Below are 54576 nucleotides of genomic sequence, written 5' to 3'. Positions count from 1 at the left end.
CGCAAGGAAAAGCCCAAGGTCAGCGGCTTCACCAGCGTCAAGCATGAGCAGATTCTCGCCCTCGAGCCGGACCTGGTGCTCGGCTACAGCGACCTGCAGGGCGACATGCTCGCCGAGCTGGCGCGCGAAGGACTGGAGGTGCACCTGTTCAACCAGCGCGATATCGCCGGCATCCTGCGTATGATCGAGACGCTCGGTGCGCTGGTGCATGCCGGCGAGCGTGCGCGGGCGCTGATTGGTGAGCTGCAGGCGGGGCTGGACGTCGTCCGCGCCAGCGCCGCTGCCTTGCCGCGCCGGCCGCGGGTGTACTTCGAGGAATGGAACGAGCCGCTGATTTCCGGCATCGCCTGGGTCAGCGAGCTGATCGAACTGGCCGGTGGCGAGGACTGCTTCGCCGAGCTGGCGTCGTTCAAGCGCGCCAAGCAACGCATCATCGAGGACCCGCAGGAAGTGGTGCGCCGCGCGCCAGAGCTGATCGTCGGCTCCTGGTGCGGCCGCCGTTTTCGCCCGGAACAGGTGGCTGCACGGCCTGGCTGGCAGGCGATTCCGGCGGTGCGCACGGGCCAGCTGCACGAGATCAAGTCGCCGGACATCCTCAACCCCGGCCCGGCGGTGCTGACCGACGGCGTACGCCAGCTGCATGCGCTGATCAGTGCCTGCGCGCAGAGGGCCGAGTGAGTCTGTTCCTCACCGTTAGCGCGGCGCTGCTGCTGGACGCGTTGCTCGGCGAGCCGAAGCGGGCACATCCACTGGTAGCCTTCGGTCGCCTGGCCGATCGCCTGGAGCAACATTTCAACGGATCTGCGGCGCGCGGCTGGCGCAGCCACGGGGTGACCGCCTGGTGCCTGGCGGTGCTACCGCTGACCTTGCTGGCCTGGCTGCTCAGCCTGTTGCCCAGTGTCGGCTGGCTGGTGGAGATCGCGCTGCTCTATCTGGCCCTGGGCCTGCGCAGCCTCGGCGAGCATGCACTGCCGGTGGCGCAGGCGCTGTGGCGGCATGACCTTCCCGAGGCACGCCGCCGCGTCGGCTGGATCGTCAGCCGCGACACCACGCAACTGGACGAAGAGGGCGTGGCCCGCGCGGCCACCGAGTCGGTGCTGGAGAACGGCAGCGATGCGGTATTCGCCGCGCTGTTCTGGTTCATCGTCGCGGGCGCGCCAGGTGTGGTGCTGTACCGCCTGAGCAACACGCTGGATGCCATGTGGGGCTATCGCAACGCGCGCTTCGAGCGCTTCGGCTGGGCTGCGGCGCGCATCGACGACGTGCTCAACTATTTGCCGGCACGGCTGGTCGCGCTGACCTACGCATTGCTCGGGCGCACCCGCCGCGCACTGCGTTGCTGGCGCACCCAGGCGCCCTTGTGGGACAGCCCCAACGCCGGTCCGGTGATGGCGTCCGGCGCTGGAGCGTTGGGCGTGGTGTTGGGTGGCGCCGCCATCTATCACGGTGAGGTGCATGCGCGGCCCGAGCTGGGGCGCGGCCAGGCCCCACAGGCGCGGCATATCGAACATGCGTTGGACCTGGTCTGGGGTGCCGTCGGTGTCTGGCTGCTGGCGCTGCTGTTCGGTGGCTGGCTCTATGCTTGAGCACGGCGGACGTCTGCGCGCAGCCGCACAGCGCTACGGCATTCCGCTCTCGGATTGGCTCGACCTGTCCACCGGTATTGCCCCTTATCATCCGCCGTTGCCGAGCATTTCCAGCTGCGCCTGGACACGTCTGCCAGAGCCTGAAGATGGCCTGGAAGTAGCGGCCCGGCACTACTACGGTGCGCGCGCGGCGTTGCCGGTGGCCGGTTCGCAGAGTGCCATCCAGGCCTTGCCGCGCCTGCGCGGGCTGGCGCGGGTCGGCATCGTGTCGCCCTGTTACGCCGAGCACGCCGAGGCCTGGCGTCGTGCCGGCCACCGTGTCGTCGAACTTTGCGAGGCCAGCGTGCCGCGTGCGCTGGACCAGCTCGACGTGCTGGTGGTGGTTAACCCGAACAATCCCACCGGCCAGATGATCGCGCCGCAGCGTCTGCTGGAATGGCGCAGCGACCTGGCGACCTACGGCGGCTGGCTGGTGGTGGACGAGGCCTTCATGGACTGCACGCCCGAGCACAGCCTGGCCGCGCACAGCCACCTGCCGGGAATGATCGTGCTGCGTTCGTTCGGCAAGTTCTTCGGTCTGGCGGGCGCGCGACTGGGCTTCGTGTTGGCCCATGCCGGGCTGCTGCGTTCCCTCGCCAGGCTGCTCGGACCCTGGACGGTGAATGGCCCGACACGGCAGCTCGCTGCCGAGCTGCTGGCCGATCAGTCCGCGCAACAGCGCCAGCGCGAATGCCTGCACTGCGACGGCCAGCGTCTGGTCGATCTGCTGCGTCGCCACGATCTGGCGCCGTTGGGTGGCTGTGCACTGTTCCAGTGGTGGGTCAGCGCCGACGCCGCTCTCTTGCATGACTTTCTCGCCCGTCACGGCATCCTCACCCGTCTTTTCGCGCAGCCTTCCAGCGTGCGCTTCGGACTGCCGACCGCTGTTGGCTGGGCGCGGCTGGAGCAGGCGCTGCAATCCTTCAGGGAGCAACATCCATGACCACGCTGATGGTGCAGGGCACCACCTCGGACGCCGGCAAGAGCACGCTGGTGACCGCGCTGTGCCGCTGGCTGGTGCGCCAGGACGTTGCCGTCGTGCCGTTCAAGCCGCAGAACATGGCGCTCAACAGCGCGGTGACTGCAGATGGCGGCGAAATCGGCAGGGCTCAGGCTGTACAGGCGCAGGCGGCGAACCTCGCGCCGCACACCGACATGAACCCGGTGCTCTTGAAGCCCAACAGCGACATCGGTGCCCAGGTGATCATCCACGGCCGCGCGGTAACCAGCATGGACGCCGTTGCCTACCACGACTACAAGCGCGTGGCGCTGCAGGCGGTGCTCGACTCGCATCGCCGGTTGTCCGCGGCTTATCGCGTCGTGATGGTCGAGGGCGCCGGTTCGCCCGCGGAGATCAATCTGCGGGCCGGCGATATCGCCAACATGGGCTTTGCCGAGGCGGTGGACTGCCCGGTGATCCTGATCGCCGATATCGACAAGGGTGGGGTGTTCGCCCATCTGGTCGGCACCCTGGCGTTGCTGTCCGACAGCGAGCAGGCGCGGGTTCAGGGCTTCGTCATCAACCGTTTTCGTGGCGACATCGCGCTCTTGCAGCCGGGTCTCGACTGGCTGGAGCAACGCACCGGCAAGCCGGTACTGGGCGTGCTGCCGTACCTGATGGATTTCCATCTGGAAGCGGAGGATGCCATCGACGTGCGCCAGTCCGGCAAGGCCGGCGACGCGCTGAAGGTGGTAGTGCCGGTGCTGCCGCGCATCAGCAACCACACCGACTTCGACCCGCTGCGCCTGCACCCGCAGGTCGACCTGCAGTTCGTCGGTCCCGGGCAGCCGGTGCCGCCTGCCGATCTGATCATCCTGCCCGGCTCGAAAAGTGTACGCGCCGACCTCACCTGGCTGCGCGCCAACGGCTGGGAAGCAGCAATCCAGAAGCACCTGCGCTACGGCGGCAAATTGCTGGGCATCTGTGGCGGCCTGCAGATGCTCGGCACGCGCATTGTTGATCCGCTCGGGCTGGAAGGTCCGGCGGGGGAGAGCGAGGCGCTCGGGCTGCTGGATATCGACACGGTTCTTGAGGCGGACAAGCAGTTGCGCAACGTCACCGGCCGGTTGCTACCGGGCGGCGTGCCGGTCAGTGGCTACGAGATTCATGCCGGCGTCAGCAGCGGCCCGGCGCTCGAGCAGCCAGCGGTGCAGCTCGACGATGGCCGCTTCGATGGCGCCATCAGCGCCGACGGGCAGGTGCTCGGCACCTATCTGCACGGCCTGTTCGAAGGCCCCGAGGCCTGTGCTGCCCTGCTGCGCTGGGCAGGCCTCGGTGCGGTGGAAACTGTCGACTACCACGCGCTGCGTGAGCGCGACATCGAGCGCCTGGCCGACCTGGTCGAGACACAACTGGATACCGCGCGGTTACGCGCGCTCTGCGGGCTGGAAGACTGAGCATGCCGGAACTGATTCTTGGCGGCGCCCGCTCGGGCAAGAGCCGCTTTGCCGAGCGTCTGGCTGCCGAAAGCGGCCTGGCGGTTACCTATATCGCCACCAGCCAGCCGCTGGACGGCGAGATGACCGAGCGCATCGCCCATCACCGTGAGCGGCGCCCGGCGCACTGGACACTGGTCGAAGAACCCCTGCAACTGGCGCGGGTGCTGCGCGCGCAGGCTGCCGCAGAGCGCTGCCTGCTGGTCGACTGCCTGACCCTCTGGCTCACCAACCTGCTGATGCTGGACGACGCGGCGCGCCTCGCCGAGGAGCGTGATGCCCTGCTCGAATGCCTGGACGGGTTGCCGGGGCGGATCCTGCTGGTCAGCAACGAGACCGGCCTCGGCGTGGTGCCGCTGGGTGAGCTGACCCGGCGTTATGTGGACGAAGCCGGCTGGCTGCACCAGGCCGTGGCGGAACGGGCGCAGCGGGTGACCTTTATGGTCGCCGGGCTGCCCATGACATTGAAGGACGCACATTGAAGGAAGCGCATTGATGCACGATTGGTGGAACGAGCCATGCCACATGCTGGATGAATCCGTGCGCGCCCAGGCATTGGCGCGCCAGGACCAGTTGACCAAACCACGTGGTGCGCTCGGCCAGCTCGAAGCCCTGGCGGTGTCGCTGGCAGCCATGCAGGGCAGCGAGCGGCCGCAGGTCGAGCGCCTGCATGTCAGCGTGTTCGCCGGCGATCACGGCGTGGTGGAAGAGGGTATTTCGGCTTATCCGCAATCGGTGACCGGGCAGATGCTGCGCAATTTCGTCGGCGGCGGGGCTGCACTGAGCGTGTTGTCGAAGCGCCTGGGCGCGCCGCTGGAGGTGATCGACCTGGGCACGGTGGAACCGCTACAACTGGATGGCGTGAGCCATTTGCGACTCGGCCCCGGCACGGCCAACCTGGCTCGCGAAGAGGCGATGAGTGACGAGCAAATGCGTCTGGCCCTGGCAGCCGGACGCGACAGCGCGCAGCGTGCCGCGCAAGGCTCTGCCCAGCTGTTCATCGGTGGCGAAATGGGCATCGGCAACACCACCAGCGCCAGTGCCTTGGCCGCTGTGCTGCTGCCGCGCTCGCCGTTGACCCTAGTCGGGCCGGGCACCGGGCTCGATCTGGCCGGTGTTCGACACAAGGTTCAGGTGATCCAGGACGCGGTTCGGCTGCACGCCGAGCATTGTGGCGCGCCGCTTGAAGCCCTGCGCCGACTGGGTGGTTTCGAGATCGCGGCGCTGGCGGGTGCCTATCTGCGCTGCGCGCAGCTGGGCATTGCGGTACTGGTCGACGGCTTTATCTGCAGCGCTGCCGCGCTCTGTGCGGTGCGGCTGAATCCGGCCTGTCGACCTTGGTTGATCTTCGCCCATCGTTCTGCCGAGCCCGGCCATCTGGCGGTGCTAGAAGCACTTGGCGCCGTGCCGTTGCTCGATCTCGGCTTGCGCCTGGGTGAAGGCAGCGGGGCGGCGCTGGCGGTGCCGTTGTTGCAGCAGGCCTGCGCGCTGCACAACGAAATGGCGACGTTCGCCGAAGCCGAAATTTCGGACCGAACTGCATGATCACGAGCATCGATCTGCTGCGCCATGGCGAGACCGAGCGGGGCGGTGGCTTTCGCGGCAGCCTCGACGATGCGCTGACTGAGTGTGGCTGGCAGCAGATGCGCGATGCGGTTGCTGGCGCCGGTCCCTGGGACGTGCTGGTCAGCTCGCCGCTGCAACGCTGTGCCGCCTTCGCGCGGGAGCTGGCCGCACAGCACGGCCTGCCGCTGCAGCTGGAGCCGGACTTGCGCGAGCTGCATTTTGGCGACTGGGAAGGCCGTAGCGCCGCCGATCTGATGCAGCACAGCGCCGAGGCGCTCGGCCTGTTCTGGGCCGATCCCTATGGTTTTACGCCGCCTGGTGGTGAGCCGCTGGCGCAGTTCGAGGCGCGCGTGCTGGCTGCCATCGACTGCCTTGGGCAGCGCTTTGCCGGCCAGCGGCTGTTGGTCATCTGTCATGCCGGCGTGATGCGCCTGCTGCTGGCGCGTGCGCGCGGCTTGCCAAGGGAGCGGTTGCTGGATGTGGTTGTGGCCCACGGTGAGTTGCTGCCGCTTAACGCTTCTCCGGCGGGCGAACCGGCCGCCGTCGAGGTATAGGACCTGCCGATGCTGCCGCTATCGCCCTGCAATTTCTCACCAGCCTGCCGATCCGCTTGCCAGCCATGCCGGAGCCCGAACAGCAGGGGCGTTCGTTGCTGTATTACCCGGTGGTCGGTCTGTTACTCGGCGCGTTGCTCTGTCTCGCCGCATCTGTACTTGATGGCGCGCCAGCGATGTTGCAGGCGGCCTTGCTGCTTGCGCTGTGGGTCGCGCTGACTGGCGCCCTGCATCTCGATGGCCTGGCCGACAGCGCCGACGCCTGGCTGGGTGGCTTTGGCGACCGCGAGCGCACGCTGCAGATCATGAAGGACCCGCGCAGCGGCCCGGTGGCCGTGGTGGTCCTGGTGCTGCTGCTATTACTTAAGTTCAGCGCGCTGTTGGCATTGCTGCAGGCGCAACAGTACTCCGCGCTTTTGCTGGCGGCGGTGCTCGGTCGGGCTGCGCTGCCAGCGCTGTTTCTCTTGACGCCGTATGTGCGGCCCAACGGACTTGGTCATGCGCTGGCAGCGAATCTGCCGCATGGCGAGGCGAGGGGCGTACTGGCGCTGGTCGCGGTCGGTTGTTTGCTGTTCGGCAGCAGCGGGCTGATCGCTCTGTCGTTGGCTGCGGTGACGTTTATGCTGGCGCGTCGCGCCATGCTGCGCCGGCTTGGCGGCACCACCGGCGATACCGCTGGTGCGCTGCTGGAGCTGGTGGAGTGCACGGTATTGGTAGGGCTGGCGCTGCAGCTCTAGCGGTCTGCCACCGGTCGACGGTCGAGCACGGGCGCATGTTGCGCCATCAGTTCGATGACCCAATCGATGAACACGCGCAGTTTGGCACTGACATGCCGATTCGGTGGGAACGCCAGGTACAGCGGCATTTCATCGAGCCGCCAGTCTTGCAGCAGTGGCAACAGCTCGCCGTTGGCCAGGTGCGTTCTGACCATGTACTCCGGCAGCCAGATGATGCCCAGCCCGGCCAGCCCCGCGGCCAGACAGGCATTGCCGTCGTCCACGGCAAGCGCATAGCGGCCGTGTACCTGAACCTGCTCATCCTGCCGCTGCATGACGTACGGTGTGGGTTTGCCGGTGCGCGCCCAGAGAAAGCCGACGACGCGGTGGTGGCTGTTTTCCAGCTCGCTCGGGTGTGTCGGCACGCCGGCGCGTTCGAGGTAGCCAGGGGCCGCGTAGACGCCAAGGCGTAGGTCGCCAACGTGGCGGGCGATAAGTGACTGGTCGGTGATCTCGCCACCGCGTACCACGCAGTCCACATTCTCCCCGATCAGATCCACCCGCCGATCACTGACGCCCATGTCCAGCTGGATGTCCGGATACTTCGCATAGAAGGCCGGCAATGCCGGAATCAGGATCATCCGCGCCAGTGGGCTGGGGACGTCGACGCGCAAGCGTCCTCGGGGCACTGCTGCGGCGGCGGACAGGCTGGTTTCGGCGTCGTCCAGATCGGCCAGCAGGCGCAGGGCGCGCTCGTAATAGGCGGCACCGTCGGCGGTGACGTTGACCTTGCGCGTGGTGCGGTTGAGCAGCCTGACGCGAAGCCGCGCCTCGAGTTGCTGGACCTGCTGGGTGACGCTGGTCTTGCTGATGCGAAGGGTCTCGGCGGCCTTGGTGAAGCTGCCGGTTTCCACCACGCGAACGAAGGCCTGCATCGCATCGAAACGGTCCATCTGAACTCCCGCGGATTGTTTGGATTACGCAAATAGTGTTGAGCGACCTGGCGCGTTTATCCAGTGCTTTGCGACTTCTACAGTGAGGCCTTCATTCAACGGGTCGCTCCGACCCTTATTGGAGGTTGCACATGACACCGCGTGACGTTGTTTTTCCGCCTGGCCGCCAGGCGCTCTACGAGCGTAATCGCTATTCCCCGGCCATCCGTGCCAATGGCTTGCTGTTCGTCTCCGGCCAGGTCGGCAGCCGCGAGGACGGCTCACCCGAACCGGAGCTGGAGGCGCAGGTTCGGCGCGCCTTCGATAACCTGAACGCGATCCTGCAGGCGGCGGGTTGTACGTTCGACGATGTCATCGACGTCACCGTGTTCATGGTCGATCCGCAAGCGATCTTCGAGCGGGTCTCGAGCGTCGTGCCCGAATACTGGGGCGCTGCGCCGCATCCGACGCTGACCGCGGTCGGGGTTACCTGGCTTTATGGCTTCCAGTTCGAGATCAAGGTCATTGCCAAGCTGCCGGAACCGACCGAGGCTTGACTCGCCTCAGCCCAGCAGCGCCACCGTCTTGATCTGCGCCCAAAGCGCCTGACCGGGCGTAATGGCCAGCTGATCGGCCGAGCGCCGGGTGATGCGTGCCAGCAGCGGCGTGCCACCGGCATCGAGGCGGACCAGCACATGCGCCGGCGTATCGGCCGCGACCATGGCCTCGACCCGCGCCGGCAGGAGATTGGTGATGCTGCTGCCTTCGGCGCGCTGCAGCGCCAGGCTCACGTCCCGCGCGTGCACACGAAAGCGCAGGCGTTGGCCCAGGGCTTCCGGTCGTTGCGAGACCAGCACTTCACCGCCGGGAAAGCTCAGTTGGGTCAGGTGATACCTGGTGTCGTGCCCGGCAATCTCGCCTTCGATCACCACACCGGCGTCATCACTGAAGGCGGTTGGCAGGTCCAGCCGTGCCAGCGTCTCGCGCAACTCGCCCTGAGCGATGGCCCGACCCTGTTCCAGCAGCACCACGTGGTCGGCCAGCCGCGCAACTTCGTCCGGCGAGTGGCTGACGTAGAGCACGGGGATATCCAGCTCGTCATGCAGGCGTTCCAGATAAGGCAGGATCTCACTCTTGCGCTTGAGGTCGAGCGCGGCCAGCGGTTCGTCCATCAGCAGCAGGCGCGGGCTGGTCAGCAGTGCGCGGGCGATGCCGACGCGCTGGCGCTCGCCGCCGGACAGCCGGTCGGGCATGCGTTCGAGCAGATGGTCGATACCCAGCAGCGCTACCGCCTGATCCAGCGCCACACGGCGCTCCGCCGCCGCCACGCGACGCATGCCGAACTCCAGATTGCGCCGCACCGACAGGTGGGCGAACAGGTTGGCCTCCTGAAACACATAACCGATTGAGCGGCGATGCGGTGGTACGAACAGGTTCTGCGCGCTGTTCTGCCAGTGTTCGCCATTGACGGTCAGCTGGCCCTGACCTGAGCGCTCCAGGCCCGCCACGCAGCGCAACAGGGTGGTCTTGCCCGAGCCGGAATGGCCGAACAGCGCGGTCACTCCACGGCCGGGCAATTGCAGATCGACATCCAGGCTGAAGTCGGCATAGTCGAGGCGAAAACGTGCCTGGATTCCGCTGTTGGTTGCAGCGTCGCTCATCCGCGCCACCCTTGCTTTAACCGGCTGCCATAAAGCACCAACAGCACCAGAAATGAGAACAGCAGCATGCCGCCAGCCAGCCAGTGCGCCTGGGCATATTCCATGGCTTCGACATGGTCGTAGATCTGGACCGAAACCACCCGGGTTTGCCCTGGAATGTTCCCCCCGATCATCAGCACCACGCCGAACTCGCCGACGGTATGCGCGAAACCGAGGATGCTTGCGGTAATGAAGCCGGGACGGGCGAGCGGCAGAACCACACTGAAGAAGGTGTCCCAGGGGCCGGCGCGTAGCGTGGCGGCGGCTTCCAGCGGGCGCTCGCCAATGGCTTCGAAGGCGTTCTGCAAGGGCTGCACCACGAACGGCAGCGAGTAGAACACCGAGCCGACCAGCAATCCGGCAAAGGTGAACGGCAGGGTGCCGAGCCCAATACTCTGGGTGAACTGGCCGATGAAACCGTTGGGGCCCATGGCCACCAGCAGGTAGAAGCCGAGCACCGTCGGCGGCAGCACCAGCGGCAGCGCGACCACGGCCCCAATCGGGCCCTTCATGCGCGAGGTGGTGCGCGCCAGCCACCAGGCGATGGGTGTGCCGATCAGCAGCAGGACCAGCGTGGTCACGCTGGCCAGTTTGAAGGTCAGCCAGATTGCTGCCAGGGCCACGCTGTCCAGCGGCATGCTGCTACTCCAGCCCGTAGCCATAGGACTGGATCAGCGCGCGGATCTGCGGCTGCGCCAGGTAATCCAGCAGCGCTTTGGCTGCAGGGTTGTCTTGCCCTTTGGTCAGCAGCACGGCTTCCTGGCGGATGGCCGGGTGGATGTCGGTGGGCACAACCCAGCCCGAGCCGGTAGCGATCCGGCCATCCTTCGCCACTTGGGACAGCGCGATGAAGCCCAGCTGCGCATTGCCGCTGGCGACGAACTGGTGGGTCTGCGCGATATTTTCGCCCTGCACCAGGCGGCCGCTCAGGGTGTCGTTGAGCCCGAGATGTTCCAGTGTGGCCAGGGCGGCAGCACCATAGGGCGCAGTTTTCGGGTTGGCCATGGCGAGGTGGCGGAAATCGCCCTTGCGCAGCAGGTCAGGGCCGTCCTGCACCAAGCCCGCAGTCGGCGACCACAACACCAGGCGGCCAACGGCATAGGTGAAGCGGCTACCGGGTATAGCCGCGCCTTCCTGCTCGAGCCGCCCTGGCGTGGTGTCATCCGCTGACAGCAGGACCTCGAACGGTGCGCCATTGCGAATCTGCGCATAGAACTTGCCGGTAGCGCCGAAGGCAAGTCTGGCCTGGTGGCCGGTGTCACGCTCGAAGCGGCCGGCGATTTCCCGCATCGGTGCCGTGAAGTTGGAAGCGACCGCCACCTGCACCTGTGCTGCGAGGGCATTGCCGAACGGCAGCAGGAGGAGAGTCAGTGCGTAGCGGAGTGCTCGAGATGGATGCATGCGGCCTCGTTCGGTGCAGAGCGGCTGGGGCGCATCATATTGCAGTTTGGCCGAGCTGTGATTGACCGGACGCGCTTCGGCCTGCGCGGGCATTGTCGCGGGCACGGCGGCGGAGTAGCGTTGTGAGCCCGCGACCGGAGAACTGGCCATGAATATCACTCGTCCCCTGGCGGCACTGTCGCTGGTCTTTGCCAGCGCCTCGGTGATTGCCGCCGAATGCCCGGCACTGCTGCAGCACGAGTTGCCCAAGCTACGCTCCAAGGAAACCGTCGATCTGTGCAGCCAGTTCCAGGGCAAGGCCTTGGTGGTGGTCAACACCGCGAGCCATTGCGGCTTTACCGGGCAGTTCAAGGGACTCGAAGCGCTCTATCAACGCTACAAGGACGACGGCCTGGAGGTGCTCGGCGTGCCCTCGGATGACTTCTTCCAGGAGGCCGATGACGAGGCCGAGACGGCCGAGGTCTGCTACGTGAATTACGGTGTGACCTTCACCATGACCCAGACGCAGCCGGTACGGGGTGGAGATGCGACACCGTTGTTTCGCCAGCTGGCCGAGCAGGCCGGAACAGCGCCGCGCTGGAACTTTTACAAGTACGTGGTCGATAGGGAAGGGCGCGTTGTCGGGCATTTCTCCAGCAAGGTCGCGCCGGATGACCCGCGCCTGATCGCAGCGGTGGAGAAGGCGTTGGAACGGTAGAAACAAAAAAGCCCCGGCGGACCGGGGCTTTTTCGTTCTTTCGCTACATCAGAAGCGGTAGCTCAGAGCAGCGCCAAAGCCGTGGGCGCGGTTCTTGAACGTCGCGTCATAGTTGGCCTCGAGCGCACCGCCCTGGTAGGTGCGGCTGCGATTGATGTCCACTTCTTCCTCTCGCAGATAGGAATAAGCGAGGTCGACGGTGACGTCGTCAGTCGGATTCCAGGCCAGGCCGAAGCTGATAGCCGTGCGGTCGCCGGTCGGGATGCGCGGAGAGCGATGTACGTTGTTGGTCGGGCTCTGGTCGAAAGCCAGGCCAGTACGCAGGGTCCACTCACGATTCAGCTTGTAGGCGGCGCCGATGGCATAGGACCAGGTGTCATGCCAGTCCTGCTCTTCGACGATGGGCGCGAGGTTGCCTTGCAGCGGGCCTGGAATTCCATCGTTTTCGATGATGATCGCTTCGAAGCGGCTCCAGCGGGTCCACATCGCACCACCGTACAGGGTCCACTGATCGTTGAGCTCGTGGGTCAGCGAGATATCTACCGATTCTGGTGTGTCCAGATCAAGGGATGCGTCGTATTTGCCGGCCGCTCCGGTCAGATCGAAGCTGCCGCCGGAGAGCTTGGTGTCACCCTCCAGCTTGTAGGCGACCTTGGAATGGTAGGTGACACCAGCACGGGTTTGCGGGGTGAACTCGTAAAGGACACCGGCGTTGAAGCCCAGCGCCGTGTCGTTACCGGTAACTTTCACACGCCCGTCGTTGGAGCCCAGTGGGCCGGCAGGGTTTGGCGAAGTGCTTTGCAGTTCACCTTCGATACGGTTGATAGTCGGCCCGAAACCTACCGACAGCTTGTCGTTGAAACGGTAGCTGATGGTTGGTTGCACAGTGATCACGCTGACTTCGCTGTAGTCGCCGAAATAGCGTCCCTGGTAGCCGCTTTCATAATCGGAGACCAGGCCGAACGGGACATACACGCCCACACCAACAGCCCACTTATCGTCGATCGGCTTGACGTAATAGCCCATCGGGACGGCCGTGAACGGGACCATGTCGCCGTCGTTGCTACCGTCGTAGGGCAGATTGGCGCCGCCCAAGGCAGGGCCGGAGAACGATCCCGAATTGTTCTTGATATCCGTCTTCGCATGAATCGCCGCCATGCCGAAGCTGACTTCCTCACGCTTCAGGCGGGACATGCCGGCAGGGTTGCCGAACAGGGTGGTGGCGTCGTCGGCGGAAGAGGAGCGACCTGCAAACGAGGTGCCCATGCCGCTGATGCTTTGTTCGTTGAGGGCAAAACCGGCGGCCATGGCCTGGGTGGACAAGGCGCCTACGGCTACCGCGAGCGCGGTCTTCAACCATGTTGTTTTCATTGTTCTACTACTCCGGGATGAAAGCGGGTCGGAACCTAGCAACTTTCTCCGACAGGTAGCAAGACAATGAATTGCAATTTTTCGTAAAGATGACGACTAACGGTCGTGAAAACAAATGTAACTTCGGTGAAAACCCCGTGGACGTATTCTGACTGGCGAGCCACGCTGCGCGCTGGGCGCAGCGGCTTGTCTCGGCATCATGCCCGCGGCCGGCTTGGGTCGGTGATCCACTCGCTCCATGATCCCGGATACAGCTTGGCCAGTGGGTAACCCGCGAGACAGAGCGCGAACAGGTTGTGACAGGCGGTGACACCAGAGCCGCAATAGGCCACTGCAACTTGCGGTGACTTGCCGTCTAGCAGCTGATCGAATCGGCCGCGTAGCTGCTCGGCATCGAGAAAGCGACCATCACTGCCCAGGTTCTCGCTGAAGGGCACGCAAACGGCACCAGGAATATGCCCGCCGATCGGGTCTATGGGCTCGACCTCGCCGAGGAAACGCGGCAGGGCACGTGCGTCGAGCAGTGCCAGCTCGGGGCTATGCAGGCGTTCTTGCAGTCGCGCTGCATCGACGACCATGCTGTCGTCTGCGTTGCCGTCGAAATGGCCCGGCTGCACCGCGGGCGTGGTGCTTTCCATGGGCAACCCCGCTTCTCGCCAAGCGTTTACGCCCCCGTCCAGCAGGTAGACGCCCTCACGCTTGCCCAGCCACAGCAACAGCCACCACGCCCGAGCGGCAAATGCGCCGGGGCCGTCGTCATAGAGCACCACCTCGCTGCCGTCACCGAGGCCCCATTGGCGCAGGCGAGTCAGCAACTGCTCAGGCTCCGGCAGTGGGTGGCGCCCGGTGGTGCCGGGGATCACCGGGCCGGACAGGTCTTTTTCCAGATCGGCGAACTGCGCGCCCGGAATATGCTCCTCCCTGTAACTACGCCCGCCATAGGCCGGATCTTCCAGGGCGAAACGGCAATCCAGAATCAGCAGGTTGGGGGTGTGCAGGCGCTGGGCAAGCTCAGCGGCGGTAATGAGTTGGGCCAGTGGCATCGGTGCGGTTCCAGGCGGATTGATCGGTCAACACTACCAGCGCGCGTGGCGGTCATGAATGCCCCGGCCGCTCGGATGCTCGATATATACTGCGCGCCTCGTTCGGCCGTGCGCCGGTCGTCAGCCGAAAAGGAGGGCCGTGTGGCCATCGAAACTCAATGGGTTCTGGATGATGAACATCTGACTCACCTGTGCGCCGAATGGCGCCAGCTGCCCTATGTGGCAGTGGATACCGAATTCATGAGGGTCGATACCTTCTACCCCATCGCTGGGCTGATACAGGTCGGTGACGGGCGGCGTGCCTATCTGATCGACCCGCTGAGCGTACGTGACTGGTCCGCGTTTGCCGCGTTGCTGCAAGACCCGGCGGTGGTGAAAGTGCTGCACGCCTGCAGCGAAGACCTCGAAGTACTGCTGCGTCTGACCGGTAGCCTGCCGCAGCCGCTGTTCGACACCCAGCTGGCGGCCGGTTACCTGAATATCGGTTTCTCCATGGGCTACTCGCGGCTGGTCCAGGCGGTACTCGGCATCGAGTTGCCCAAGGGCGAAACGCGCTCGGACTGGTTGCAGCGGCCTCTGAGCCACATGCAGGTGCAATATGCCGCCGAGGATGCCCAGCATCTGGCCGAATTGTACGAAGCACTGCTGCCGAAGCTGTCCGAGGACAAGCGTGCCTGGGTACTGGAGGATGGTGCCGAGCTGGTGGCCAACCTGCAGCGCGAATCCGATCCCGATGAAGCCTACCGTGATGTGAAGCAGGCCTGGCGGCTCAAGCCGCAGCAGCTCGCCGTGCTCAAAGTGCTGACGGCCTGGCGCGAGCGTCAGGCCCGTGCGCGCAACCAACCGCGCAATCGCGTGCTGCGCGAAGCCAGTCTCTGGCCGCTGGCGCGCACCCAGCCGCGCGATCTGGTGACGCTGGCCCGGATCGAGGACATGCATCCGCGTACCGTGCGCCAGGATGGTGAATTGCTGCTGGAGATGATCCGTGAGGCCGCGGCGACGCCCGAACAGGATTGGCCGGCACCGCTGCCGGAGCCATTGCCGCTGGAGGTGTCGTCCGTACTGAAAAAGCTGCGTGCGGTCGGCCAGCGCGAAGCGCAGGTGTTGGATATCGCACCGGAGCTGATGTTGCGCAAGAAAACGCTCGAGGCGCTGCTCAAGAGCGGCTATCCCGATGGACCCTATGAACTGCCCGAATCGCTGCGCGGCTGGCGCCGTGAGCGGATGGGGCAAGCCCTGCTCGATGCTCTGGAAAAACGACCATGAAAGTCATCTGTTCCATCTACAAAAGCCCACGCAAGGACGGAATGTACCTTTACGTCGAAAAGCGCGATGCGCTCAAGCGTGTCCCCGAAGGCCTGATCGCGGCGTTCGGGCCGCCGCAGCTGGCCTTCGAAATGGTGCTGACGCCCGAGCGCCAGCTGGCACGCGAAGACATCACCAAGGTGCTCGCCAATCTCCAGGCACAGGGTTATCACCTGCAGATGCCGCCCGCCGAGGATGATTACATCGAGCATCTGCCCGAAGAGCTGCTGCGCATGAACGATCCGATGTAAATCCCTGCTCGATCCTGACGCTGGACAAGATGCGTCGGCCGGATCGGAACTACGCTCTTCTGACCGTACATGCATAAGGAGACGACGATGAAAACGCGTTCTTTGGTGATCGGTTCGGTAATGGCGGCTCTGGCGATGTCGGCCGGCGCGCAGATGCCCTCCAGCGATAACGAAGCCTGGCAGCAGCATTGGCAGAAGATGCAGGAGTACCGGCAGGCCTGGCAGTCTGCGAAGACCCCGCAGGAGCGACAGAAACTTCGCGAAGAGCATTGGCAGAGCATGCAGTCCGGTATGGGTGGCATGGCCGGGTGCCCGATGGGCGGGCCCGGCGGCGGAATGGGCAAGCAGGGTGGCAAGCCGATGCAGGGCGCCATGGGTGGCGGCATGATGGGCGCGCCGTCCAAGGAGATGCTCGACATGCGTATCCAGCACATGGAGCAGATGCTCGAGCAGATGCGTAGTCACCGGCAGATGCTCGACAAGCAGTAGCGCTCGATGTAGCCGCCGGCTCCTACCGGCGGCATCCGCCTGGCGGCTCTTGGCCGGATATCCGACAGTGGCTAGACTTGCCGGTTTTTACCGGTAGTGACAGTCATGGCGGCCAAGGTCGAACCCTTCTGGATGCGCAAAACCCTTGCCGAACTCGATGCGGCGGAATGGGAGTCGCTGTGCGACGGATGCGGCCTCTGCTGCCTGCAGAAGCTCGAGGACGAGGAAGACGGCGCCGTTTACTACACACGTATCGCCTGCAAGCTGCTCGACTTGAAGACCTGCCGCTGCAGCGATTATCCGAACCGGCGCGCCAGTGTGCCGGACTGCATACAGCTGAGCGCTTCCGATGCTGCTCAGTTCAAATGGCTACCGCCCACCTGCGCCTACCGCCTGGTGGCCGAGCGCAAGGACCTGCCGCTCTGGCATCACCTGGTCTGTGGCGACCCTGAAGCGGTGCACGTCGAGCGGATTTCCCAGTCGGGCCGGATGCTCGCCGAAGGCAGCGTTGCCGAGGAGCACTGGGAAGACCACCTGATTTTCCGTGCCGGTTGAATCTAAGCCTCGTTTGCATCGTCTCAAGATCAGCACACCCCGCGCGTTTCCGATGGAGTTCTCTTCGATGCTTGTTCGACTGCTGTCGCTGTTCGCTCTTGTTCTTTTCGTCAGCGCCGAGGCCCACGCGGCCAAGCGGGTCGACCTGGACTATCACGTGCGTTTTCTGCCCGACGAGGATCAGGCCGAGGTGCAACTGATCCTGGAGAAAGGCGAAGCGGTTCGTAGCCTGGAGTTCAATCTGGGCGATGACGGCTACTACAGCGATTTCGTAGCGGATGGCGAGTGGTTGCAGGCGTCGCCGGAGCGTGGTGCCTGGCGACCCGCCGAAGGCAAGGCGCGTCTCAGCTACCGCGTGCGTATCAGCCATCCGCGCGACAACGGACGCTACGACGCACGGATGACCGGTGATTGGGCGCTGTTCCGTGGCGATGATCTGGTGCCGCCGGCCCGGCTCGATCAGGTCGACGGTGTGAAACTGGTTTCGCGCATCACCTTCGAGCTGCCCGAGGGTTGGAAGAGCATCGAAACCGGCTGGCCGCGTGTCGGCAAGAATCGCTTCCGCGTGGATAACCGTGAGCGGCTTTTCGACCGGCCGACCGGTTGGATGCTCGCCGGCAAGCTCGGTACCCGTCGCGCCAAGCTCGGCGAAACGGACGTCACCATCGCGGCGCCGGTTGGCGAGGGCGTCCGGCGGATGGATATTCTGACGATGCTGACCTTCGTCTGGCCGCAGGTACAGAATGTCTTTCCCCGCGACCCGGCGAAGCTGCTCATCGTCGGTGCCGGCGACCCCATGTGGCGCGGCGGGTTGTCCGGTCCGAACTCCCTGTACATGCACGCCGATCGGCCGATTGTCAGCGAGAACGGTACAAGCTCGCTGGTGCATGAGCTTGTTCACGTCTTTAGCCGCATCAAGGACAGCGACCGCAGTGACTGGATCACTGAGGGGCTGGCCGAGTACTACGCCATCGAACTGGTGCGTCGCGCCGGTGGCATGAGCGAAGACCGCTACCAGGCGGTACGTGAGCATCTGACCAAGTGGAGCCGCAAGGTCGATAGCTTGCGCACCGAGCGCTCGACAGGGCCGATCACCGCCCGTGCCGTGCTGCTGTTGCAGGAGCTGGACAAGGAGATCCGTCAGCGCAGCAAGGGCCGCCATTCGCTCGACGACGTCAGTCGTGGCTTGATGCGCATGGATACGGTCAGCACCGACGCCTTCATCGAAATGACCGAGACGCTGCTGGGTGGTGGCTCGAAGGTGCTCGATACGCGCCTGTTGCGCTGACGGCGGCCGCGGTAGCGTCGTTGGCCTTGTCCTGAGCCCGAGGAGATCTCATGTCCGTGATTGATCTACGCAGCGACACCGTTACCCAGCCCAGCGCAGCAATGCGCGAAGCGATGCTTGCCGCCGAAACCGGTGACGATGTCTATGGCGAAGATCCAACGGTCATTCTGCTCGAACGGCGCCTCGCAGCCGACCTGGGCTTCTCTGCGGGGATATTCGTGCCGTCCGGTACCATGAGCAATCTGCTGGCGCTGATGGCGCACTGCGAGCGTGGCGATGAATACATCGTCGGGCAGCAGGCCCATACCTACAAATACGAGGGCGGCGGAGCCGCCGTGCTCGGCTCGATCCAGCCCCAGCCGATCGAAATGGAAGCCGACGGAACGCTGGATCTGGCGCGTGTCGAGGCCGCGATCAAACCGGACAATTTCCACTTCGCCCGCAGTCGCCTGCTCGCGCTGGAAAACACCATGCATGGCAAGGTTCTGCCGCTGGACTACTTGGCCGAGGCTCGCGACTTCAGCCATCGTCACGGGCTGGCGCTGCACCTCGATGGCGCGCGGCTGTACAACGCTGCGGTGAAGCTCGGCTGCGATGCGTGCGAGATCACCCGGCATTTCGATACGGTGTCGGTCTGCCTGTCCAAGGGCCTCGGTGCGCCAGTCGGCTCGGTGCTGTGCGGCAGAGAGGCGTTCATCGCCAAGGCCCGGCGTCTACGCAAGATGGTCGGCGGCGGCATGCGCCAGGCCGGCATTCTCGCCGCCGCTGGCTTGTACGCGCTGGAGCACAACATCGGGCGATTGGCCGATGACCATCGTCGTGCACTACAGCTCGGCGATGAGTTGGCAGCCCTCGGCTTCGCTGTGGAGCCGGTGCAGACCAACATGGTCTATGTCGAGATGGGGGAAAAGGCAGCGGCGCTGACGGCCTTCTGCGCGCAGCGTGGCATTCGCCTGACGTCTGCGACTCGGCTGCGGCTGGTTACCCATATGGACCTGCGCGACGAGCATCTTCCGGTAGTGGCGAATGCATTCGCCGAATTTGCCGAAAACATGGGCCGTTGCTGACGTCGAATTGCTTGATTCAATCACCTTTATCCCCTATACCCGGCGCGCAGGCCCGATATAATGCGGCCCTTTGCCGGCTATCCGTTGGGTAGTTGCGAACCGGTTTTCGGTAGTCTCGCCTCGCCGTGTCGTTTTGCAGCCGTTCGGCCGCAGTCCTCTGGAAGAAATCTATGAAAAGCGCAGAAATCCGTGAAGCCTTCCTCCGCTTCTTCGAAGAGAAGGGCCACACACGCGTGGCCTCAAGTTCGCTGATTCCGGCGAACGACCCGACCCTGTTGTTCACCAACGCCGGCATGAATCAGTTCAAGGACTGCTTCCTCGGCCTGGAAAAGCGCGCCTACACCCGCGCCACGACCAGCCAGAAGTGCGTGCGGGCGGGCGGCAAGCACAATGACCTGGAGAACGTCGGCTACACCGCGCGTCACCACACCTTCTTCGAGATGCTCGGCAACTTCAGCTTCGGCGACTATTTCAAGCGCGATGCCATCACTTACGCCTGGGAGTTCCTCACGTCCGAGAAGTGGCTGAACCTGCCGAAGGAGAAGCTCTGGGTCACCGTCTATGCCAGCGACGGCGAGGCCTACGACATCTGGACCCAGGAAGTCGGCGTGCCGGCCGAGCGCATGGTGCGAATCGGTGACAACAAGGGCGCCCCTTACGCGTCGGACAACTTCTGGGCGATGGGTGACACCGGCCCGTGCGGCCCGTGCACCGAGATCTTCTTCGACCACGGCGAGCACATCTGGGGCGGCCCGCCCGGCTCGCCGGAGGAAGATGGCGATCGCTACATCGAGATCTGGAACAACGTCTTCATGCAGTTCAATCGCACCGCCGATGGCGTTATGCATCCGCTGCCGGCGCCGAGCGTCGACACCGGCATGGGCCTTGAGCGCATCAGTGCGGTGCTGCAGCACGTCAACTCGAACTATGAGATCGACTTGTTCCAGAGCCTGCTCAACGCAGCGGCGGATGCCATCGGCTGCGCCAACGAAGGTCAGGCTTCACTGAAGGTCGTCGCCGACCATATCCGCTCCTGCGGCTTCCTCATCGCCGACGGCGTGACCCCGTCCAACGAAGGCCGCGGTTACGTCCTGCGCCGCATCGTTCGCCGTGCCTGCCGTCACGGCAACAAGCTGGGCGCCAAAGACAGCTTCTTCCACCGTATCGTCGCCGCACTCGTTGCGGAAATGGGCGATGCGTTCCCTGAGCTCAAGCAGCAGCAGGCGCATATCGAGCGTGTGCTGAAGAACGAGGAAGAACAGTTCGCCAAGACCCTGGAGCAGGGCCTGAAAATCCTCGAGCAGGATCTGGCTGGCCTGACCGGCAGCGTCATACCCGGCGATGTGGTGTTCAAGCTGTACGACACCTACGGCTTCCCGGTCGACCTGACCGGCGACATCGCCCGTGAGCGCAATCTGACCCTCGACGAAGACGGTTTCGAACGTGAAATGCAGGCGCAGCGTGAGCGTGCGCGTTCGGCCAGTGCCTTCGGCATGGACTACAACAGCCTGGTCAAGGTGGAGGGTGAAACCCGCTTCATCGGCTATCAGGGCACGTCGGGCACCGGCAAGGTATTGGCCCTGTTCAAGGAAGGCATGGTGGTCGACAGCCTGAATGCCGGGGAGGAGGGCGTTGTGGTACTCGACCAGACGCCGTTCTATGCCGAATCTGGCGGTCAGATCGGTGACTGTGGTTATCTCGAAGCTCAGGGCTTGCGTTTCGATGTTCGCGATACCAGCAAAGCCGGCAGCGCCTTCCTGCATCACGGCATCGTCGACAGCGGCACGCTGCACGTAGGTGCGGATGTCGAGGCGACTGTGGATGCGTCCGTGCGCCAGGCCACTGCGCTCAACCATTCGGCAACCCACCTGCTGCATGCCGCGCTGCGCGAAATTCTTGGCGAGCACGTCAGCCAGAAGGGCTCGCTGGTGGACAGCCAGCGCCTGCGCTTCGACTTCAGCCACTTCGAGGCGATCAAGCCAGAGCAGCTGCGCGCGCTGGAGGATCGGGTCAACGCCGAGATTCGCCGCAACTCCGCCGTGGAGATCGAGGAAACCGATATCGATACCGCCAAGGCCAAGGGCGCGATGGCGTTGTTCGGTGAAAAGTACGGTGACTCCGTGCGGGTGCTGACCATGGGCGGTGGCTTCTCGGTCGAGTTGTGCGGCGGTACTCACGTAAACCGCACTGGCGACATCGGGCTGTTCAAGATCACCAGCGAAGGCGGCGTGGCGGCTGGTGTTCGGCGGATCGAGGCGGTCACTGGCGCACCTGCATTGGCCTACCTCAATGCAGCCGAGGAACAGCTGAAAGAGGCGGCGAACCTGGTCAAGGGCAGCCGTGACAATCTGCTCGACAAGCTCGGTGGGATTCTTGAGCGCAACCGTCAGCTGGAGAAGGAACTCGAGCAGCTCAAGGCGAAGGCGGCCAGCGCAGCAGGCAACGACCTGGCGACCTCCGCCTTGGACGTGAAGGGCGTGCGCGTGCTTGCTGCGCGCCAGGACGGGCTGGACGGCAAGGCGTTGCTGGCGCTGGTCGACCAGCTGAAGAACAAGCTGGGCAGCGCCGTCATCCTCCTGGGTGGTGTTCAGGACGATAAAGTGGTGCTGGTCGCGGGCGTAACCCAGGACCTGACTGGTCGTTTGAAAGCCGGCGACCTGATGAAGCAGGCCGCGGCAGCGGTTGGCGGCAAGGGGGGCGGTCGTCCGGATATGGCGCAAGGCGGCGGCAGCGAGCCGGCCAAGCTGGATGATGCGCTGGCACTTGCGGTGCCATTTACCGAGCAGGGGCTTTGATTCAGTTACCGTGCTGCGTCCCGCCGGCGCCCGTCGAGCGGGTCTGGTTGAGTCGGTGCTTGGCAGGTTTCGGGGTTGTTTGATTAATGATCGCCCCTCAGGGGCTCTAGGCGGCTAACAATGGCTTTGATCGTACAGAAGTTTGGAGGCACCTCGGTCGGCACTGTCGAGCGGATCGAGCAGGTGGCCGAGAAGGTCAAGAAGTTCCGCGACGGTGGAGACGATATCGTCGTGGTCGTCTCGGCAATGAGTGGCGAAACCAACCGCCTGATCGATCTCGCCAAGCAGATCAGTGATCAGCCGGTCGCCCGAGAGTTGGATGTGATGGTTTCCACCGGTGAGCAGGTGACCATTGCCCTGTTGGCGATGGCGCTTATCAAGCGCGGCGTACCGGCGGTGTCCTACACTGGCAATCAGGTTCGTATCCTCACCGACAGCGCCCATACCAAAGCGCGCATCCTGCAGATCGATGGCCAGCGGATCCAGCGCGACATCAAGGCTGGGCGGGTTGTTGTGGTGGCTGGCTTCCAGGGTGTGGACGAGAAGGGCAATATCACTACCTTGGGTCGTGGCGGCTCGGATACCACAGGCGTGGCGCTGGCCGCTGCGCTGAAGGCCGACGAATGCCAGATCTATACCGATGTGGATGGCGTCTATACCACCGATCCTCGGGTCGTGGCCAAGGCTCAGCGACTGGACAAGATCACCTTCGAGGAGATGCTGGAAATGGCCAGCCTCGGCTCCAAGGTGCTACAGATTCGGGCGGTTGAGTTCGCCGGTAAGTACAGCGTCCCGCTGCGCGTACTGCACAGTTTTCAGGAGGGTCCGGGTACCCTCATTACCCTTGATGAAGAGGAATCCATGGAACAGCCCATCATTTCCGGCATCGCCTTCAACCGCGACGAGGCCAAGCTGACCATCCGTGGGGTCCCGGATACGCCCGGTGTGGCGTTCAAGATCCTCGGGCCGGTCAGCGCGGCGAACGTTGAGGTGGATATGATCGTGCAGAACGTCGCGCACGATAACACCACCGACTTCACGTTCACTGTGCATCGCAACGACTACAACAATGCGTTGCAGGTATTGCAGGGCATTGCATCCGAAATGGGCGCTCGTGAGGTCATCGGCGATACGGATATCGCCAAGGTGTCGATCGTCGGCGTAGGCATGCGTTCGCATGCCGGCGTAGCCAGCCGCATGTTTGAGGCCTTGGCGAAGGAAAATATCAACATTCAGATGATTTCGACGTCGGAAATCAAAGTGTCGGTAGTGATCGAGGAGAAGTATCTCGAGCTTGCCGTGCGTGCTTTGCATACTGCGTTCGAACTTGATGCGCCCGCCGGCAATACTGCGGAATGATTCGCAGAAGGCGCGCTAGTCCGCGCCTTCTGTCGTATTGGGTCATGCGAAAAGGAACTTTAGGCTCCTGCGCGCGGGTCAATACCTGTTGAAAGGCTCTAGCTTCATGTTTTACGGACATTTTCCGTATTTATCTTTGCAGACTGTTTACTGAACTGAATCCGTTTAAGGAGAAAGGAATGCTGATTCTGACTCGCCGGGTTGGAGAAACCCTGATGGTGGGTGACGATGTGACTGTCACCGTGTTGGGTGTGAAAGGAAACCAAGTACGTATCGGCGTCAATGCGCCCAAGGAGGTGGCGGTGCATCGCGAGGAGATTTACCAACGGATCCAGAAAGAGAAGGATCAGGAACCAAGCCACTAATTTTTCTGTAATTTTCGGCTTTGCAAACGGGGTAAAGATGGGTATTATGCGCCCCGTGTTGCGGAGAGGTGGCCGAGTGGCCGAAGGCGCTCCCCTGCTAAGGGAGTACACCTCAAAAGGGTGTCGGGGGTTCGAATCCCCCCTTCTCCGCCATTTTGCATTCTAGGGTTCAGGGTTCTCGCGGCAGCCTGCTTTCACGCAAGAAAGCGCCACGGCAAAGTGCTTGACCGTCAATGTTTACTCCCTATAATGCGCACGCTCAGCGCACTCATAGCTCAGCTGGATAGAGTACTCGGCTACGAACCGAGCGGTCGGAGGTTCGAATCCTCCTGAGTGCGCCACACTTCGAATGATCGGCAGAAATGCGGATCACTCAAGCCACCAGTGGTGATCTGGTCTAACAAGCACTTACGCACTCATAGCTCAGCTGGATAGAGTACTCGGCTACGAACCGAGCGGTCGGAGGTTCGAATCCTCCTGAGTGCGCCAACCAAGAGAAGGGCCTGCAGCGATGCAGGCCCTTTTTCGTTTTCGAGCATTAGCGTCTACCAAGAACGCAGCCGAACTCGTCGAAGCTGACGGTGCGTACCTGGCCGCTGCTGCTGCGAAAGCGCAGGCGTTCCCGCCCGTTGCTACTTGTGATGCTCTCCGGCCGTCCGAATGCGCTTTCGACGTCACTGCGAGTCATGCCGGTGCGGATCTGTTTGTTGATGATTGCGCTGCGCCGTTCGCTGCCGGTTACTCTGTTGCCGCAACCGTCATCTCGTTCGGCGACTATCGCCAGGCTTTCGCCTTCACTGCCGGCGGGGCTTTTCCTGGTCTTGAGGGTCGCCATTGGCACGGCTTTCCCTGAGCTGGGTGTTGGATTGGTTGCGTGCTGCCGTTGCTGTCTTTGGTTTTCCGGGCAACCTTGCTGGCTGAAGGTGACATGCCCGGATTGGTCGATGCAGCGAAATACGCTTGCTGAAAATGCGGGGGTGGATAGCAATAGCAGGCTCACACCTATGGACAGTGCTCTCATTCTCGTCCTCCATGACTGAACAACTGTCCATTCAGGCTACTCAATAAAAGCTGCTCGTACATTCGTGTCTCTTCGCAGCGTGAAGGCGTCGACAGAATGTCGGCTTCTCCGTCGCAAGCTTTTCTACATCTTTGACGCAGCCCTTGTGATGGCCGTGTTTGAGCGCGTCGGGCCGCTGATTGCGATGTTATGATGCCCGCATCTGCCCCTTAGGGTTTGTGGAACAACCTTTCTTTATGGACTTACCCAGTAGTCGTTCACGTTTCCAATTTGCCAATCACGTACTGATTGATTGATTTTCCCTGGCGTGCTCCCGGCCAGGGTGGAGTGCGCCATGACAGAAGTAGAAGCAAAAAAGCCCCAAGAGACCCTGCAAGATCGCCTGGCGCAGGTGGTCGATCTGCTGCAGCGCCGTCGCCTCGGTGAGGACGGGGAGTACCGGCAGGACGGCGAGCAGGGTGAGATCTACGACGAGAGTCAGATTCTCGCCGAGCTGCAACGCAAGCTCGACGAATTGCATCCTGCTGACGTCGCTCACATTCTCGAAGCGCTACCGCTCGAAGAGCGACTGACAGTCTGGCAACTGGTCAAGGCCGAGCGAGACGGCGATATCCTGCTCGAGGTGTCCGACGCAGTTCGGGAAACGCTGATCGCCGATATGGACGATCACGAACTGCTTGCCGCGGCGAAGGAAATGGACGCCGACGAGCTGGCAGACCTAGCGCCGGAGTTGCCGCGCGACGTCGTTCATGAGTTGATGGAAAGCCTCGATGCGCAACAGCGCGAGCGCGTGCGATCAGCGCTGTCCTACGAAGAGGATCAGGTCGGGGCACTGATGGACTTCGAGATGGTGACCATCCGTGAGGATGTCAGTCTCGAGGTGGTGTTGCGTTATCTGCGCCGCCTCAAGGAGTTGCCGGGCCACACCGACAAGCTGTTCGTGGTCGACTACGACGGCGTGCTCAAGGGCGTGCTCCCGATCAAGCGTTTACTGGTTAACGATCCGGACAAGCAGGTCGCGGAGGTGATGGCCAGCGATCCCGTCACCTTTCACCCGGATGAAGACGCCTATGACGCGGCGCAGGCCTTCGAACGTTATGACTTGGTATCGACGCCGGTCGTCGACAAGGGTGGCAAGCTGATCGGGCGTCTGACCATCGATGAGATGGTCGACCTGATCCGTGAGGAGAGTGAAAGCGAAGTTCTCAACATGGCCGGTCTGCGCGAGGAGGAAGACATCTTCGCCTCCGTCTGGAAATCCGTCCGTAACCGTTGGGCCTGGCTCGCGGTCAATCTGGTCACTGCATTTATCGCCTCCCGGGTAATCGGCTTGTTCGATGGCTCGATCGAGAAGCTGGTGGCCCTCGCGGCCCTGATGCCAATTGTCGCAGGCATTGGCGGAAATTCGGGTAATCAGACAATCACCATGATCGTGCGCGCAATGGCGTTGGATCAGGTGGGTACCGGTAATACGACCCGACTGTTGCGCAAGGAGGTCGGGGTTGGTCTGGTCAACGGGCTGGTCTGGGGTGGTGTGATCGGTGCGGTGGCCTGGTGGCTGTATGGCAGCTGGTCTCTGGGGGTAGTCATGACGGCGGCTATGACACTGAACCTGCTGCTCGCTGCGCTTATGGGCGTGCTGATTCCTATGACGCTGGCGCGCCTGGGGCGCGATCCGGCAATGGGGGCAAGCGTCATGATCACTGCCATGACAGACAGCGGGGGGTTCTTCATTTTCCTTGGATTGGCGACCATTTTTCTGCTGTAGCGGTACTTTTCGCGCTTTATTGGGGTTTGCCTTATTTCGCTGTTTCGGGCTAAGGTTCGGCCGTTTCGTGTGTCGCGAAACGTGTCCGAACCCACGCAGCGAATAACAAGCAGCTTGAGCTGCTGACAAGGGAACTCCCGATGACCCCCAGCCAACTCCTGCTCGAAGGCGTCGAACTCATGCTGTTCGGCATCGGTTTCGTCTTCGCCTTTCTCGTGCTGTTGATCCTCTGCATTCGCTTGATGTCCTACCTCGCCGGCCGCTTCGTCACTGAGCCGGCGCCTCGAGTAGCGGCCGCTCAGGTTGCGAGCGCTGAAACAGATGCGGATATTCTTGCAGCCATCCAGGCCGCGATTCATCAACACCGCGCGCGACGCGGTTGACTCTGGAAAGGGAGTTCCTTCCATGACCATTGCTAAACAGCCGCTCGGCATAACCGATGTGGTGCTGCGTGATGCGCACCAATCCATTCTAGCCACCCGTGTTCGCTTGGAAGACATGTTGCCGATCGCTGCCAAGCTCGATCAGGTTGGCTTCTGGTCGGTGGAAAGTTGGGGTGGCGCGACCTTCGATGCCTGTATCCGCTACTTGGGAGAAGACCCTTGGGAGCGCATTCGCGAACTCAAGAAGGCCATGCCCAACACGCGCCAGCAGATGCTACTGCGAGGCCAGAACCTGCTGGGCTATCGGCACTACGCCGATGATGTCGTGGAAAAATTCGTCGAGCGCGCCGCTGTAAATGGCGTCGATGTCTTTCGCGTATTCGACGCTATGAACGATCCGCGCAATCTCGAAACTGCCTTGCGTGCCGTCAAACAACAGGGCAAGCATGCACAAGGCACCATTTCCTATACCACCAGTCCGGTGCATACGCTGGAGATGTGGGTCGATCTGGCAAAGCAGATCGAGGATATGGGCGCCGATTCGGTGGCGATCAAGGATATGGCAGGCATCCTTACGCCGTACATGGCGTTCGAGCTGGTGTCGCGCTTGAAGTCCAGCCTTGCGATTCCGATCCATATGCAGTGCCACGCTACAGCCGGCCTGTCGACGGCCGCCATCCTCAAGGCAGTAGAAGCGGGTATCGACAATGTCGATACAGCCATTTCGTCGCTATCGATGACCTACGGGCATTCTCCGACGGAATCGGTGGTGGCTATTTTCCAGGACACGGAGCGCGATACCGGCTTGAACCTGGAGCTGCTCGAGGAAATCGCGGCGTACTTCCGCGAGGTCCGCAAGAAGTACGCGAAATTCGAGGGCACCCTGCGCGGTGTCGACTCGCGAATCCTCGTGGCTCAGGTGCCCGGCGGCATGTTGACCAATATGGAAGGTCAGCTGAAGGAGCAGGGCGCTCTGGACAAGTTCGACGACGTGCTTGCTGAAATCCCTCGCGTTCGTGAAGACCTCGGCTTCATCCCGCTGGTGACGCCCACGTCGCAAATCGTCGGTACCCAGGCGGTGATCAATGTGCTGATGGGAGAGCGCTACAAGTCGATCACCAAAGAGACGGCAGGCGTGCTCAAAGGTGAATACGGTGCGGCCCCTGCGCCTTTCAATTCCGAGCTGCAGGCTCGTGTGCTGGAGGGGGCCGAGGTGATCACCTGTCGTCCCGCAGACCTGCTGCAGCCGGAAATGGATCGACTTACTGCCGAACTGAAAGGGATCGCAAAAGAGAAAGGCATCAAGCTCGCTACGGATTCGATCGATGACGTGCTGACCTATGCGCTATTCCCCCAGATCGGATTGAAGTTTTTGGAGAACCGTGGAAACCCATCCGCGTTCGAGCCGGCGCCAACCGGGGGCGATCTACCACCGCGAGAGGCGGGCAAGCCGGAGGTCTACACCGTTGAAGTCAACGGCAAATCTTTCGTCGTACAAGTGAGCGATGGCGGCGATATCGAGGGCATCAAGCCTCTCGGCGCTGGTGGCGGCGTTACCAGCGCGGTTGCTGGTTCTGCCTCCGTGCCTGCCAGTGGTGAAACCCAGGCGGCGCCGCTGGCGGGCAACATATTCAAAGTGCTGGTGCAGCCCGGACAGTTGGTCCAAGAGGGCGATCTGGTGATGATTCTCGAAGCCATGAAAATGGAGACCGAGATCCGTGCGTTCAAGGCCGGTACCGTCGCCTCCGTCAGCGTCAAGGTGGGCGACGCGGTTTCGGTCGGTGACAGTCTGCTGAGCATCGGCTAAGGGGAGTCCCATGGAAAAGTTGCTCAAGCTGTGGCACGGAACCGGCCTGTACCATCTGGAGCCAGGGCAGGCGCTGATGATCTTCGTCTGTCTGGGGCTGATCTATCTAGCGATCCGGAAGGGATTCGAACCTTTGTTGCTGATCCCTATAGGGTTCGGTGGCATCCTGGCAAACATCCCGGTTGCCAACATGGGAGAGGGCGCCGGAATTCTGCATCTGTTTTATGAGGTAGGGTTACCGACCAGCGTCTTTCCGCTGTTGATCTTCATGGGCGTTGGCGCGATGACCGACTTTGGCCCCATGCTTGCCAACCCAAAGACCCTGCTGCTTGGTGCAGCGGCGCAGTTCGGAATCTTTGCGACCCTGCTAGGCGCTCTTGCTCTGACCGCTGCCGGGATTCCGGGTATGGAGTTCACGCTGCGCGAGGCAGCGTCGATCGCTATCATTGGGGGGGCAGACGGTCCAACGTCGATCTTCGTGACATCCAAGCTTGCCCCAGAGTTGCTCGGTCCGATTGCGGTTGCCGCGTATTCCTACATGGCCCTCGTGCCGCTGATTCAGCCGCCGATCATGCGTGCGATGACCACAAAAGAGGAGCGTGCAATCGTCATGACGCAGCTGCGTCATGTCGGGCAGGTCGAGAAGATAGTATTCCCGCTGGTGCTCTGTTTGCTGGTCGGCTTGCTACTGCCGGATGCCGCACCGCTGGTGGGTATGTTCGCTTTCGGTAATCTGTTGCGCGAATGTGGTGTGGTGGACCGCCTGGCGGATACTTCACGAAATGCCCTGATCAACATCGTCACCATTGCTCTTGGTCTGACAGTCGGTTCGAAGCTATCGGCCGAAGCCTTCCTGCAGATGAAAACCTTGGGGATTCTCGTGCTGGGTATGGTTGCCTTTTGCGGTGGTACCGCAGCGGGTATTTTCATGGCCAAAGTGATGAACCGTTTCAGTGAGAACAAGATCAATCCGTTGATCGGTTCCGCAGGAGTCTCTGCTGTGCCGATGGCTGCGCGTGTATCGAACAAGGTGGGGCTGGAGGCCAATCCTCAGAACTTCTTGCTGATGCATGCCATGGGGCCCAACGTGGCAGGTGTCATCGGCTCTGCGGTTGCGGCCGGGGTGCTGCTCAACTTTGTAGGCTAGTTGTATAGGCGCCTCTGCAACGGGGGCGCCTTGCTGCATTCAAGTTCTGACTTCTTATTGAGCGCGGATCTCGGGTCGACATAGATTCGGCGCAACCCGTGTGTCCGAAGCACATTCGTGCCTGTCTTGGTTGGCTAGGACGATGATGAAGGGGTGAACTGATGCGGCTGGCTGACTTGTTGACCGCCTGAGAGTGGCAGCCGGAAGCAGGGGGTAATCAGCGTCAGCTGGAGCCAGTCACCTGTCTCCAGCTGGTGGCTGGTCCGCGGTCAATCTTCTTTGGCGAGCTCGGTGTCCTGGGCGATCAATGCAATGAGCGCGTTCTGCTGGCGGTGAGCGAGCTGGCGAAAGCGCTGTAGAAGCTCTCGCTCGTGAAGAGACAGCTCTGGGCTGTCGAGCCGCATGCTCAGATCTTCATCCAGTGCGCCTTCCTGCAGCAGGCTCTGCTCCAATCTAGCGATGATTTCTGAGTTCATGCTGCGGTGATGATTCCGCGCTACCTCGGCGATGCGTTCACGCATGCCGTCGGGAAGCCGAACAACGAATTTGTCAGCCGTACGGCTGGAATAAACTGCCTGTTTCATAGGGCGCATAATTAACCGGTTAGTCAGGTGGGCGTGCTGGCGTATTGCCGGGGTAGTCACCGGTCTGACAACCACCAGTACTCGCTGTTCCGTCAGCCAGGTTAAAAATTAGGAGACGGCTTCATGACGCCAATTGTATGTCGATATTCTGATTAGTAAAGTGCTCGTGCTATCAAAATGCCTTTACTGTGAACCAGTCTGATTATCGTCCGGTTATGGGGTCTTAGCGCAGCACTGGATCGAACTTGATCCTGCGTCCGATCATGAGTGCGATCAGGGATAAGCTTCCGAATATGCCAAGCCCTGCCTTGCACAAGGTATCCAAGGTCGCCAGGCTTTGGGGGGGCAGAAAGGCACCGTAGCCGCACGCTGCGGTAAGAAGCAAGCAAGTCAATGCAAATCTGGACATGAGTAACTCCTTTTGCGGAACCATCCGCGCTCAACTGAATCCCTTAGAACACCCAGCGTTGCGGTTGAGTGAGCACGTTCGCCTCGCCTGAGTTGAGGGTGGTGATCTGTGCGCGTTCCAAATTGCTCGTGCGCTGAATGGAGAACTGGGAAGAGGGCTCGTATCGCTGTTGCTGCGGTTCGGCGGATGGCAGCTGCGAGGCTGTCAGGGCGGCAAATGTAAAGCCTGTAGTAAGAAGAAAAGCCGACTTGATCATGAGCGTTATCCTTCGCGTCACGTTAACTTTGCCTAGCTATTGCAGTAGCTGTGCCAAAGTTAATCTGGATAAAAACTCTTATAAATCAATAAGTTGGCTTTGTGTTGAAGCGAGTTTTGCTTGCGCTTTGCACGGATGACTGATAGCGGTCATGCAATTTGCATTGCTGAGTGTGAGAGGCGTATTCGGCTGTAGGAGGCTGCATGGCGTCAGGTCTACGATGCGCATGACAAATCATGCTTGGCTCGTTACCATGCCCGCCGCGTGATGTCCCAGTAGCTCAATTGGATAGAGCATCCCCCTCCTAAGGGGAAGGTTGTGAGTTCGAACCTCGCCTGGGACGCCATAAGATTTCGCACAGCGATCACGTTCAGATAGCAAGGCTTGTGACTCGGCTGTGCCGCTTTTCCGCGACAAGCCTTGAGCTGAGCGGTGGTCTGGCAAGGCCCGCTGCGCGGCGCGTTAGCCGAACGGTGAGGCGGAATTGTCGCGGCGTGCATCGCGTTGAAGCTGGTACACGAGCTTTTCAATCTGACGTTGCGTCAGTCCGCTGAGGCGATGAAAGCGCAGCCCGCAGATCGAAGTTCCAGACTTTTCATCAATGGCCACGTGACGAAGCTCGACTTCCGTCTGGATCGCGCCAATGGGTAGCTTCGCGATCATCTCGTAGACTTGTCCCGTTTGAAGGATGGCCTGTTGGTCGCCCTTTACGCTCAGCTTGCAGCCAGTAGCCGATATATCGAGCAGTCTGCCTTCCAGGGCTTTTCTTACTGTTGAGCCGCCGAGTTGCGCAGCGACGGTGATCTCTTTCAGCTGTGCGCGATAAGCATTGCGGCGCTGATGGTAAGTGAGCGTTGTCGGGGTTGGGATCCAATAGCAGCGAGCGCCATCAATCTCGCCGGTATGAACCTGTTGGTCGCTCGTCCAGGAGAGTCGTGCGCCTTCGTAGAATCCTTCTATATGAATCGGCTCGCCTTGCAATAGCAGTCTCTCGCCGTCATTGGGGATCAATTCGTCGAGCGCTATCCAGCCGGTTTCACGGTTCATTTCAACCAGAAAACTCTGGTAGCGCTGGTTGCGCTCATGGAAGCGAAGCGTGAGGGGGGTGTTGTTGTCCAGAAGGGGACGCAGATTGGCGTAAATCTCGAGTGGCGCCGTCAGTGCCTTGGGAGGCTGCGGGCCTTCATCGCCGAGGAATAAGCTAGACACGGGCCGATGCTCTCCGGCGCATTGTTGTCACCATCGCGTTGCGTCCTTGTGGCGGTCTATCGTTCAGGCTTGGCTCAGAGGCCGTTGCGGCTTGTTCTTGGCGGAACCGCCACGATTGTCATACAGGCCGGGTGTATCGTCCTTGCCTTGGAGAATGTGCAGCATTCCGCCGAGGGCGCTTTGATTGGCTCGGATGAGACGGCCATTTCTTTCATTGGCGCTACGGCAGCGCTCAAGCTCTGTCTCCAGCGATAGCGCTCGCTCAAGGGTGAGCGCACCGTCCTTCGATCTATTTGCGGCCGCTTCAAGTCCGGCGCGATCAGGCGTCAGCTGCAATCCCGCAAGCCACTGGCTACGCTGAGTGCCATGCTGTCCAAGCAGTGCCAGTAACGGCTGCTTCTTCGCTAATATCGCCTCTAGCTCCGCCAGATTGCGTTCACCCAGTGCGGTGAACTCTTGATCGATGAGTTCAAGGAGCTGGCGTGCGATGCCGATATCATCGGTTAGCTGCTCAAGCAGGGCTGTTTCTTGCATTTCGTGCTCTGGGCTTGCTCGCGTGTATGTGTCGGCTCAGGTTCAGCGCTGGGTCTCGAACGCGAGCAGCTTGGATGCGACGCGTTGGCTATCAACCTGGTAGGAGCCATCAGCGATCGCCTGTTTCAGCTTCTCAACGCGCTCCTGATCCACTGCGGGCTGCTCGTTCAATTTGTCAGCCGCGTGCTGCAGGCGCTGGGCTTCAGGGCTCAGTTGAACGGTGTCGCTAGTGTTGGAGTTGACGCTGTCGGTTTTAGGCGCTTCGCTAGCAGGCCCTTGCTGGGTGCCGGCAGTACGCTCGTTGCCTTGTACGCCGCTGCGCCCGTTAGGGGCGTTCAGTGGACTGTTGGGTCGATTGAAGTCGATGACCATGATGCAAACCTCGAAGGAATCAGGACGCTTGCCATGTGTTCGGCAACAATGGAGGAAACTTTAGCCTTTTTTTCCAGCGAACACACTGGAAAACTGCGGCATGCGGACATGCTACATTGCCACTTCAACCTGCCCTGGGCCAGTCACTCGGGCCTTGATAGTGCGACCGGAACGTTGGTTCTTGACCGGGATCTGTTTGCCCGTAACGCCATCGGCCATCGCCTCGCCGGGCATGCGTACGCTTATCGAGCCCGACCTGGCCGTGATGACCACCTGATCACCTTTGCGTACTACCTTCGCCATTTCCAGCTGATTAGGCGTGATGACCTGATCTGGCTGAGCCGGCCGTGTCAGCTTGTTACCCAGCGCCTCGTCGTGTCTTGTCAGGTATCCCTGAGTAAGGATGGACACGTCCCGTTCGGCTAGCCTCACGTCGGCATCGGTCAATACTGTGCCGCGCAGAAGTGATTTGCTGGCGACAAGGACCTGACGATAAAGGCGGACGTGGCTAGGGATGAATACCGACCATGGGCTGCTGCCTTCGCAACTTACCCGTACGCTCACACGTCCTACAGGGATAGCGGTGCTGCCAAGGTTGGTCGTGAGAGTTTGATCGCATTGATTCAAGCGCAAACGAGGGTCCAGCCTGGCTACTTCGACCTCGTAGCGTGCATCGATAGCGCTGCGGCTTAAATACTCGCTTACTGTCTGCTCAAGAAACTGCTCGGTCACGTCGATAAGCTGCTGAGGATGTGACAAGGTTGACGCGTGGGTGAACTGAGAAAACACGCACAGCATTGATAGCAGCACATTTCTGTACGGTAGCCGGCCGCGCCGGAAAATGGTCATTTGGACGTTCATATCCCAACCAAAGCAAGGGGCGTGCCGCGTCCTCGGCCCCAATAATCTGCAAGCAGAGAGGAAGACTGGCATGGCCGGTGTATTGGATTCGGTTAACCAGCGTACCCAGTTGGTGGGGCAAAACCGTTTGGAGCTGCTGCTTTTTCGTCTCGAAGGCGAGCAGCTATATGGCATCAACGTGTTCAAGGTGCGCGAAGTGTTGCAGTGCCCGCGCCTGACCGTGATGCCCAAATGCGGCCGGGTGGTACGGGGCGTTGCAAGCATTCGCGGCAGCACCCTGCCTATCCTCGATCTGTCGCTCGCCACGGGCAAGTCGGCGCTGATGGATTTGCAGAATTCTTTCGCTGTCATCACCGAGTACAACAACAGAACGCTGGGTTTCCTGGTGAGCTCGGTTGAAAGGATCGTCAATCTGAACTGGGAAGCGATCCTGCCTCCGCCAAAGGGTGCAGGGCGCGATCATTACCTGACGGCCGTAACTCACATCGACAACAAGCTGGTGGAGATCATCGATGTGGAAAAGGTGCTGGCAGAAGTTGCACCGACCTCCGAAGAGGTGTCAGCCGATGTGGTCGATGACGATACCCGTGCCAGGGCGCTTTCGTGTCGCGTGCTCATCGTCGACGACTCGTCTGTGGCGCGTAAGCAGATTGCTCGTTGCCTGGAAAATATCGGTATCGAGGTCGTCAAGCTGAATGATGGACGGGAGGCCCTCAATTATCTGAAGCGAATGGCTGACGAGGGCAAGAAGCCGGCTGAAGAGTTTCTGATGATGATTTCCGATATTGAAATGCCGGAAATGGATGGCTATACCCTGACTACCGAGGTGCGGCACGATCCGCGCATGCAAGGTATGCATATACTCCTGCATACTTCCCTTTCCGGCGTGTTCAACCAGAACATGGTGAAACGGGCGGGGGCGGATGACTTCCTCGCCAAATTCCAGCCTGATGATCTCGCTGCCCGAGTGGCTGAGCGGATCAGGCAGGCGGATGCAAACTGAGGCTAGTTCCTCTCTCATGATGGTGAGGCTTTGATTGGTGTCAGTCGATCTGGATTTCGAGCAGTTCCGGGTGTTTCTTGAAAAGACGTGCGGCATTCTGCTGGGCAGTAACAAGCAGTATCTGGTGTTCAGTCGGCTGAACAAGCTGATGGAACAACAAGGCATCAAGACGCTGGGCGATCTGGTCCGGAAGATTCAGGCACAGCCACGTAGCGGGCTTCGGGAATTAGTCGTCGATGCTATGACGACCAACGAAACGCTCTGGTTTCGTGACACCTACCCTTTCGAAGTGCTCAAGAGTCGTGTACTGCCAGAGATGCTCAAGACTGGTGCGGGGCAGCGTCTGCGGATCTGGTCGGCGGCATGCTCGTCTGGGCAGGAACCGTACTCTCTGTCGATGTCCATCGATGAGTACGAGCGCAGCAATCCCAGTCAGGCGAAAACCGGGGTGCAGATCGTGGCTACCGAGCTGTCCGGCGCGATGCTTGCGGCGTGCAAGGCGGCAGAATACGACAGTCTGGCAATTGCTCGCGGCCTGTCCCGTGACCGCCTGCAGCGCTACTTCGATGTCAAGGCACCAGGGCGGTGGGCGGTCAAGCCCGCGATCCGTTCGCGGGTCGAGTTCAGGGTGCAGAATTTGCTCGACAGCTATGCCGCGCTGGGCAAGTTCGACATCGTGTTCTGCCGTAACGTACTGATCTACTTTTCCGCCGATGTGAAGAAGGACATTCTCAAGCGCATTCATGCGACGTTGCGCCCAGGCGGCTATCTGTTTCTTGGCGCCTCAGAAGCGCTCAACGGCCTGCCTGAGCTGTATCAGATGGTCCAGTGCAGTCCGGGAATCATCTACAAGGCGAAATAGCCGGCATGACGCCGGCGGCAGAAAACCGTCATGCAACATGGCGGGTGCGGCAAAAAAGCGGTAAAGCCTTGCCGCTTTTGACGCCCTCTAACCAAGAGTTTTCTGGTTAGGCTAATAAAATCAATGGTTTGCGTTCAGTGGCATGAGCTTTGCTGGTGTTTGCGTAAGCAGACTTGTATCCGGCAGAGGGCCAGATCATGAGCATCAGTTTCGATAAGGCACTGGGTTTACACGAGAAGGCACTCGGTTTTCGCTCGCAGCGCGCCGAAGTGCTGGCGAACAATATCGCCAACGCCGACACGCCTAACTACAAGGCCCGCGATCTGGACTTCAGCAGCGTGCTTGCCGAGCAGTCCGCTCGCAGCCAGGGTGGGTTCGGGGTAACGCGGACCAGTGACAAGCATATTGCCGCCGAGGGGTTGGAGATTGCCGATGCCTCCTTGCGCTTCCGCACTCCCGCGCATCCCTCGCTTGATCAGAACACTGTCGATCTGCAGATCGAGCAATCCAACTACGCGAAGAACGCCGTTGACTTTCAGGCGAGCTTCACCCTGCTCAATAGCAAGTTCAAAGGGCTGATCAGTGCCCTGCGCGGCGAGTAAAGGAGTTTCCCATGTCTCTAAGCAGCGTCTTTAACATTGCCGGTAGTGGCATGAGTGCCCAGAGCACCCGTCTGAACACTATATCCAGCAACATCGCGAACGCCGAAACCGTTTCATCTAGCGTCGATCAGACTTACCGCGCTCGGCATCCCGTGTTTGCAACCGTATTTCAGCAGGCCGGCGGCCAGCCCGACCAGTCGCTTTTCGCGGAGCAGGATCAGGCGGGCGTAGGTGTTCAGGTGTTGGGTGTAGTCGAGGATCAGGGCGAGCTGCAGGCGCGCTACGAACCCAATCATCCGGCCGCTGATGAGGCAGGCTACGTGTATTACCCGAACGTCAATGTGGTGGAAGAGATGGCCGACATGATTTCAGCCAGTCGCGCGTTTCAGACCAACGCCGAGCTGATGAATACGGCCAAGACCATGTTGCAGAAAGTGCTGACGCTGGGTCAGTGATCGTTACGAGAGCGCATTCATGAGCACTACAAGCGGCGTTGGCGGTACCAGTTCGATACTCGAGCAGTACCAGTTCGGAGAGGATCGCGAGGTCAAGGGGAACGACCTTGGCAAGAACGAGTTCCTTGAACTGCTGGTTGCCCAGATGAACAACCAGAATCCGCTGGAACCTCAGGAAAACGGCGAGTTCATCGGTCAGCTGGCGCAGTTCAGCACCGTCGAGGGTGTCGAGAAACTGAATTCCAGCATGGAAACCATCCTTTCCGGCTATCAGTCTTCGCAGGCGCTCCAGGCCTCGTCCCTGGTCGGGCGCAAGGTGATCGTGCCGGCCGACAAGGCCGTGGTCGATACCAGTGAAACCTTCAAGGCCAGCCTGGTGCTGCCGACGTCGAGCAGCAATGTGTTCGTGAACATCTACGACAGTACCGGCGCTGCGGTTGGTCGCGTGAACATGGGTGCGCAAGAGGCCGGGAACATCTCCTTCATGTGGGATGGCAAGGATTCCAGCGGCAAGGTCTTGCCGCCCGGCACCTATCGATTCGAGGCGCAGGCTACGTATCAGGGCGAAACCAAGGGGTTGTATACCTTGCTGCCGGCTAACGTCGACAGCGTAACCCTCGGGCAGAACGGCGGGGAGCTGATGCTCAACCTTGCCGGTGTTGGCAGCATCGGGCTTTCTCAAGTCCAGGTCATCGGACAATAACCGCCGGCACTTCGGCAAAGGAGCGATTCAATGTCCTTCAATATCGGTCTTAGCGGCCTGCGTGCGGCGAGTAAAGATCTCAATGTCACCGGCAACAACATTGCCAACGCCGGCACCGTGGGCTTCAAACAATCGCGTGCGGAGTTCTCCGATGTGTATGCGGCCTCCGTGCTCGGCACCGGGAAAAACCCGCAGGGCAGCGGTGTGCTGATGTCGAACATTTCTCAGCAGTTCAATCAGGGCAACATCAACTACACGCAGAATGCGCTGGATCTGGCGATCAATGGCAACGGCTTCTTCCAGGTCAGCAACAATGGCGCAGTCAGCTATACGCGCGCGGGTTATTTCGGTACCGACCGTGAGGGCTTCCTGGTCGATAACTTCGGCTACAAGCTGCAAGGCTTCCCGGTAGATGACAACGGCAATCTGCAGAACGGCGTCGTGGGTGACTTGCAGGTGCAGACGACCAATCAGGCGCCGAAGGCTACCAGTCAGATCGATACGGCGTTCAACCTGAACTCGACACAGAAAGCGCCCGTAACATGGCAGGCATCGTACGATAGTGTGATCGACAAGGCTTATCGCGACAACTTCACGACTGATTCGAAGTTGGTGACTGCGATGAACAGCTGGTTGACTACAAACGCAGATATTCCGTCAGCACCGACCGCCGCTGAGCGAGCAAGCGCTTACAAGGACGCTTTGATAAATGTTCCCGCCGCTGATCGGACAGCTTACGACGACGTGATGTTATCCAGCGTTGGAAGTATCGCGATTCCTGATGAAGAGCTTGGTCCAAAGGTCGTCGAGGCTATAGCTGCTGCGGAAGTTGCGGCTGTAGAGGTTGCCAAGGCCGCTTCGGGGACTGAGGCTGTAAAGCTTCTTGCGCTCAGCACAGCAGACGCGACATTCAATCCGGCCGATCCGACCACATATAACAGTTCGACGTCGCTGAACATTTACGACTCGCAGGGTAACGCGCACGTCATGACGCAGTACTTCGTCAAGACTAGCGCCAATACCTGGGATATGAAGGTGCTGATTGATGGTCGTAATCCGGCTGCTCCTGGTCAAGAGCCGCCAGAGCCCTATGTGATGGGACTGACTTTCAACTCTTCCGGTGCTCTAACCAGCATTGGGAATCCGGAGGCTGGCCCTTTTACCGTTGGGGCTGATCTCAAAGTTACCTTGAATAGTCCTAGCGCGACCAATCCGGACGGCTGGATTCCTGCCATATCCGACGGCGGTACTCCCGCTACATGGTCGCCCAACGGCGCGCTGGCCAACCCGGACGGCATCGTTCTCGACTTTTCCAAGTCATCGCAGTTCGCCAGTGCCTTCGCGGTGAACAGTGTTGCTCAGGATGGTTACACCACCGGTGAGCTGGCAGGTCTGGAAATCGACGACACCGGTGTGATCTTCGCTCGCTACACCAATGGTCAGTCCAAGGTGCAGGGGCAGATCATCCTGGCGAACTTCGCCAATGTTCAAGGCCTTACCCCGGTGGGCAAGTCGCAGTGGGTGCAATCGTTCGAGTCAGGTGAGCCCGTGGTCGGTACGCCTGGCTCCGGTACGCTCGGTGCACTGCAGGCCGGTGCGCTGGAGGACTCCAACGTCGAGCTTTCGGACCAACTGGTCAATCTGATCGTCGCCCAGCGCAACTATCAGGCGAACGCCAAGACCATCGAAACCGAAAGCGCTATCACGCAGACCATCATCAATCTGCGGTGATAGCCCGCGGCAAAGAACGGTTGCCGCTGACGGCATTATTCCGCCGCTCCTTTCGAAGAAGGCCCGTAAGGGCCTTCTTCGTTTCTGTAAAAGCTATATAAATCAGCTTCTTAAGTGGTCCTTTCGGTGATGGCACGCGCCTTGCATTTTTCATCTGCAACAGAATCGTAAGTGTCAAACTCGCGTCTCGGAGATGTCGATGGACAAGATGCTCTACGTGGCCATGACCGGTGCCAGCCAGAATGCGCGGGCCCAGCAGGCCCATGCCAACAATCTGGCGAATATTTCCACCACCGGCTTTCGCCGGGATTTCGAGCAAGCCCGTTCGATGCAGGTCTTTGGCGACAGTCATCCTGCGCGGGTGTATGCGATGTCCGAGCGTCCGGGCACCGACTTCACGCCGGGCACCTTGCAGGAAACCGGTCGTGATCTTGATGTCGCCGTCGAAGGCGAGGGCTGGATTGCGGTGCAGGCGCCAGATGGCAGTGAGGCCTACGTCCGCACCGGCAGCCTGAATATTGACGTGCTTGGCATGTTGCGTACCGCAGACGGTATGCCGGTGCTGGGCAATGGTGGGCCGATCGCGATTCCGCCGGAAGAGAAGGTGGACGTCGGCAATGACGGCACCATCAGTATTCGCGCGCTGGGCGAGGACCCGAACGTTGTGGTCACCGTGGATCGCATCAAGCTGGTCAACCCTGATCCGCAGCAGCTGGAAAAGGGCACTGATGGCCTGATTCGGCTGAAGGATGGCCAGCCTATCGAGCCTGACGCGAACGTACGGGTCGTCTCGGGTTTTCTCGAGGCGAGCAATGTGAATGCGGTATCCGAAATGACTTCCATCCTGGCGCTGTCTCGCCAGTTCGAACTGCACGTAAAGATGATGCGCACCGCCGAAGATGACGCGGCTGCCATGGCGCGCGTACTGCAACTCAGCTAATAGCGTGGCGCCGGCGGCGCACGAGGAGAAAGCTCATGCTTCCAGCACTTTGGGTCAGCAAGACCGGACTGTCCGCCCAGGACATGAACCTGACCACCATTTCCAACAACCTGGCCAACGTGTCCACCACCGGCTTCAAGAAGGACCGCGCCGAGTTTCAGGATCTGCTCTATCAGATTCGTCGGCAACCAGGCGGTCAGTCCAGCCAGGACAGCGAATTGCCCTCCGGCCTGCAGCTGGGTACCGGTGTGCGCGTCACCGGCACGCAAAAAATCTTTACCACCGGCAGCCTGCAAACCACTGAGCAGCCGCTGGACATGGCCATCAACGGACGCGGTTTTTTCCAAGTACTGCTGCCCGATGGCACGGTTTCCTACACCCGTGACGGTAGCTTCCACCTTAGTTCGGACGGCCAGCTGGTGACTTCCAACGGTTATGCGCTGGAGCCGGCCATCGTGGTACCGCCGGAAACTCAGACTTTCACCGTGGGCGAGGACGGCACTGTCTCGGTGACCACCGTGGGCAATCCGCAGCCGCAGATCATCGGCAACCTGCAGACGGCCGACTTCATCAACCCGGCAGGTCTTCAGGCGATGGGCAGCAACCTGTTCCTGGAAACTGCCGCCAGTGGTGCGCCGCAGGTGAGTACGCCGGGCCTCAACGGTTTGGGTACGGTGCTGCAGAACACCTTGGAAAACTCCAACGTCAGCGTCGTTGAGGAACTGGTGAACATGATCACCACCCAGCGTGCCTACGAGATGAATTCCAAGGTCATATCCACCGCCGACCAGATGCTGTCGTTCGTCACGCAGCAGCTCTGATCGCGCGTTCGCCGTTGTATACGGGCACGCACGCCTTGTGCTGCTCGCAGTAGTTTCGATGGCCTGTCATGGCTTGAGGTGTTTATGAGCCGTTTGCTGATCGTTGTGTCGATGTCGTCCGCCCTGGCGCTGGCCGGATGTGTTGCCCCTGCGCCGAAACCGAACGATCCGTACTACGCACCGGTGCTGCCGCGCACGCCGTTGCCGGCGGCGCAGAACAACGGCGCAATCTATCAGGCAGGCTTCGAGACCAATCTCTACGATGACCGCAAGGCCCATCGGGTCGGCGACATCATCACCATCACGCTCAATGAGCGTACTCAGGCCAGCAAGAACGCCTCGTCGCAGCTTTCGAAGGACAGCAGCGCCAACATCGGGCTTGGCTCGCTGTTCGGCGGAGCCGTCTCGATGGCCAATCCGTTGACCGGCAACTCGATGAGTCTGGGCGCCGAGTACGACGCGTCACGAGATACTTCCGGTTCTGGACAGGCCGGACAGAGCAACAGCCTGTCCGGTTCGATCACCGTGACCGTCTCCGAAGTGCTGCCCAACGGCATCCTCGCCGTGCGCGGCGAGAAGTGGATGACGCTCAATACCGGCGACGAACTGGTGCGCATTGCGGGCCTGGTTCGCGCAGACGATATCTCTACCGACAACACGGTCCCGTCTACCCGCATTGCCGATGCACGCATTACCTATTCGGGCACCGGCGCCTTTGCCGATGCGAGCCAGCCTGGCTGGCTAGACCGATTCTTCATGAGCCCGATGTGGCCCTTCTGACCGGAGCTGATGTCATGTGGAAAAAACTGCTTCTGCTCGCGGGTTTGCTCACGCTCTGTGCTGGCGCACAGGCCGAGCGTCTGAAGGATGTCGCGACCATCCATGGTGTTCGTAGTAACCAGCTGATCGGCTACGGTCTGGTTGTCGGCTTGAACGGTAGCGGTGACCAGACCACCCAGACGCCGTTCACCGTGCAGACCTTCAACAACATGCTGGCCCAGTTCGGCATCAAGGTGCCGGCCGGTGGCAACATTCAGCTGAAGAACGTCGCGGCGGTGTCGATTCATGCCGAACTGCCACCCTTTGCCAAGCCGGGACAGACCATCGACATCACCGTCTCGTCTATCGGTAACGCCAAGAGCCTGCGTGGCGGCAGCCTGTTGATGGCGCCGCTGAAGGGTATCGACGGCAACGTCTACGCCATCGCCCAGGGCAACCTAGTGGTAGGAGGCTTCGATGCCGGTGGCGCCGATGGCTCGCGGATCACCGTCAATTCGCCGTCGGCTGGCCGGATCCCGGGTGGCGCGACGGTCGAACGGCCGGTGCCGAGCGGCTTCAATCAGGGCAATACACTGACGCTGAATCTCAACCGTCCGGACTTCACCACGGCCAAGAACATCGTCGATCAGATCAACGACCTGCTCGGCCCGGGTGTAGCGCAGGCGCTCGACGGCGGCTCGATCAGCGTGACCGCGCCGCTGGATCCGAGTCAGCGCGTGGACTACCTGTCGATTCTGGAAAATCTCGAAGTAGAGGTTGGCCAGGCCGTGGCCAAGGTCATCATCAATTCGCGTACCGGGACGATCGTGATCGGCCAGAACGTGCGGGTGCAACCTGCCGCCGTTACCCACGGCAGCCTGACCGTCACCATCAGCGAAGATCCACAGGTGAGCCAGCCGGAGCCCTTCTCGGATGGTCAGACTGTCGTCGTGCCCAACAGCAAGGTAAAAGCCGATCAGGAAGCCAAGCCGATGTTCAAGTTCGGCCCGGGTACCACGCTGGATGAGATCGTCCGGGCGGTGAACCAGGTGGGCGCTGCGCCCAGCGACCTGATGGCAATTCTTGAAGCACTGAAGCAGGCTGGCGCTCTGCAAGCCGACCTGATCGTGATCTAAGGGCAGGGATATGGAAAATCGTCTCGGAAGCGGAGCGCGCGGCCTCGACAGCGGCAGCTACAACGACCTCAATCGTCTCAGCCAGCTCAAAGTTGGCAAGGATCGGGACGGTGAGGAGAACGTGCGCAAGGTTGCGCAGGAGTTCGAGTCGTTGTTTCTCAACGAAATGCTCAAGTCGATGCGTTCGGCAACCGAAGTGCTGGCCAAGGACAACCCGCTGAACAGTCAGGCCAGCAAGCAGTACCAGGATATGTATGACCAGCAGCTGTCTGTCAGTCTTTCGAAGGAAGGCGGTGGCATCGGGCTGGCGGACGTACTGGTGCGCCAGTTGAGCAAGCAGACCGAAACCGCGACACGCAACAATCCCTTTGCCCAGGTTGCGCAGACCGAAGGCGCCGCATGGCCGAGCAAGCCGGCCGCTGCCGTCGAGTCCGCACGAGATGATTCCCGGTTGCTGAATCAGCGTCGTCTTGCGTTACCAGGCCGGGCGATCGAGCGGCAAGTGGCAGATGTATCGGCGACTGCGCAGAAAGCTGCCGCAGAAGGTGCACAGCCTCTGGTCGACCTCGATTGGAAACCCGCCACGGCGTTCGTGCCCCCCAAGGACAAGCCGTTGGTCGTCAATGGTGTCGAGAAAAGTGCGCCCAACGCGCCGAGCAAGACGCGGTTCAATTCGTCCGAAGAGTTCATCGCCACCATGCTGCCCATGGCAGAGAAAGCGGCCGAACGCCTGGGCATCGAGCCGCGTTTCCTGGTCGCACAAGCTGCGCTGGAGACCGGCTGGGGTAAATCCATGATCCGTCAGAAGGACGGCAGTAACAGCCACAACCTGTTCGGCATCAAGGCGACCGGGTGGAAAGGGGAGTCGGCTACCGTGATGACCACCGAGTACGTCAACGGTACGGCAACCCGCGAGAGAGCGGGCTTCCGCGCCTACGATTCGTTCGAGCAGAGCTTCGACGACTTCGTCAGCCTGCTGGAAAACAACGACCGTTATCGGACCGCCATTCAGGTGGCGAGCAATACCGGCGATTCGGAACGCTTCGTCAAGGAGCTGCAGAAAGCCGGCTACGCCACCGACCCACAATACGCGCGCAAGATCAGCCAGATCGCCCGCAAGATGCAGACTTACCAGACCGTTGCCGACGCGAATTCGGTGCCCGCCATGCGGACCAGAGGCTAAATCATGGCTGACCTATTGAGCATTGGCCTTTCCGGCCTGTCTGCCAGCAAAACCCAACTTTCCATCACCGGACACAACATCACGAACGTCAACACGCCTGGCTATAGCCGCCAGGATGCGAGCCAGGCGACACGCTCGCCGCAGTTCAGCGGTGCCGGTTACATTGGATCGGGTACCTCGCTGGTAGACGTGCGTCGCTCCTACAGCGAATTTCTCACCAGCCAGCTGCGTAGCAGTACATCGTTGAACAGTGATGTCGAGGCTTACAAAAGCCAGATCGATCAGCTCGATTCATTGCTGGCTGGCACCACCACCGGTATCACGCCTTCGCTGCAAAAGTTCTTCTCGGCCTTGCAGACAGCTGCCGAGGACCCGGCGAATATCCCGGCGCGTCAGCTGGTGCTGGCGGAGGCTGAGGGATTGGCGCGGCGTTTCAATACCGTATACGACCGACTTTCCGAGCAGAACAGCTTCACCAACAAGCAGATGTCCGCTGTCACCGATCAGGTGAATCGTCTGGCAGGCAGCATCGGTAGCCTCAACGAGGCTATTGCCATCGCCGCGGCCAACGGCAAGCAGCCGAACGATCTGCTCGACGCCCGTGACGAGGCTGTTCGGCAGTTATCGGGCTACATCGGCGTGACGGTTGTTCCTCAGGATGACAGCAGCTTCAACGTATTCATCGGCAGCGGCCAGCCGCTGGTCGTGGGCAGTACGGTAGCCAAGCTGGAGGTCGTCCCAGGGCAGGGCGACCCGAACCGTCATGAAGTGCAGTTCATCAGCGGTGGCTCGCGGCAGGGCATCACCTCGCAGATTACCGGCGGCAAACTCGGCGGGCTGATTCGCTATCGCGAGGAAGTGCTGGATTCGACCATGAACTCCCTAGGGCGCCTTTCGCTGGCCGTCAGTGATCAGGTCAATACGCAGCTGGGACAGGGGCTGGATCTGAAAGGACAGGTCGGTTCGGCACTTTTCGGTAACTACAACGAGCCGGCGCTGGCGAAGTTGCGCGTCAATGCATTTGCCGGGAACAGCAACGCGCAGCCAGTGCTGAACATCACCGACACCAGCGTGCTCACCACCAGTGATTATCTGATGGAGTACGACGCGAGCGGTCCAAAACTCCGGCGACTGAGCGACAACCAGCTGATGAACGTAACGGAGAACCCAACCGGTACGCTGTCGATAGCTGACAAGAATGGAGTCGATCAGGGCTTCCAGGTCCTTCTTGGTAACCCAGCCCCCGCTGTAGGCGACAAGTTCAGTTTGCAGCCGACTCGTCGTGGTGCGGCTGACATCAAGGCGACGCTGGATCAGGCCGATCAACTGGCCTTTGCCGCCCCGGTACGCGCCCAGAGCACGCTGCAGAACAGCGGAACAGGCATGATAGGCCAGCCCGACCTGTTATCTGGACCGTCGCCCATCGACGCGGCTGCGCTATCGACGGCATTTGAGGAGCTGACGCTAACTTATGACGGTAATGGACTGACGCTCCCTACTCCGCCCCCTGCAGGATTAACCCTTTCGCCTGCAAGCATAACGGCCGGGCAGACTAATACGCTGAACCTGACACTGACCACGGGTACTGCACCCAATCAGCAGCAGTACATTTTCGAGTTCACTGTAAGCGGCAGGCCTGCGGCGAACGACACTTTTTCGTTCAACTTCAACCAGAGCGGCGTTTCTGACAATCGCAATGCCTTGAAACTAGTCGACCTGCAAACCAAGCAAACTGTTGGTGTGAGCGCCAATGTCGCCGGTTCTGGCTTCAGCTTCACCGATGGCTACGGCGAACTGGTCGAGCGCGTCGGAACGTTGACGGCACAGGCGCGGATGGATAGCGAAGCAACGGGCTCGATTCTTAAACAGGCCACGGACAACCGCGATTCACTCTCGGCGGTGAACCTGGACGAGGAAGCCGCCAACCTGATCAAGTTCGAGCAGTACTACAACGCTTCGGCCCAGATCATTCAAGTTGCCCGCTCCTTGTTCGATACATTGATCAGTTCCTTCAGGTAATAGGTCGCCTTATGCGCATTTCCACCCTGCAAGCATTCAATAACGGCGTCGCCGGACTGCAGCGCAACTACGCCAATGCGACCCGCACTCAGGAGCAGATCAGTACCGGCAATCGCATCCTTACGCCAGCCGACGACCCGGTTGCGTCGGTGCGTCTGCTCCAACTGGACCAGCAGCAGAACGTGCTGAGTCAGTACAACGCCAACCTGACCGCGGCGAAGAACAGCCTCACTCAGGAGGAGGTCACGCTCAATTCAGTCAATACCGTACTTCAGCGGGTACGTGAGCTTGCTGTACAGGCGGGCAATGGCGGCCTGAGTGCGGAAGACCGGAAGTCGATCGCGGCCGAGCTGACTGAGCGCGAAGACGAGCTGCTGTCGTTGATGAACACCCGCAACGCCCGCGGCGAGTACCTGTTCTCTGGCTTCCAGGGCAAGACGCAGCCCTTCGTGCGCGCCGCCGACGGCAGCTACAGCTACCAGGGCGACGAAGGCCAGCGAAAGCTGCAGATCGCCAGTTCGCTCAATCTTCCGATCAGCGATAACGGCAAATCGATATTCGAGAATGTAACGAATGCTGGTCGCTTGAACAGTGCATTCCTTCCGGCTGATTCAGCGAATCCCTCGTCATTGCAGGTATCGGCACCGCTGGTCGGCGATGAAACTGCCTTCGCGGCAGAATTTCCCCCCACTGGGATCGAGCTGGAATTTGCGGAAGATGGGGCCTATGCCATATATGCTCTGCCCCGGGTAGCGGTATCGCCTCCGGAAATCGAGGAACCGTTGGCGCAAGGGCGAATGGATTCGAATGCCGAAAAGAGTGACAAGCTCGTTTTCCGTGGGATCGAAATTCAGCTCGATGGGACTCCGAGCGTCGGCGATAGGGTGCAGATTCTGGTGCCCAATAGGAACGGTGCCGTAGTCAGTTCCGTGGCAACGGAACCGGCTGGCAAGATTGCGGGTGTCGCGGGTAGCGGTGAAGCGGGTAAGCAGGTCAGCTTCAGTTTCGATGACGGTGAGTTTGGTGATTGGAGCGGAGTGCTGGAATACCCTGAGACCATGCCAATCACTAAGGATGGAGTGTCTATCCAACTTACCCTGAACGCCCCGCCTGTAGCGGGTGATTCTTTTACTGTCAGTCTCACCGGCGAGCCACAGCAGAAACAGGGCATCCTGGAAACCATCGCCAACCTGCGCATGACGCTGGAGGACCCGTCCTCCAGCAACGCCGACATCCGCGACTCAGTGGCGGTGAGTCTGACCAACCTGGACCACGGCATGATCAGCGTCGACGCCGCTCGCGGCAACATCGGCGCGCGTCTGAACGTGATCGAAACAACGCAGACCGACAACGAGGACGTGGCTCTGGTTAACAAATCGGTCCAGGCCGAGCTGCGTGAGCTGGACTACGCAGAGGCGCTGTCCCGGCTGTCGTTCCAGACCGTCATCCTTGAGGCTACGCAGCAGAGCTATGTAAAGATCAGCGGCCTGAATCTGTTCAACGCCATGCGCTGAGCTTGACGAGGTTCGCAAATATGCAACCTCGTTTTTGACATCAGCTGGCAGGCGACTAGATTGGCTGACGCGGAGCAGGAAGTCCCGCGAACGAATACTTTGGTTTTCATAAGGACGTGATTATGCGTAAAGCTATTCTTGCCGCTGCGGCATTCGCCGTACTCTCCGGCTTTTCTTTCGGTGGCTATGCCGCCACTCAGGCACAACCTGCCCCGACAGCTGTGGCTGTCGCCCAGGCCCCAGTGAACCTCAATGCTGCCGATGCTGAGACGCTTTCCCGTGAGCTGAGAGGCATCGGTGAAACCAAGGCAAAAGCAATCATCGCTTATCGGGAAGAGCATGGCCCGTTCAGCTCGGTAGATGAGCTGCTCGAGGTAAAAGGCATCGGCTCGGCGACCCTCGACAAGATTCGTGGGCAGCTCAGCATTCAGTAAGGTTTTGGGAGGTCGATCGCAATGATCGACCTCTTTTTTGATTCTCACGTGGATGCTCTTCCCTCAATTCCTAGCCCCCGGAAGTTCGAACGCCCTCTGTCGTCGTCAGTCAAAGTGCTTGTAAAGGCATTGACAATCCGTGGTTATGCACATTCGGAATAGATCGCGGCGTGTCCTACAGGCATGTTTCAATACAATTTCAGCATGAACGTAACCTATTGATTCTTAAGGCCTTAAGCGGCTGGATAAAAAAACACCGATCTGTTGGGCGGCCCCGTAAACAGGGCCTTAGCGGCAACCATCCATAAACTGTTCACAAGGTTATCCACAGCTTCGGTGGATAACATTCACGAGGTCAGGGATGACGCAGGCTGGAGGCAACCCAGATGAAGGCTCCCTGGAATTTCATCCGATATTTTCCGCTCGCGCAGCGTCTGATCAAACGCGGAAAGATCCCCGCGTTACTCTTTGCGGTGGCCCGCAAATCCTCTTCGAAAAGAGGGCTGTTCAAAGGATTGCGAGAAGATCTGGCACTTTTACAGGCGCTTTGCGTAGCTTGGTGGCGTGGCGAGTACCGGGCCATCAGTCCTAATGCATTGATAGCTGTGGTGGCCGGCTTGCTCTACTTCCTGTCGCCAATCGACGCCATCCCGGATTGGCTGCCTGGTCTTGGGTTCGTCGACGATCTGGCTGTGCTGGGCTGGGTAATGCGCAAGTGGTCTGGTGAGTTGGAGGCGTTCAAGGTCTGGAGGCAGGCCCAGACTGCGGATCGGCAGGCATCGCTTCAACGCTTGCCTGCGTTGGACGAACCGAAGGCCGGCGGCCAGCCGAGCTGATAGCAGCGGCGTGTGTAGCCGCCGTTTGTCGGTGCCGGATGAGCATTTGCGGTCTCTATCCCGATTCACTAACGCATGCGGCAGGTTGGTAGCTTCAAGGAGCGGCAAGGGCTGTTAAGATTCCGCATCTGATCGAAGACGCCTGGGGAAAATACGGATGAATGTACAGGTCATCATGCGTGACGGCTCGCCGGAATACGCCGTACTGCCGTGGGACGAGTACCAGGCGCTTTTGAATGCGGTCGGTGTCAAATCGGCCGTTGCCACTGATGTCGCACCCAGTGGCGCTCAGTCACGTCCATCCCTGGTCGAGCTGAGCGCTCTGCGTGAGGCCAAGGGGCTTTCACAAGAGGCGTTGGCGCGCGCTGTGGGGATCAGTCCAGCCTACCTGGGGCTGATCGAGGCGGGAGAGCGCGAACCCGATGCTGCGATTCGTCGAGCACTGGCACGTGCGTTGGAAATTGCCGGCTGGGAGGGCGACGCTTGACGTCAGTATCCATCAGCCGGCACCACTGGCAGGCGCTGCTTGCCGAACTGGATGCCGCTCGCCGGCAGAGGCATCTGGTGACCTACCGTGCGCTGGTCGAGCGGCTCCAGTTGCCCACACCCGCCATGCGAACCCTTACCGCCGCGCTGGAGCACCTCGCTGCGCTGGACGCCCGCTCGGAGCGCCCGTTGCGCAGCGCACTGGTCATCAGTCAGGGTGCTAGTCGTTTGCCCCGCACGGGCTTTTTCGAGTGTGCTGCGCGGTTGGGACGCTTCTCGGGGCCGGCGGACGGTGCCGCCGCTGCATCCTGGCATGCGGGAGAAGTGGCGCGCGTTTTCGAGTTCGTTTATTCGGAGGAACTCTGATGCTGGGCAGGCTGCGTGCAAGGCTCGGTTATTTAACTGCCCGCAAATTGATGACGTCGCACTACGCGGTTCAGCAGCCGAAGATCTGGCGTTGGATGGAAGGGCAATTCGCGCGGATGGCGGCGCTGGGCGACGTGTCGGCGCAGAGTTTCTACGGTCATATCCTGTATTTCCGCGGGCGCGGCTATGGTGCCAAGCTGGAAGGCGTTCGCCTTCTAAGGCTGGCGGCCAAGGCGGGAGATGTGAAAGCGGCATATCAGATGGGCGTCATCAGCCTCAGCGAAGATGCCTCCCACGGCCCGGATGGCAGTGAGGCGGCGCGCTGGTGGTCCCAAGCGGCCGAGGCAGGGCATCCACTGGCGGCGGTTCGCCTCGAGCAACTGTATCGTGCCGGCGGCCACGGCCTGGCCGCAGACCCCCAGCAGGCAGATCGTTACAAGGCGAAGGCGGAGCAACTGGGGTTGTAGGCATCCTGCGTTGGCTGCCCTGCATCGATCAGGTGGAAGCTCGGGCCGTTCACCTGTTTGGCAAAGCGCTTGGCCTCCGAAGCAAGGGCGGCGAGCCTGCCTGCATCCAGGCGGTCAGTGTGCTCCGGGCGCACGCTGACGATCCCGATCGAGAGTGACAGCAGGGCATAGCGCTGTTTACGCCCGTCACGGCTGGTGGAAATAAAGCAGCCGGCCGCGAAGTGTTCTGGCTGGTAGAAGGCGCTGCTGCGAAGCGCGAAGGCGCTGTGCAAGTCGGCAATGCGCTGCTCCCAGTCGTGACCGCTCAGCACCAGCATGAAATCATCCCCGCCAATATGGCCGACGAAATCCATCTGTGGGTCGACCCGGTCGTTCAGACATTGGGCCAGGCACAGCAGCACTTCATCGCCTTTGGCGTAGCCATACAGATCGTTGAAAGGTTTGAAGTTGTCGATGTCGACGTAACAGACCATCGCCCTACGTCGCTGTAGCAGCAGGCGGGTCAGGCACTGGTGGATAGGTACGTTGCCCGGCAACAGTGTCAGGGGATTGGCGTGGCGCGCCTGCTGAATCTTCAGTTCGGTTATCAACCTCAGAACATCGATGACGCGGCCCAGACCGAGGTATTGACCTGCCTGTGTGATGACGAAGTCTTCCTCGATTCTTTGGCGCGCCCGGCTGGTGAGCAAGCGGCTGACCTGTTGCAACGACTGGTCGAGCTCGACAGCGAGGAAATCCGTGCTCATCAGGCGGCTAAGCGGTTTGCGTGCCAGCAGATCGGTGGCGTAGGGCTTGAGCAGCGCGTCGGAAATGAGATTGCGGTGAAGTATGCCGACCGGCCTGGCGTCAACGTCCAAAACTGCGATCGAGTTCAGGGCCGGCTGCAGTCGAAACGCCTCGAGCATTTCAGCGACCGGACGTTCTGCGGACATGGCGGGTTGTCGGATAAGCAGTCCGGACAGGTTGCCGGACTCCTCGCCCAGGACCGCCTGCTGGGCCTCCGGGGGTGGCAGGACCTCGTCGATGTCCTGGGCAGGCAACTCCAGCGGACGTCCAAGCAGATAGCCCTGCACCAGATCGATACCCATGCCGGCCAGCACCGCCAGTTCCTCGCGCAGTTCGATACCTTCGGCGATGACGTGGGCACGCGATGCGCGGGCGATCTTCAGGATGGATTCGACGAACTCGCGCTTCACGGGGTCGAGATGGATGCCGTCGATGAAATAGCGGTCGATCTTCACATAGTCGGGTCGCAGCTCGGACCACAGGCGCAAACTCGAATATCCGGCACCAAGGTCGTCGAGCGCTATGCTGAAGCCCATCGAGCGATAGTGATGAAGCGCCTTGTCCAGCAGCTCGAGATCGTCGGCCGGTGCCTGCTCGGTCAGCTCGATGACCACGTTGTCCGCGGAAATGCCATATGTGTGCAGCAGCTCGAGCGTGCGCCCGGGCTTGTGGGTCGCGTCAAGTAGCGTTTCCGGTGAGGCGTTGAGAAAGAGCTTGCCGCGTAGCGCCCCCTGGCTGTAACGCCGGCACGCTGTTTCGCGGCAGGTCATCTCCAGTTCGTTGAGCCGGCCGGCGTGGCGTGCTGTGGCGAGCAAATTGATCGGGGAGTGCAGCGGGCCGTTGGATGGTCCACGGCTGAGTGCTTCATAACCGAGAATGCGTCGCTCCGAAAGCGAGACAATGGGTTGGAACAGGGTGGTGATGTCGCCGTGAGCAAGGATATGTCCCAGCGTGCTCAACTGCTCGGTGACTGTCATGGAGGTCTCTGGGTGTGAAAAGAAAAGGGCCGAAACGCGGCCCTTTCATTTCACGATGTCGTGATGTCAATTTGATGACATCGCGGCGTTCCACTCGATTCAGTGCTTGGCCATCGCCGAGCTGAGACCGAGGTAATCGAGCAGAATGCGCCCGCTCTCGGAGAGGTAGGCATCATCCTCCGGCTTTGGTTTGTCCGCTTCCGCGTGAGGCGTGTTTTCGTCTTCCTTCTCCAGCTTTGCCAGTGGCTCCTCACCTTTGGCCAGGCGCAATGCATTCTCCAAGGCCAGCTGACGCTTCTCGATATCGGCCTGTTGTGCACGCCGCTTTTCTTCATTGAGGCTGACGGTGGTTTCGTGCATCAGCTCCTGGGCAAGCGCCAGACGATCGCGGGTGAAGACGAAGTCCGGGTTCTCGCCGGTGCGTGCTTCGTGGCGTGCCTTCAGCTCGGCGAGGAAAGGCTTGAACGGGTTCATGTCCGGATTGATCGCCGCGCGGATGCTGTCCCAAGGCAGCGCTTCCGGCAGCGCACTCTCACCGATTTCCTTGGTGTCGACATCGGCAGGGTAGCTGATGTCGGGAATCACACCCTGATGTTGAGTGCTCTGCCCGGATACGCGGTAAAACTTGGCCAGGGTCAGTTTCAGCTCACCATGGTTGAGAGGCTGGATCGTCTGCACGGTGCCCTTGCCGAAGGTCTGGCCACCGAGGATTAAGGCCCGGTGGTAGTCCTGCATCGCGCCGGCGAAGATCTCCGAGGCCGATGCCGAAAGACGGTTGACGAGGACGGCCAGCGGCCCCTTGTACAGCGCGCCGGTCTGTTCATCGGCAAGCACGTCTACGCGGCCATCGCTGTTGCGTACCAGCACAGTCGGACCCTGATCGATGAATAGGCCGGTGAGCTCGGTGGCCTCTTGCAGTGAGCCGCCGCCGTTGTTGCGCAGGTCGATGACCACGCCGTCCACTTTCTCTGCTTCCAGTTCGGAGAGCAGCTTTTTAACGTCACGCGTGGTGCTCTTGTAGTTCTGGTCCCCGGCGCGCAGTGCCTTGAAGTCGAGGTAGAACGCCGGAATTTCGATCACGCCGAGCTTGAAGTTCTGCCCCTGGTGTTCCAGGTTCAGCACCGACTTCTTCGCTGCCTGCTCCTCGAGCTTCACTGCTTCGCGGGTAATGGCGACGACCTTGCTGCTCTGGTCATTCGGCGCATTGCTCGCCGGGATGACTTCCAGGCGCACGACCGAACCCTTCGGGCCGCGGATGAGTTTGACCACCTCATCCAGACGCCAGCCGATGACGTCGACCATCTCATCGTTAGCCTGGCCGACGCCGACAATCTTGTCCGCTGGCGCCAGCTGCTTGCTCTTCTCCGCTGGGCCGGCCGGCACCAGGCGTACGATCTTCACGTGCTCGTTGTCACTCTGCAGCACCGCGCCGATGCCCTCGAGCGACAGGCTCATGTTGATGTCGAAATTCTCCGCGCTGTCCGGCGACAGGTATTGGGTGTGCGGATCGTAGGTCTGCGCGAAGGCGTTGATGTAGGTCTGGAAAACGTCCTCGCCACGGGTCTGGTTCAGGCGCGATAGCTGATTCTTGTAGCGTTTGGTCAGCAATTCCTCGATGGCCTTCGGCTCCTTGCCGGCGATCTTCAGACGCAATACCTCGTCCTTTACCCGCTTGCGCCACAGGTCATCCAGCTCTGCGGTGTCCTTGGCCCAGGCGGCCTTCTCACGGTCGACCAGCAGCTCCTCGTCGACGCTGAAGTCGAAGCTGTCGACGCCCTTGTCGAGCAGGCTCAGGGCGTAGTTCAACCGGTTCTGCAAGCGCTCGAGATGACGGGAGTAGATGATGAAACCGGGTTCGAGATTGCCGCCCTTGAGGAAGTCGTCGAACTGGTTGCGCCACTTGCCGAACTCTTCGAGGTCGGATGCCAGGAAATAGCTGCGCGAGGGATCGAGCATCTGGATGTAGCTGTCGAAGATCTTTGCCGAACGCGCGTCGTTCAGCGGCGGCTTGTTGTAGTGATGGCGCTTGAGCAGTTCGACGACGTTCAGGCTGGCTATGACCTGGTCACGATCGGGTTGCAGGTAGTCCCAGTTCTCCGGCGTGCTGACGGCTTTGGCCATCGCCAGGGAAGCGTGAAGGCCGAAAAGGACGGCGAGAACGGTGCAGGTCAGCGTACGTTTCATGGCTTGGGGGCGACGTAAGGCTAGGGAATAACGCATATTAGGCCATCTAAAGTAGGCGCCGGTTCGGTTTTCCGTCCGGCGGTGGAAAGCACAAGCCCGATGGTTGAGGTGGTCAAAGAAGGCCAGCGAGCGATCAGTTGGGTGGGCATAGATAGGAACCACTATGGAGGCAGCATGAAGGCATTGCAAGGTATCGAGGGGCATCTGGAGTGGGCCGAGCGACCGGCTCCGGCGTGCGGCGATGGCGAAATCCGTATCCGTGTGGCTGCTGCCGGGCTGAACCGTGCGGACCTGCTGCAGCGAGGCGGACACTACCCGCCGCCGGCAGGTGTCACCGACATCCTGGGGCTGGAATGCGCAGGGGTGGTCGCCGAGGTCAGTGGGCGCAGCCGCTGGAAGGTGGGTGATCGCGTGTGCACGCTGCTGGCTGGTGGTGGCATGGCCGA

General features: G+C 61.0%; 58 protein-coding genes and 4 tRNA genes (2 of these 62 only partly in view). 46 read left to right on the top strand and 16 right to left on the bottom strand.

From position 1 onward, the window contains the following. The 8 genes in view from RT582_RS05080 to RT582_RS05045 are tightly spaced (at most 20 nt apart) and all read left to right on the top strand, a layout consistent with a single transcriptional unit that may run on beyond the window. Positions 1–678, top strand: the 3' portion of a protein-coding gene (locus RT582_RS05080) for a cobalamin-binding protein (RefSeq protein WP_313476808.1). Its footprint begins 123 nt before the window's first position; the window shows 678 of its 801 coding nt (coding positions 124–801); its start codon lies off the left edge, out of view; the stop codon is at positions 676–678. Beyond that, positions 675–1586: an adenosylcobinamide-phosphate synthase CbiB gene (gene cbiB / locus RT582_RS05075; RefSeq protein ID WP_313476806.1), complete on the top strand. Its 912-nt coding sequence runs from the start codon at positions 675–677 to the stop codon at positions 1584–1586. Before RT582_RS05080 ends, cbiB begins: the two co-directional genes overlap by 4 nt. Next, positions 1579–2568: a threonine-phosphate decarboxylase CobD gene (cobD, locus tag RT582_RS05070; RefSeq protein ID WP_313476804.1), complete on the top strand. Its 990-nt coding sequence runs from the start codon at positions 1579–1581 to the stop codon at positions 2566–2568. Before cbiB ends, cobD begins: the two co-directional genes overlap by 8 nt. Beyond that, the gene (locus tag RT582_RS05065) at positions 2565–4022 is read left to right on the top strand and encodes a cobyric acid synthase (RefSeq protein ID WP_313476802.1); all 1458 of its coding nucleotides are present in this window, start codon (positions 2565–2567) and stop codon (positions 4020–4022) included. Before cobD ends, RT582_RS05065 begins: the two co-directional genes overlap by 4 nt. Positions 4023–4024: 2 nt before the next feature. After that, a complete protein-coding gene (gene cobU, locus RT582_RS05060; protein WP_046619910.1) occupies positions 4025–4543 on the top strand; it encodes a bifunctional adenosylcobinamide kinase/adenosylcobinamide-phosphate guanylyltransferase in 519 nt (172 codons plus the stop codon). Positions 4544–4556: 13 nt separating this feature from the next. Further along, a complete protein-coding gene (cobT, locus tag RT582_RS05055) occupies positions 4557–5606 on the top strand; it encodes a nicotinate-nucleotide--dimethylbenzimidazole phosphoribosyltransferase (RefSeq protein ID WP_046619907.1) in 1050 nt (349 codons plus the stop codon). Then, the gene (gene cobC, locus RT582_RS05050) at positions 5603–6181 is read left to right on the top strand and encodes an alpha-ribazole phosphatase family protein (protein WP_046619904.1); all 579 of its coding nucleotides are present in this window, start codon (positions 5603–5605) and stop codon (positions 6179–6181) included. The genes cobT and cobC overlap by 4 nt, the downstream gene beginning before the upstream one ends. A 20-nt stretch (positions 6182–6201) precedes the next feature. Then, entirely contained in the window at positions 6202–6918 is a 717-nt protein-coding gene (locus RT582_RS05045) for an adenosylcobinamide-GDP ribazoletransferase (protein WP_313476884.1), read from the top strand. Here RT582_RS05045 and RT582_RS05040 read toward each other — a convergent pair. Continuing rightward, on the bottom strand, positions 6915–7850 hold the full coding sequence (locus RT582_RS05040) for a LysR family transcriptional regulator (RefSeq protein ID WP_046619901.1): 936 nt from the start codon (positions 7848–7850) through the stop codon (positions 6915–6917). The two genes, RT582_RS05045 and RT582_RS05040, sit on opposite strands and share 4 nt — an antisense overlap. Before the next feature lie 131 nt (positions 7851–7981). On the opposite strand from RT582_RS05040, the gene RT582_RS05035 reads away from it, so the two are divergent. Further along, positions 7982–8386, top strand: coding sequence for a RidA family protein (locus RT582_RS05035; RefSeq protein WP_278362040.1), 405 nt, complete (start codon positions 7982–7984; stop codon positions 8384–8386). 6 nt (positions 8387–8392) lie between these two features. Here RT582_RS05035 and modC read toward each other — a convergent pair whose 3' ends face one another. The 3 genes from modC to modA are packed head-to-tail and all read right to left on the bottom strand — an operon-like array spanning position 8393 to position 10930. After that, positions 8393–9490, bottom strand: coding sequence for a molybdenum ABC transporter ATP-binding protein (gene modC, locus RT582_RS05030; protein ID WP_278362041.1), 1098 nt, complete (start codon positions 9488–9490; stop codon positions 8393–8395). Beyond that, on the bottom strand, positions 9487–10191 hold the full coding sequence (modB, locus tag RT582_RS05025; protein ID WP_191122360.1) for a molybdate ABC transporter permease subunit: 705 nt from the start codon (positions 10189–10191) through the stop codon (positions 9487–9489). Before modB ends, modC begins: the two co-directional genes overlap by 4 nt. Further along, on the bottom strand, positions 10172–10930 hold the full coding sequence (gene modA, locus RT582_RS05020; RefSeq protein WP_046620012.1) for a molybdate ABC transporter substrate-binding protein: 759 nt from the start codon (positions 10928–10930) through the stop codon (positions 10172–10174). The genes modB and modA overlap by 20 nt, the downstream gene beginning before the upstream one ends. Positions 10931–11078: 148 nt before the next feature. Between modA and RT582_RS05015 the strand changes: the two genes are divergently transcribed. Further along, positions 11079–11627 (top strand): glutathione peroxidase, encoded by a 549-nt coding sequence (locus RT582_RS05015; protein WP_023444363.1) that lies wholly within the window; start codon positions 11079–11081, stop codon positions 11625–11627. Positions 11628–11675: 48 nt separating this feature from the next. Here RT582_RS05015 and RT582_RS05010 read toward each other — a convergent pair whose 3' ends face one another. Beyond that, positions 11676–12998, bottom strand: coding sequence for an OmpP1/FadL family transporter (locus RT582_RS05010; RefSeq protein ID WP_044314551.1), 1323 nt, complete (start codon positions 12996–12998; stop codon positions 11676–11678). 197 nt (positions 12999–13195) lie between these two features. Continuing rightward, complete coding sequence (locus tag RT582_RS05005) at positions 13196–14041, bottom strand: sulfurtransferase (RefSeq protein ID WP_046619891.1); 846 nt, start codon at positions 14039–14041, stop codon at positions 13196–13198. 141 nt (positions 14042–14182) lie between these two features. Here RT582_RS05005 and rnd point away from each other — a divergent pair, with 141 nt between their 5' ends. From rnd to RT582_RS04945, 12 genes are all read left to right on the top strand, one after another. Beyond that, positions 14183–15307, top strand: a complete 1125-nt coding sequence (gene rnd, locus RT582_RS05000; RefSeq protein WP_313476793.1) for a ribonuclease D — start codon at positions 14183–14185, stop codon at positions 15305–15307. Beyond that, positions 15304–15597 (top strand): YcgL domain-containing protein, encoded by a 294-nt coding sequence (locus tag RT582_RS04995; protein ID WP_014819737.1) that lies wholly within the window; start codon positions 15304–15306, stop codon positions 15595–15597. The genes rnd and RT582_RS04995 overlap by 4 nt, the downstream gene beginning before the upstream one ends. Positions 15598–15684: 87 nt before the next feature. Further along, positions 15685–16086, top strand: a complete 402-nt coding sequence (locus RT582_RS04990; protein ID WP_313476792.1) for a hypothetical protein — start codon at positions 15685–15687, stop codon at positions 16084–16086. Positions 16087–16191: 105 nt separating this feature from the next. Further along, positions 16192–16641, top strand: coding sequence for a YcgN family cysteine cluster protein (locus RT582_RS04985; RefSeq protein ID WP_313476789.1), 450 nt, complete (start codon positions 16192–16194; stop codon positions 16639–16641). A gap of 67 nt (positions 16642–16708) precedes the next feature. Beyond that, a complete protein-coding gene (locus RT582_RS04980; protein ID WP_101274269.1) occupies positions 16709–17929 on the top strand; it encodes a hypothetical protein in 1221 nt (406 codons plus the stop codon). Positions 17930–17979: 50 nt separating this feature from the next. Next, positions 17980–18996: a low-specificity L-threonine aldolase gene (gene ltaE, locus RT582_RS04975; protein ID WP_313476787.1), complete on the top strand. Its 1017-nt coding sequence runs from the start codon at positions 17980–17982 to the stop codon at positions 18994–18996. 170 nt (positions 18997–19166) lie between these two features. Continuing rightward, complete coding sequence (gene alaS / locus RT582_RS04970; protein ID WP_313476784.1) at positions 19167–21791, top strand: alanine--tRNA ligase; 2625 nt, start codon at positions 19167–19169, stop codon at positions 21789–21791. Positions 21792–21911: 120 nt separating this feature from the next. Beyond that, on the top strand, positions 21912–23150 hold the full coding sequence (locus RT582_RS04965; protein ID WP_014819743.1) for an aspartate kinase: 1239 nt from the start codon (positions 21912–21914) through the stop codon (positions 23148–23150). 179 nt (positions 23151–23329) lie between these two features. Next, on the top strand, positions 23330–23515 hold the full coding sequence (gene csrA / locus RT582_RS04960; protein WP_003283978.1) for a carbon storage regulator CsrA: 186 nt from the start codon (positions 23330–23332) through the stop codon (positions 23513–23515). 62 nt (positions 23516–23577) lie between these two features. Further along, positions 23578–23668 (top strand) — tRNA-Ser (locus RT582_RS04955). Positions 23669–23779: 111 nt separating this feature from the next. Then, positions 23780–23856, top strand: a tRNA-Arg gene (locus RT582_RS04950). Positions 23857–23927: 71 nt separating this feature from the next. Then, positions 23928–24004 (top strand) — tRNA-Arg (locus RT582_RS04945). Between the two features lie 49 nt (positions 24005–24053). Here the strand turns inward: RT582_RS04945 and RT582_RS04940 are convergent. Further along, positions 24054–24536 (bottom strand): DUF4124 domain-containing protein, encoded by a 483-nt coding sequence (locus tag RT582_RS04940; protein ID WP_313476781.1) that lies wholly within the window; start codon positions 24534–24536, stop codon positions 24054–24056. A gap of 334 nt (positions 24537–24870) precedes the next feature. Between RT582_RS04940 and mgtE the strand changes: the two genes are divergently transcribed. From mgtE to RT582_RS04920, 4 genes are all read left to right on the top strand, one after another. Next, positions 24871–26304 carry a magnesium transporter gene (mgtE, locus tag RT582_RS04935; protein ID WP_014819745.1) on the top strand — a complete coding sequence of 478 codons (1434 nt, stop codon included), beginning with the start codon at positions 24871–24873 and terminating at the stop codon, positions 26302–26304. A 140-nt stretch (positions 26305–26444) separates the two neighbouring features. Next, positions 26445–26687, top strand: coding sequence for an OadG family protein (locus RT582_RS04930; RefSeq protein ID WP_041013465.1), 243 nt, complete (start codon positions 26445–26447; stop codon positions 26685–26687). A gap of 22 nt (positions 26688–26709) precedes the next feature. Continuing rightward, positions 26710–28494 carry a sodium-extruding oxaloacetate decarboxylase subunit alpha gene (oadA, locus tag RT582_RS04925; RefSeq protein WP_313476778.1) on the top strand — a complete coding sequence of 595 codons (1785 nt, stop codon included), beginning with the start codon at positions 26710–26712 and terminating at the stop codon, positions 28492–28494. Between the two features lie 10 nt (positions 28495–28504). Next, positions 28505–29641 carry a sodium ion-translocating decarboxylase subunit beta gene (locus tag RT582_RS04920; protein ID WP_014819748.1) on the top strand — a complete coding sequence of 379 codons (1137 nt, stop codon included), beginning with the start codon at positions 28505–28507 and terminating at the stop codon, positions 29639–29641. A gap of 269 nt (positions 29642–29910) precedes the next feature. Here the strand turns inward: RT582_RS04920 and RT582_RS04915 are convergent, their stop codons facing one another. From RT582_RS04915 to RT582_RS04905, 3 genes are all read right to left on the bottom strand, one after another. After that, positions 29911–30234: an Arc family DNA-binding protein gene (locus RT582_RS04915; protein ID WP_003301308.1), complete on the bottom strand. Its 324-nt coding sequence runs from the start codon at positions 30232–30234 to the stop codon at positions 29911–29913. A 214-nt stretch (positions 30235–30448) separates the two neighbouring features. After that, complete coding sequence (locus RT582_RS04910; protein ID WP_230355619.1) at positions 30449–30634, bottom strand: PA3371 family protein; 186 nt, start codon at positions 30632–30634, stop codon at positions 30449–30451. Between the two features lie 43 nt (positions 30635–30677). Next, entirely contained in the window at positions 30678–30890 is a 213-nt protein-coding gene (locus tag RT582_RS04905) for a hypothetical protein (protein ID WP_312943943.1), read from the bottom strand. A gap of 269 nt (positions 30891–31159) precedes the next feature. Here RT582_RS04905 and RT582_RS04900 point away from each other — a divergent pair. Beyond that, positions 31160–31236 (top strand) — tRNA-Arg (locus RT582_RS04900). A gap of 116 nt (positions 31237–31352) precedes the next feature. On the opposite strand, the gene RT582_RS04895 is transcribed toward RT582_RS04900, so the two are convergent. The 4 genes from RT582_RS04895 to flgA all read right to left on the bottom strand — a co-directional run bounded on the left by RT582_RS04895 (position 31353) and on the right by flgA (position 33854). Then, positions 31353–32099 (bottom strand): flagellar brake protein, encoded by a 747-nt coding sequence (locus tag RT582_RS04895; RefSeq protein ID WP_042923625.1) that lies wholly within the window; start codon positions 32097–32099, stop codon positions 31353–31355. A gap of 63 nt (positions 32100–32162) precedes the next feature. Further along, the gene (locus RT582_RS04890) at positions 32163–32633 is read right to left on the bottom strand and encodes a flagella synthesis protein FlgN (RefSeq protein ID WP_023445477.1); all 471 of its coding nucleotides are present in this window, start codon (positions 32631–32633) and stop codon (positions 32163–32165) included. A gap of 42 nt (positions 32634–32675) precedes the next feature. Beyond that, a complete protein-coding gene (gene flgM / locus RT582_RS04885; RefSeq protein WP_014819766.1) occupies positions 32676–33005 on the bottom strand; it encodes a flagellar biosynthesis anti-sigma factor FlgM in 330 nt (109 codons plus the stop codon). Positions 33006–33116: 111 nt separating this feature from the next. Beyond that, a complete protein-coding gene (gene flgA / locus RT582_RS04880; RefSeq protein WP_023445476.1) occupies positions 33117–33854 on the bottom strand; it encodes a flagellar basal body P-ring formation chaperone FlgA in 738 nt (245 codons plus the stop codon). 82 nt (positions 33855–33936) lie between these two features. Between flgA and RT582_RS04875 the strand changes: the two genes are divergently transcribed. The 18 genes from RT582_RS04875 to RT582_RS04790 all read left to right on the top strand — a co-directional run bounded on the left by RT582_RS04875 (position 33937) and on the right by RT582_RS04790 (position 50183). After that, positions 33937–34869 carry a chemotaxis protein CheV gene (locus tag RT582_RS04875; protein ID WP_014819768.1) on the top strand — a complete coding sequence of 311 codons (933 nt, stop codon included), beginning with the start codon at positions 33937–33939 and terminating at the stop codon, positions 34867–34869. A gap of 34 nt (positions 34870–34903) precedes the next feature. Beyond that, positions 34904–35731, top strand: coding sequence for a protein-glutamate O-methyltransferase CheR (gene cheR, locus RT582_RS04870; protein WP_313476775.1), 828 nt, complete (start codon positions 34904–34906; stop codon positions 35729–35731). Between the two features lie 197 nt (positions 35732–35928). After that, positions 35929–36333 (top strand): flagellar basal body rod protein FlgB, encoded by a 405-nt coding sequence (gene flgB / locus RT582_RS04865; RefSeq protein WP_014819770.1) that lies wholly within the window; start codon positions 35929–35931, stop codon positions 36331–36333. Between the two features lie 11 nt (positions 36334–36344). After that, on the top strand, positions 36345–36788 hold the full coding sequence (flgC, locus tag RT582_RS04860) for a flagellar basal body rod protein FlgC (RefSeq protein ID WP_014819771.1): 444 nt from the start codon (positions 36345–36347) through the stop codon (positions 36786–36788). A 19-nt stretch (positions 36789–36807) separates the two neighbouring features. Continuing rightward, complete coding sequence (gene flgD, locus RT582_RS04855) at positions 36808–37491, top strand: flagellar hook assembly protein FlgD (RefSeq protein WP_023445473.1); 684 nt, start codon at positions 36808–36810, stop codon at positions 37489–37491. Positions 37492–37521: 30 nt separating this feature from the next. Next, complete coding sequence (locus tag RT582_RS04850; protein ID WP_313476773.1) at positions 37522–39222, top strand: flagellar hook protein FlgE; 1701 nt, start codon at positions 37522–37524, stop codon at positions 39220–39222. A 199-nt stretch (positions 39223–39421) separates the two neighbouring features. Then, positions 39422–40162: a flagellar basal-body rod protein FlgF gene (flgF, locus tag RT582_RS04845; RefSeq protein ID WP_014819774.1), complete on the top strand. Its 741-nt coding sequence runs from the start codon at positions 39422–39424 to the stop codon at positions 40160–40162. Between the two features lie 35 nt (positions 40163–40197). After that, positions 40198–40983, top strand: coding sequence for a flagellar basal-body rod protein FlgG (gene flgG, locus RT582_RS04840; protein WP_090519056.1), 786 nt, complete (start codon positions 40198–40200; stop codon positions 40981–40983). Positions 40984–41067: 84 nt separating this feature from the next. Beyond that, positions 41068–41763, top strand: coding sequence for a flagellar basal body L-ring protein FlgH (flgH, locus tag RT582_RS04835; RefSeq protein ID WP_023445471.1), 696 nt, complete (start codon positions 41068–41070; stop codon positions 41761–41763). A gap of 14 nt (positions 41764–41777) precedes the next feature. Beyond that, positions 41778–42878, top strand: a complete 1101-nt coding sequence (locus tag RT582_RS04830) for a flagellar basal body P-ring protein FlgI (protein ID WP_023445470.1) — start codon at positions 41778–41780, stop codon at positions 42876–42878. Between the two features lie 10 nt (positions 42879–42888). Next, complete coding sequence (gene flgJ / locus RT582_RS04825) at positions 42889–44061, top strand: flagellar assembly peptidoglycan hydrolase FlgJ (RefSeq protein ID WP_179484558.1); 1173 nt, start codon at positions 42889–42891, stop codon at positions 44059–44061. Positions 44062–44064: 3 nt separating this feature from the next. Beyond that, positions 44065–46080, top strand: a complete 2016-nt coding sequence (gene flgK / locus RT582_RS04820; RefSeq protein WP_313476769.1) for a flagellar hook-associated protein FlgK — start codon at positions 44065–44067, stop codon at positions 46078–46080. A gap of 11 nt (positions 46081–46091) precedes the next feature. After that, positions 46092–47594 carry a flagellar hook-associated protein FlgL gene (flgL, locus tag RT582_RS04815; RefSeq protein ID WP_313476767.1) on the top strand — a complete coding sequence of 501 codons (1503 nt, stop codon included), beginning with the start codon at positions 46092–46094 and terminating at the stop codon, positions 47592–47594. 122 nt (positions 47595–47716) lie between these two features. Continuing rightward, the gene (locus RT582_RS04810; RefSeq protein ID WP_313476765.1) at positions 47717–48028 is read left to right on the top strand and encodes a ComEA family DNA-binding protein; all 312 of its coding nucleotides are present in this window, start codon (positions 47717–47719) and stop codon (positions 48026–48028) included. 386 nt (positions 48029–48414) lie between these two features. Further along, positions 48415–48864 carry a YkvA family protein gene (locus RT582_RS04805; protein WP_003301280.1) on the top strand — a complete coding sequence of 150 codons (450 nt, stop codon included), beginning with the start codon at positions 48415–48417 and terminating at the stop codon, positions 48862–48864. Between the two features lie 157 nt (positions 48865–49021). Continuing rightward, a complete protein-coding gene (locus RT582_RS04800) occupies positions 49022–49351 on the top strand; it encodes a helix-turn-helix transcriptional regulator (protein ID WP_014819782.1) in 330 nt (109 codons plus the stop codon). Further along, a complete protein-coding gene (locus RT582_RS04795) occupies positions 49348–49716 on the top strand; it encodes a hypothetical protein (RefSeq protein WP_003301276.1) in 369 nt (122 codons plus the stop codon). The genes RT582_RS04800 and RT582_RS04795 overlap by 4 nt, the downstream gene beginning before the upstream one ends. Further along, positions 49716–50183 (top strand): sel1 repeat family protein, encoded by a 468-nt coding sequence (locus tag RT582_RS04790; RefSeq protein ID WP_003301275.1) that lies wholly within the window; start codon positions 49716–49718, stop codon positions 50181–50183. Before RT582_RS04795 ends, RT582_RS04790 begins: the two co-directional genes overlap by 1 nt. Here RT582_RS04790 and RT582_RS04785 read toward each other — a convergent pair. Further along, positions 50150–51946: a bifunctional diguanylate cyclase/phosphodiesterase gene (locus RT582_RS04785; RefSeq protein ID WP_313476763.1), complete on the bottom strand. Its 1797-nt coding sequence runs from the start codon at positions 51944–51946 to the stop codon at positions 50150–50152. The two genes, RT582_RS04790 and RT582_RS04785, sit on opposite strands and share 34 nt — an antisense overlap. Positions 51947–52045: 99 nt before the next feature. Beyond that, positions 52046–54130, bottom strand: coding sequence for a carboxy terminal-processing peptidase (locus RT582_RS04780; protein WP_003301272.1), 2085 nt, complete (start codon positions 54128–54130; stop codon positions 52046–52048). A 174-nt stretch (positions 54131–54304) separates the two neighbouring features. Here RT582_RS04780 and RT582_RS04775 point away from each other — a divergent pair, with 174 nt between their 5' ends. Continuing rightward, positions 54305–54576, top strand: the start of a protein-coding gene (locus RT582_RS04775; protein WP_014819785.1) for an NAD(P)H-quinone oxidoreductase. 691 nt of this gene lie beyond the right edge of the window; only the first 272 of its 963 coding nucleotides appear in the window; its start codon is at positions 54305–54307; its stop codon lies beyond the right edge, outside the window.

The organism is Stutzerimonas kunmingensis, from assembly GCF_032106285.1.
In the GTDB taxonomy this organism is placed as follows: domain Bacteria; phylum Pseudomonadota; class Gammaproteobacteria; order Pseudomonadales; family Pseudomonadaceae; genus Stutzerimonas; species Stutzerimonas kunmingensis_B.
This window is presented reverse-complemented; position numbering and strand designations above follow the sequence as displayed.

Bases quoted from the DNA above. Each gene is read 5' to 3' on its own strand.
- modB (WP_191122360.1), bottom strand. From the start codon at position 10,191: ATGGCTACGGGCTGGAGTAGCAGCATGCCGCTGGACAGCGTGGCCCTG.
- RT582_RS04910 (WP_230355619.1), bottom strand. From the start codon at position 30,634: ATGTCCAGATTTGCATTGACTTGCTTGCTTCTTACCGCAGCGTGCGGC.
- RT582_RS04985 (WP_313476789.1), top strand. From the start codon at position 16,192: ATGGCGGCCAAGGTCGAACCCTTCTGGATGCGCAAAACCCTTGCCGAA.
- cobD (WP_313476804.1), top strand. From the start codon at position 1,579: ATGCTTGAGCACGGCGGACGTCTGCGCGCAGCCGCACAGCGCTACGGC.
- RT582_RS04805 (WP_003301280.1), top strand. From the start codon at position 48,415: ATGAAGGCTCCCTGGAATTTCATCCGATATTTTCCGCTCGCGCAGCGT.
- ltaE (WP_313476787.1), top strand. From the start codon at position 17,980: ATGTCCGTGATTGATCTACGCAGCGACACCGTTACCCAGCCCAGCGCA.
- RT582_RS04850 (WP_313476773.1), top strand. From the start codon at position 37,522: ATGTCCTTCAATATCGGTCTTAGCGGCCTGCGTGCGGCGAGTAAAGAT.
- flgD (WP_023445473.1), top strand. From the start codon at position 36,808: ATGAGCACTACAAGCGGCGTTGGCGGTACCAGTTCGATACTCGAGCAG.
- cobT (WP_046619907.1), top strand. From the start codon at position 4,557: ATGCACGATTGGTGGAACGAGCCATGCCACATGCTGGATGAATCCGTG.
- RT582_RS04940 (WP_313476781.1), bottom strand. From the start codon at position 24,536: ATGAGAGCACTGTCCATAGGTGTGAGCCTGCTATTGCTATCCACCCCC.
- RT582_RS04830 (WP_023445470.1), top strand. From the start codon at position 41,778: ATGTGGAAAAAACTGCTTCTGCTCGCGGGTTTGCTCACGCTCTGTGCT.
- alaS (WP_313476784.1), top strand. From the start codon at position 19,167: ATGAAAAGCGCAGAAATCCGTGAAGCCTTCCTCCGCTTCTTCGAAGAG.
- RT582_RS04915 (WP_003301308.1), bottom strand. From the start codon at position 30,234: ATGCGCCCTATGAAACAGGCAGTTTATTCCAGCCGTACGGCTGACAAA.
- flgL (WP_313476767.1), top strand. From the start codon at position 46,092: ATGCGCATTTCCACCCTGCAAGCATTCAATAACGGCGTCGCCGGACTG.
- RT582_RS04785 (WP_313476763.1), bottom strand. From the start codon at position 51,946: ATGACAGTCACCGAGCAGTTGAGCACGCTGGGACATATCCTTGCTCAC.
- RT582_RS04965 (WP_014819743.1), top strand. From the start codon at position 21,912: ATGGCTTTGATCGTACAGAAGTTTGGAGGCACCTCGGTCGGCACTGTC.
- flgA (WP_023445476.1), bottom strand. From the start codon at position 33,854: ATGACCATTTTCCGGCGCGGCCGGCTACCGTACAGAAATGTGCTGCTA.
- RT582_RS05065 (WP_313476802.1), top strand. From the start codon at position 2,565: ATGACCACGCTGATGGTGCAGGGCACCACCTCGGACGCCGGCAAGAGC.
- csrA (WP_003283978.1), top strand. From the start codon at position 23,330: ATGCTGATTCTGACTCGCCGGGTTGGAGAAACCCTGATGGTGGGTGAC.
- flgK (WP_313476769.1), top strand. From the start codon at position 44,065: ATGGCTGACCTATTGAGCATTGGCCTTTCCGGCCTGTCTGCCAGCAAA.
- RT582_RS04990 (WP_313476792.1), top strand. From the start codon at position 15,685: ATGAAAACGCGTTCTTTGGTGATCGGTTCGGTAATGGCGGCTCTGGCG.
- mgtE (WP_014819745.1), top strand. From the start codon at position 24,871: ATGACAGAAGTAGAAGCAAAAAAGCCCCAAGAGACCCTGCAAGATCGC.
- flgG (WP_090519056.1), top strand. From the start codon at position 40,198: ATGCTTCCAGCACTTTGGGTCAGCAAGACCGGACTGTCCGCCCAGGAC.
- RT582_RS04875 (WP_014819768.1), top strand. From the start codon at position 33,937: ATGGCCGGTGTATTGGATTCGGTTAACCAGCGTACCCAGTTGGTGGGG.
- RT582_RS04980 (WP_101274269.1), top strand. From the start codon at position 16,709: ATGCTTGTTCGACTGCTGTCGCTGTTCGCTCTTGTTCTTTTCGTCAGC.
- RT582_RS05015 (WP_023444363.1), top strand. From the start codon at position 11,079: ATGAATATCACTCGTCCCCTGGCGGCACTGTCGCTGGTCTTTGCCAGC.
- RT582_RS05005 (WP_046619891.1), bottom strand. From the start codon at position 14,041: ATGCCACTGGCCCAACTCATTACCGCCGCTGAGCTTGCCCAGCGCCTG.
- RT582_RS04890 (WP_023445477.1), bottom strand. From the start codon at position 32,633: ATGCAAGAAACAGCCCTGCTTGAGCAGCTAACCGATGATATCGGCATC.
- flgJ (WP_179484558.1), top strand. From the start codon at position 42,889: ATGGAAAATCGTCTCGGAAGCGGAGCGCGCGGCCTCGACAGCGGCAGC.
- RT582_RS04810 (WP_313476765.1), top strand. From the start codon at position 47,717: ATGCGTAAAGCTATTCTTGCCGCTGCGGCATTCGCCGTACTCTCCGGC.
- RT582_RS04790 (WP_003301275.1), top strand. From the start codon at position 49,716: ATGCTGGGCAGGCTGCGTGCAAGGCTCGGTTATTTAACTGCCCGCAAA.
- RT582_RS05010 (WP_044314551.1), bottom strand. From the start codon at position 12,998: ATGAAAACAACATGGTTGAAGACCGCGCTCGCGGTAGCCGTAGGCGCC.
- flgC (WP_014819771.1), top strand. From the start codon at position 36,345: ATGTCTCTAAGCAGCGTCTTTAACATTGCCGGTAGTGGCATGAGTGCC.
- RT582_RS04800 (WP_014819782.1), top strand. From the start codon at position 49,022: ATGAATGTACAGGTCATCATGCGTGACGGCTCGCCGGAATACGCCGTA.
- flgF (WP_014819774.1), top strand. From the start codon at position 39,422: ATGGACAAGATGCTCTACGTGGCCATGACCGGTGCCAGCCAGAATGCG.
- modA (WP_046620012.1), bottom strand. From the start codon at position 10,930: ATGCATCCATCTCGAGCACTCCGCTACGCACTGACTCTCCTCCTGCTG.
- RT582_RS05035 (WP_278362040.1), top strand. From the start codon at position 7,982: ATGACACCGCGTGACGTTGTTTTTCCGCCTGGCCGCCAGGCGCTCTAC.
- flgM (WP_014819766.1), bottom strand. From the start codon at position 33,005: ATGGTCATCGACTTCAATCGACCCAACAGTCCACTGAACGCCCCTAAC.
- cobC (WP_046619904.1), top strand. From the start codon at position 5,603: ATGATCACGAGCATCGATCTGCTGCGCCATGGCGAGACCGAGCGGGGC.
- RT582_RS04905 (WP_312943943.1), bottom strand. From the start codon at position 30,890: ATGATCAAGTCGGCTTTTCTTCTTACTACAGGCTTTACATTTGCCGCC.
- cobU (WP_046619910.1), top strand. From the start codon at position 4,025: ATGCCGGAACTGATTCTTGGCGGCGCCCGCTCGGGCAAGAGCCGCTTT.
- flgB (WP_014819770.1), top strand. From the start codon at position 35,929: ATGAGCATCAGTTTCGATAAGGCACTGGGTTTACACGAGAAGGCACTC.
- flgH (WP_023445471.1), top strand. From the start codon at position 41,068: ATGAGCCGTTTGCTGATCGTTGTGTCGATGTCGTCCGCCCTGGCGCTG.
- RT582_RS04930 (WP_041013465.1), top strand. From the start codon at position 26,445: ATGACCCCCAGCCAACTCCTGCTCGAAGGCGTCGAACTCATGCTGTTC.
- modC (WP_278362041.1), bottom strand. From the start codon at position 9,490: ATGAGCGACGCTGCAACCAACAGCGGAATCCAGGCACGTTTTCGCCTC.
- RT582_RS05040 (WP_046619901.1), bottom strand. From the start codon at position 7,850: ATGGACCGTTTCGATGCGATGCAGGCCTTCGTTCGCGTGGTGGAAACC.
- RT582_RS04920 (WP_014819748.1), top strand. From the start codon at position 28,505: ATGGAAAAGTTGCTCAAGCTGTGGCACGGAACCGGCCTGTACCATCTG.
- oadA (WP_313476778.1), top strand. From the start codon at position 26,710: ATGACCATTGCTAAACAGCCGCTCGGCATAACCGATGTGGTGCTGCGT.
- RT582_RS04995 (WP_014819737.1), top strand. From the start codon at position 15,304: ATGAAAGTCATCTGTTCCATCTACAAAAGCCCACGCAAGGACGGAATG.
- RT582_RS04780 (WP_003301272.1), bottom strand. From the start codon at position 54,130: ATGAAACGTACGCTGACCTGCACCGTTCTCGCCGTCCTTTTCGGCCTT.